Origin of the sequence: unidentified bacterial endosymbiont, assembly GCF_918320885.1 — a bacterium.
Classification (GTDB): Bacteria; Pseudomonadota; Gammaproteobacteria; order Enterobacterales.
Genome location: NZ_OU907312.1, coordinates 1,611,141 through 1,661,850, shown reverse-complemented (window position 1 = coordinate 1,661,850; position 50,710 = coordinate 1,611,141). Strand labels below are relative to the sequence as shown.

Sequence of the window (50,710 nt, the reverse complement as noted above, 5' to 3'; positions counted from 1 at the left end):
AGAGCACGCCTGGTCCACTTTTGATGGTTTTATCCATGCCATTGCTTATGCCCCGAGCGAGCAATTAGAGGGTAATTATCTAGAAGCGGTGAATCGGGAGGGTTTCCGCATCGCTCATGATATCAGCGCTTATAGCTTTGCTGCGTTAGCCAAAGGCTGTCATCAGTTGTTAACACCACAGGCTGCGTTATTGACGCTCTCCTACTTAGGCGCGGAACGGGCAATCCCCCACTATAACGTGATGGGCTTAGCCAAAGCCTCTTTAGAGGCCAATGTGCGCTATCTCGCCAGCGCACTGGGGTCCCGAGGGGTCCGGGTGAATGGTATTTCAGCCGGACCAGTGCGTACTCTGGCGGCTTCTGGCATTAAAGATTTCAAAAAAATGTTGGCTTACTTTGAAGCCGTGGCACCGATTGGTCGTACCGTAACCTTGGAGGATATCGGCAATACAGCGGCTTTCCTCTGCTCTGATCTTGCAGCCGGGATCACCGGTGAAATTGTACATGTCGATGGTGGATTTAGTACTACTGCAATGAATCGACACGATTTAGAGTGATCACCACAGCTCAGGATCAACAACATGTTTCAGGATAATCCCCTGCTGGCTCAGCTTAAACAGCAGATGCAACAAGAGATACCCCGGATACAAGGCATTGTTAAAAGTCATGGCAAGGGGTTTGGTTTTATTGAGGTAGAGGGTGATAAAAGCTACTTCGTCCCGCCCCCTGCCATGAAGCGGGTGCTGCATGGTGATCACGTCACCGCCCGCTTGCGGACTGAAAAGGGACAAACGACTGCCGAGCCGGAGCAGCTTATCGAGACTGCTTTGACCCGTTTTGTTGGCCGTGTTAGTCAACCAATGGCCCAGTGGTCGGTGATACCAGACCACCCGCTATTGAATCGAGCTATAGCGTGTCATGTCAGCAGTCATTTGACGCTACCCGTGGAACCGGGTGATTGGGTCAGTGCGACGTTGCAGCAACATCCTTTAAAAGGAGACAAGGGGTTTCACGCGGAAATTAACGAATGGATTGCTCACAGCGACGATAATTTTGCGCCTTGGTGGGTTTCACTGGCGCGTTATCAACTGCCTCGAGAGGCACCCAGCGGGGTAGAACACTACTGTCTTGATGAGACAGCGCCACGTGATGATTTGACCGATCTCCCTTTTATCACGATCGATAACGAGCAGACGCAAGATATGGATGATGCGCTGGCGGTACGGGTGGGTGCTGCGGGGCAGTGGACACTGTGTATCGCTATTGCTGATCCTTCAGCCTATATAGCGCCGGAGAGTGCACTGGATCGCACGGCGTATCAACGAGGGTTTACGCACTATTTGCCTGGATTGGATATCCCGATGCTACCCCGTGAGTTGGCAGAGGATCGCTGTGCCTTGCGCGCTGGAGAGCGTCGTCCAGCTTTGGTTTGTCAAGTGGTGATTGAGCCAGATGGGTCGTTGGGGGCTGGTGCCGCTTTTTCGATGGCTTGGATCTGTTCGCAGGCTAAATTAAGCTATGAACAGGTCTCTGATTGGTTAGAAAACCAGGGCTCCTGGCAGCCACCAAACCCGACGATTGCTGAGCAGATCCGTCTACTACAGCAAGTGGCTGAAGCGCGCAGCGCCTGGCGTCAACAGCATGCGACGATTTTCAAAGATCGTCCTGAGCATCGCTTTGTGCTGGATGAGCAGGGCAGCGTATTAGACATTGTTCTAGAGCGCCGTCGTACGGCACATCGCTTGGTTGAGGAGGCGATGATTGCTGCCAATCTGTGTGCTGCCGCCCTGCTGCGCGATCAGCTGGGTTATGGGATCTTTAATGTCCATGCCGGATTAGAGCGATCACAGATTGAGCAGGTGGTGGCACTCCTAAAAGCCAATGAGGCCCCCTTTAGTGCTGAGCAGCTATTAACGCTGGCGGGCTTTTGTGAGCTCCGCCGCCATCTTGATGCACAACCGACCCCCTATCTAGCGGGCTGCTTGCGTCGTTACCAAGCACTGAGCCAGTTTAGTTGCCAACCGGCGGCCCATTTTGGAATGGGGTGCGAGATCTATGCCACCTGGACCTCGCCAATCCGTAAATATGGTGATCTAGTCAATCATCGTTTGTTAAAAGCGGTGATCACCCAGCAACCTCCCGCCATACGGCCCGATGCAGCACTGGCCTTACATCTCAATGAGCGTCGTCGACAGCAGCGTTTAGCCGAGCGGCAGATCAGTGATTGGCTCTATGCCCGTTTTTTACAACAGACGATGGAACAGGGCGCTCATCAGGAAGCGGAGATTATTGATGTCACCCGCGGCGGTTTGCGAGTCCGCTTGCTGGAGAGTGGTGCTGTGATCTTTCTTCCAAGCGCCTCGCTGCATCCTGTTCGGGCAGAGCTACAGTGCTGCCGTGAGAAGGCCAGTGTGACGATTAAAGGGGAGATGGCCTACCGTTTAGGGGATAAAATGACCATCCTGTTGCGTGAGGTGTTGCTAGAAACGCGGCAGGTTGTGGCCAGTCCAGCGGCCTAGCCACGCCAGGAGCGTAGTCTGCTGTTAAAATTGATGCTTCAGTAAGCGGGGATAGAACACACCTATGAAACAACCTGTTACAGCGCCGAACTCTAGCCATACGCCTCACGATCAGAGCGTTCCGGTGGTCTCCATACTCGAAGGCCAGCACGCGATCGGTGCTGGCGTGACGGTTCGTGGTTGGCTGCGGACCCGACGTGATTCCAAGGCTGGTTTCTCCTTTTTAGCCCTCTATGATGGCTCCTGTTTTCAATCCTTACAGATCTTAGTGGATCAAACACTGCCTAACTATCAAGCGGAACTGTTGCGTTTAACCACCGGTTGTTCCCTATCGATTAGCGGTGTTGTGACCGCTTCGCCAGGTCAGGGGCAGTCGGTAGAGTTGCGGGCTGCTGTGGTGACGGTGACTGGCTGGGTGGAAGCGCCAGAGCACTATCCGCTCGCTGCCAAACGCCATTCGATGGAGCATTTGCGCGAAATTGCTCATTTGCGGCCACGCACCAATGTCATCGGGGCCGTCGCCCGGGTACGGCACACCTTAGCTCAGGCGATCCACCGTTTTTTCGATCACCACGGGTTTTTTTGGGTCTCTACCCCCATCATTACAACGGCGGACTGTGAAGGGGGTGGGGAGCTATTTCGGGTCTCTACCCTGGATCTACAACAGTTACCGCGCACGGCAGACCATCGGGTTGATTTCAGTCAGGACTTTTTTGGTCAAGAGGCGTTTTTAACGGTGTCTGGCCAGCTCAATGCGGAGAGTTATGCCTGCGCGCTCTCTAAAGTCTATACCTTTGGACCGACGTTTCGTGCTGAGAACTCTAATACCAGCCGCCATTTAGCGGAATTTTGGATGGTAGAGCCGGAGGTCGCTTTTGCTGATTTAACCACCATCGCCGATCTAGCGGAGGCGTTGCTGAAGTTTGTCGTGACTGAAGTATTGAAGCAGCGGGAGGCCGAGATTGACTTTTTTACCCAATGGCTGGATGCAACGGTGCGGTCACGCCTGGAACAGCTGATCGACGCCTCCTTTATACAGTTGGACTATCGGGAAGCCATCGCCATTTTGCAGCAGTGTGGTCAACCTTTCGAGCATCCGGTCGCTTGGGGGAGTGATTTGGCGGCAGAGCATGAGCGTTATCTGGCGGAGCAACACTGCAAGGCACCGGTGATTGTTAAAAACTATCCCAAGGCTATTAAAGCCTTTTATATGCGGCTTAATAGCGATGGCGAGACGGTGGCGGCGATGGATGTGCTGGCCCCCGGAATCGGGGAAATTATTGGGGGCTCACAACGTGAAGAGCGTTTAGGAGCGCTTGATCAGCGCCTAGCGGCACTAGCGCTCGATCCAAGTGATTATGGTTGGTACCGTGATTTACGCCGTTATGGAACGGTGCCCCATGCCGGGTTTGGGTTAGGATTTGAACGGTTGTTACTGTACGTCACCGGTCTCCAAAATGTGCGAGATGTCATCCCCTTCCCGCGAACGCCACGTCATGCAAAATTTTAAGGGATCATAGCTGCTGGCTGAGTGGCTAGCTATTGATTGAATTCTTTAGAAAAAGTTCCCTTCAATGGCTTGATTGAAACATTAAGTTACAATTTAATAGGGCTTGGACGGGGAACACAACCTTAAAAAAGTAGAACAGGCTGGCAAAAAGTGAAATACTCGCTGGCAAGCAAGCAGTCTGTATCATTGCTGATAATGCCGGTTATGACCCAGGCATACACTTAACAGTCGCCAAAACAGTGAGGAATTCATGATAAAACGCACTATGCCAGTCGCACTCTCAGCACTGCTGGTCACGATGACGAGCGTTCATGCACACACGTTGTATGAGGAAGGGAATAAAAAATTAGAGCTCACCGGTAAGGTGTTGTTAGAGCGCCATTTTTCCAAAGATAAAGCAGCAGATGGCGACCAAAGTGCTCTGCGGCTTGGCCTGAAGGGCGAAGCACCGCTTGACGAGAAAGACCCGGCTATCAAACTATTTGCTCAGCTAGAGTTGGGTAAAGGGCTGACCGCCGATCCCATCGCTGTTCGTACGGCAGTGGTTGGCGTCAAGGGTGATGAGATAGGAACGCTCTCTTATGGTCGCACTTTGGGTGTCATGAATGACGTCACAGCATTCACTAGTGAGCTACCGGTTGCTTGCTCAGAGGCCTTGGGTAACGACGCCGATCGCTTCGGAACGGGTCGTGCGACTGGTTTATTGCAATATCGTACCCCGAAGGTTCAGGGGGTGCAGTTGGCTTTACAGTACCTGGCTAAAAACGGTTCCGAAGATAGCAAAGAGCCACTCAAGCATAAAGATAAAAAATTACAGAAAAGCAACGGTGATGGCTATGGCCTGGCGTTGACTCACGAGATTGGCCATGGGGTCACCTGGGGGATGGCTTTTAATAACGAAGCCAAAAGCCGCCAGCAGAAAGATCAGTTCTTCAATGATAAAAGGGCCACTATGCTTGCCCTAGGTGCTAAATATGACAGCGAACGCTTCTATGTAGGGGGCACCTATGCCGAGACACGCAACCAACTGTTCTTTACCGACAAAGATCTAGATCGCAAATTCGGGGTAGATCAACAGCCTGAAAAAGGGATCTATGCGAATAAAACGCAGGGATTTGAAATCGTTGCCCAATATAAGCTACCTAATGGTTTGAAGCCCACGGTTGGTTATTTACAGAGCACTGCGACTCTGAAAGACGACCGGTATGAAACCAAAGAAAAGAATGTGCAATTTATTGATGTTGGCGCTGTCTATGAGTTGAGTAAACAGTTCTCTGTTTCAGCGGATTATAAAATTAACCTGCTGAAACAAAAGAAAGCTGAAAAACTCGGGGCCAGTGCGGAGAACATTCTGGGTGTTGGGTTAACTTACACCTTCTGATAGCGCCCAGTTGGTGTCCCATCAGCCGATAGGTTGTTTGGGCGATTTAAGCTAGTCAGTACAGACGGCAAAGCCCTGCTTTGCCGTTTTTTATTGGTGTCTGATCTTGCCATGAATAGCCTAACCGTTTTAGAGGGCCATAACGCCGTATTCATCATACGGCTGTCCTGATAGCCTACCGCTCTTTTCTGAGCAGCCAATCCGCCCCCCTACTAACCGTAGGAAGCACTGCTTCAGCAGAAGATCTGTCGCAATCACAATTTTAGTGGAGCAGCTCCGTTCAGGATCGTGAACAGATAATCCTGAACTGGGTTGACTAGGAAGCAACGTGATCCAGCAGAACCAGGGTTGTCTGGCGAGCAATTAATGAAAGCAGCGTTTATTCTAAACAATCAACACCGTGTCATTCAAGCGTCTGGCCAATGGCGCGAGATCTCGAGCATTCCCGTGGAAACAGCGGCTCTCTCGTTTTTTAACCAGAGTCTTAGCAACCCGGTCCCTCAGGTTGGGGTCAATTTCTGGCAGTGTTGAATCAATAGCAGCACTCAGCCACCCTGTGCCTTAAAAGGCTTGGTAGTGATGGAAGTCTGTCACCGCCCCATCAATCCGGGCGGTAACAGACCTTGAAAGCCGCGCATCATCTTACCGATGCCGCCACTGCGCATCTTTTTCATCATCTGCTGCATCTCTTCAAACTGCTTCAACAGTTGATTGACCGCTTGCACCTGGACACCGGCACCCTGCGCCACGCGCCGTTTGCGGGAACCCTTCATCACAACTTGGAGTTGGCGCTCTTGACGGGTCATCGAGTTGATAATCGCTTCCATTCTGGTGAACAGTTTATCATCCAGTTGAGACTTCAGGTGATCGGGGAGTTGATGGGCACCCGGGAGTTTATTCAGCACGCCCATCATCCCCCCCATCTTCTTCATCTGCTGTAGCTGATCCCGAAAATCTTCAAAATCAAAGCGCGTGCCCTGTTTAAACTTATTGACCAACTGCTCTTTTTTCTTAGCATCGGTTTTCTCTTCCAGCTCCTCAATCAGCGACAGCACATCCCCCATCCCCAGAATGCGGCTAGCCAGTCGCTCTGGATGAAAGGGCTCTAAGGCATCACTTTTTTCACCCACGCCTAAAAATTTAAGAGGTTTACCGGTCACTTGACGAACTGACAGCGCTGCCCCACCGCGGGTGTCACCATCGGCTTTAGTTAAGATAATACCGGTCAGGGGCAGCTGGCTATCAAAGGCTTTGGCCATCGTGACCGCATCTTGGCCCACTGTGGCATCGACCACAAAGAGTGTTTCTATGGGATTGAGTACTTGGTGGATCTGTTGCATTTCCCGCATCATCTTGTCGTCAATATGCAGCCGGCCAGCCGTGTCAACGATCAGGATCTCATAGAATTTCACGCGGGCTTGCTGGTGGGCGGCACGAGCAATGTCAACCGGATCAGCTAAGTCACTGGAAAAAAAATCAACGCCGATGGCTTGGGCAAGCAGCTGTAGTTGTTGTTTTGCAGCCGGACGATAGACATCAGTTGACGCCACTAAGATCTTACGTTTTTTTGATTTCTGTAGGAATTGACCCAATTTTGCCACAGTTGTCGTTTTACCAGCACCCTGCAATCCCACCATCAGCAGCACGGCTGGGGGTTCGGTTTGCAGCTGCAGCGGCTGATGGTGACTACCCATGAGTGTGGTTAATTCTCGCTGCACAATTTTGATGAAGGCTTGACCCGGGGTTAGGCTTTGATGAATCGCTTCACCCAGTGCAGATTGTTGCACCTGATGGATAAAAGCGTTCACGACCGGGAGTGCCACATCCGCCTCTAGTAATGCCCGGCGTACTTCCCGCAAACTCTCTTGAATATTATCTTCGGTCAGGCGTCCACGGCCACTCAGAGTCCGGAGGGCACTGGAGAGACGTTCGGTTAGGTTATCAAACATGCGTTTTCGATCCACACTCAGTGTTAAGGGGGATAAGTGTATGGGCCCCAGGGTGGCCCGATAGAGGGCTCATTATAACGGGATTGCGATCGAATAGGCAGGAGAGAGTTGGCGCTACCGGCATCACGGGTTATGATGCAGGAGCAGCTAGGCCGATGCCTGCTTTTGCTGCCTATTTAAGGGTGTTAGCGAATCAATTTTTATTGGAGTTCTGGGTTTTTGACCCTATCTAAAGGGGTAACACACTGCATTCATTTAACAGGAATACGTGACTTGCAAGCTATTTCAACGACTATGCTCATCGTCATCTTGATCATCATGCTGGTGCTGTCTGCCTACTTCTCCGCTTCAGAGACCAGCATCATGACCCTCAATCGTTACCGATTACGTCATCTGGCCAAGCAGGGCCACCGCGCCGCCCGTCGCGCTGAGCAGTTGCTACAGTACCCCGATCAATTTATCAGTTTGGTACTGATTGGTAATAATTTAGTGAATATTGGCGCCTCCGCGTTGGCAACCATGCTCGGCCTACGGTTATATGGCAACACCGGGGCGCTGATGGCGACGATTTTTTTAACCTTGTTTATCCTCATTTTTGCAGAAATAGCACCTAAAACTGTGGCGGCACTGCATCCAGAACGGATTGCTTTCCCCAGCACCTGGTTACTGCGCCCCTTACTAAAAATCATGCTGCCGTTAGTCAATTTATTAAATATGCTCACCAGAGCGCTCATCGCTTTATTGGGACTCCGTTCTGATCAACCACCACCCAGTGCGCTCAGTCAAGAGGAGTTACGAACACTCTTCAATGAAGCCAATCCATTGATTCCTCGCCGCTACCAGCAGATGCTACTCTCGATCCTAGATCTAGAGACCATGAGTGTAGAAGATGTGATGATTCCTCGTAGTGAAATCGTGGGTATCGATATTAATGATGATTGGAAATCTATCCTACGCCAAGTGCTCCATTGCCCCTACAGCCGCCTGCTACTGTATCGGGGAAATCTAGACAACGTCGTCGGCCTGCTGCGGGTGCGTGAAGCCTACCGGTTAATGCTAGAAAAAAATGAAATTAATAAAGAGAGGCTATTGCGAGCGGCCGATGAGATCTATTTTATTCCTGAAGGAACGTCGTTGAATGTTCAATTAATGAAATTTCAGCGCAATAAAGAACATACCGGGGTAGTGGTGGATGAGTATGGGGATATCAAAGGATTGCTGACCGTACAAGCTATCTTAGAGGAGATCGTGGGGGATTTTACCACCTCTATTGCCCCCTCCTTAGAGGAAGAGATGGTGCCGCAAGCAGATGGTTCGGTGCTGGTGGCGGGTGCTACGAATATTCGTGATCTCAATAAGGTGTTAGCGCAGTCATTGCCGTTAACCGGCCCTAGGACCCTGAATGGCTTATTATTGGAGTACTTGGAAACCATTCCGCCCGTGGGAACCCGTTTTATTGCTTTGGGTTATGAGTTTGAGATTGTAGCGGTTAAAGATAATCGGATTAACCAGGTGAAACTGTGGCTGATGCAGGCGCCAGCTCAGCGCGGATAAGGTCGAGGGGCTTTAGAGTGCGAGCTGTTGTGCGAGGTACTGCTCAAAGTTCAGCGATTCGCACTGCTCTAAGGCCCTCAGCTCGGCGAAAGATCGTTGCTGTTCTTCGACTAATTCCTGCTCGGTCAAGCACTGCAGTGGTTGACTCATCAGGGTGTCACGATAGCCTTGCGCTAAGGTTAAACCGAGCGCCCGTAGGTCCCCGTTGCCCTGTTTGATCAGGGCGAGCAGTTGAGCAGAGAGGGTCAGGGAGGGATCACGCATGGCAGGGGCCAGCTGTTGACAGACCCTCTGGTAGGGCTTATCTGGGTCTGCTTGATCAAACAGCGGTGCTATCGCTTGTAGCTCAGCCAACAGTGCCTGACCCACTTCAGCCAGCGGTCGCTGTTGGCCACTATTCACGGTAATGAATTGGCCAGGTTGCCGGCCAGCGATACAGATGCGCTGCCAATTATTCTGACACTGGGTGAACTCCTGAGGCGTCATGAGTTTTGGATCAGCCAGGGCGCACCACACTAGGAATAGATCAAGAAAGCGGAGTTGAGTAGCGTCAACACCTATCGGTGAAAAGGGATTTAAATCAAGAGCGCGTACTTCCAGGTAATCGACGCCGCGCCGCCGCAGCGCTTTTAACGGTCGCTCTCCAGGTCGTTGTATTGCTTTGGGTCGAATCGGGCAATAAAACTCATTTTCAAGTTGTAGCACACGACTGTTCAGCTGTTGATAAGTACCCGATCGCTTCACCCCAAGTTGGGCAAACTCAGGGGAGGGTGTCTGCAAGAGCTGCTGTACCCCTTGAAGGTAATCTTCTAGCTGGTTGAGTGAGGGTTGAAAGGGGAGCAGGCGGTTGTTATAGCCAATATCACTGAGTCGCAATGAGGTGGCATAGGGCAATCCCCAAATCTCCGAGGATAGCGCTTCAAAGGGTAAAGTGGTTTGACAGCTGCGTAGAAAACTAACCGTGATCACAGGAGAAGCCCCAAACAAATAGGGGATGATCCAGCCAAAACGATAGTAGTTGCGAATCAGGCGGAAATAACCTGTTGAAGGGCAGGATTGGCTGTAGGGGCTTGATGCTGCTGTCTGATGGGCCAGCCAAAAGGCTGGCGGGAACGAGACATTGTAGTGGATCCCGGCGATACACTGCATGATAGCGCCATAGCGCTGTTGTAGCCCTTGACGGTATAGGGTTTTAAAGCGCCCGAGCTGTGAGCTGCCGTAATGGGCTAGGGCAATGTGCGGCGCTTGCTCTGGCAGATCAGGCATGCTGAGTGGCCAGAGGGACTCACCTTTGAGGTGTCGCAAGGCATGGCCATGTAGATCCTGGAGGAATTGTAACAGGGTTGTGAGGTCGGTTTTAACTGGGGTGGTCAATTCTAACATCGCTTCAGCAAAATCAGTGGTCATCCAGCGATGGGTTAAAGCAGCCCCTAAGGTATTAGGATGTGGTGTTGGTGCTAAACAGCCTTGCTGGTTAATACGCAGGGCTTCGCGTTCAAGGCCACGCTGCAGGTTTTGTAGGAGATCTGAATGAGCTGCTAGCCAAGCGATATCAATGGCTCTAGGTGTGATCAACCGGGTAACGCCATTGCTATAAATAGATAAGCCGCGGCAGCACGGCCACGACGCCTTAACCATCGTTACCTAGCAATCCGTGCCTATAACAGAGTTGATGTGAATATGGTGCATCCGAGAGGATTCGAACCTCTGACCGCCCGGTTCGTAGCCGGGTACTCTATCCAGCTGAGCTACGGATGCAAAACCATCGGATCAATGGTCTCAAGGACTACTTTGGCGATGAGGGAGGGATTCGAACCCTCGATAGAGGTTTTGACTCTATACTCCCTTAGCAGGGGAGCGCCTTCAGCCACTCGGCCACCTCACCCAATCACCGTGGCGGCCATATTACTTGGTTGCCAGGATAAGTCAAACGCTTTTTGAGTTTCAGGCAATGTCACAGATTTAGTCATGACACGATAGATAAAGTCCCACCAGTAAAAACAGGTGATAAGCTGCGAAAGCGCTCACAAATGGACTATTGCAATGCTGATCAACGCTACCAATTTGCAGGGCAGCGTATTGTCAAGCGGCCTAACAGCGATCACCTGCTGGTGTTCATCACAGCGTGCGGCGCTTCCAGTGAAGCCAAATCAATCAGCGCATCTAACCAGTTATAACTCATAAGCCTCATTGAACAGTTCAGGGGTTGATTGTAATTTTTCCGCCTGAATACGTTGGTAAATCTCTTCACGATGCACTGAAACCTCTTTGGGGGCATTTACACCAATACGTACTTGGTTTCCTTTCACGCCGAGGACAGTCACAGTGACTTGGTCGCCAATCATTAAGGTTTCACCAACTCGACGAGTTAGGATCAACATTTTTTGCTCCTTGAAAATAAACTAAACATTCAGTTTAAAAACTTGTGGTTATCCTATTATCTCTGCTCTGAGGACATCACAAAGCAGAGCGCGCATTATCGTTTTAAAAAACTGCTATTCTATACATTGCTCGTAAGAATTCTTCAACTTCAAAATTGGGCGGCGTGACCGAGGCTATTCACCAGCAGAGTCAGTGTTGAGTGGCTACAGTTGAGTCGTCACCCAAGCGGTAGCTGCAGCGAGCGCTGTAGCTACCGCGCTAACGTCGCTTCCGGCACCTTGTGCCAACTCGGGACGCCCGCCCCCTTTACCGCTGACTCGCAGAACTACTTCATCCATGAGCTCAGTTGCCGTGATCCGAGGTGTCAAGTTAGGAGTAACACCAGCGATGAAATGGACCCTCCCTTTCACTACGGTTGCTAACAGAATGATCGCGGTACCCAGCCGTTGTTTCAACTCATCAACGATAACTTTTAAGGTTTTAACTTCACTGTTTTTTATCAAACTAACTATGATATTAACATCTTTTATGATATTAGCACTGTTTATGAGCTGATTAATCGATTGTAATGCTAAATTTTCTTGTAATTGCTCTACTCGCTTGCTCAGCTGCTGCTGATTGTGCAGCAGTGCCTGCACTTTATTGACCAACTGCTGCCCACTACGCGCTTTCACCAAGGCAGAGAGCTGCAGCAGATGCTGCTGTTGCTGTTGCCATTGTTGCAGCGCTGTGGCACCAGTGAGTGCCTCAATGCGTCGCACACCGGCGGCCACGCCCGATTCAGAGAGAAGATGGAATAACCCAATATCTCCAGTTCGCCTAGCATGAGTACCTCCACAGAGCTCTTTGGAAAAATTTCCCATGGTTAAAAGACGTACCTGATCACCATATTTTTCCTCAAAAAAAGCTAAAGCCCCCTGCGCTTTTGCCTCTGCTAACGACATCGTCTCCGTTTGAATCAGGTGGTTTTGGCGAATCTGGTCATTCACCAACTGTTCTACTTGCACCCGTTGCTCTAGGCATAAGGGTTCGCTCCCTGAAAAGTCAAGACGTAAGTACTCGGCAGTCACTAAGGAGCCCTTTTGCATGACCTGATCACCCAGCAGTTGGCGTAAAGCCGCATGCAGCAAATGGGTGGCTGAGTGATTGAGAGCAGTGGCCTGACGTTTGACACTATCGACCTGAGCATCGATTATATCACCAATCGATAACTGGCCACTCAGTAAACAGCCGCTATGTCCTATAGCCACGCCGTAACGCTGGGTATCACGCACCTCAAACCGCTTATCAGGCGCTGTCAACTGCCCGTGATCACCAATTTGCCCTCCTGCAGTAGCATAGAACGGGGTCTGTTTTAAAAAGACAATCGCTGTTTCTCCGGCATGAATCCGTTCGACTCGCTCTCCTTGACACCATAACCCCACCACTTCAGATCTGATCTCTAAGGCTTCATAACCGCAAAACAGAGAGGGGGGCTCCACCTGGATGATCGGTTGATGATCAACCGTAAACTGGCTTGAGCCCTTCGCCCGTTGTCGTTGAGCCGCCATCGCCTGATCAAAACCAACCTGATCAACCACCACATTGTGTTCTCGACAGATCTCAATGGTCAAGTCTAATGGTAAACCATAGGTGTCATAGAGCTCAAAAGCCGCCTCCCCACTGAAGGTATTCCCAGTCAGCAGGGCTAGTTGCTCAGCGAGCAGTGCGGAAGCGTGCTGTAAAGTTTGTGTGAATTGCTGCTCTTCTGATTTTAAACGTTGAGCTATCACCGTTCGCTGTTGGGCGACCTCCACGGCTACATCACCCATGATGGTTATTAAAGGATCAAGCAGTTGATAAAAGAAGGGGGCTGGTGCTCCCAATTTTTGGCCGTAACGGATCGCTCGGCGAATAATCCGTCGTAAAACGTAACCACGGCCTTCATTGCTAGGTGTCACACCATCAGCCATTAAAAAAGCTGAGGCTCGGAGGTGGTCGGCAATAATACGCACTGCCGGCTGTTGTTGATCCTGAATCTGGATCACGGCGGCGATTTCACGCTGCAGTGCCTGAAAAATATCGGTATCATAATTAGAACAAACCCCTTGCAGGACCGCTGCCAGACGTTCCAGTCCCAGTCCTGTATCAACACAGGGCGTGGGCAAGGGTTGTAAAGTCCCCGCTTGTTGACGGTTAAACTGCATGAAAACCAAGTTCCAGATTTCAACAAAACGATCACCGTCAGCGGTTAAACTGCCCGGAGGGCCACCCGCAATGTCGGCACCATGATCATAAAATATTTCAGTACAGGGCCCGCAGGGACCGGTCTCACCCATCTGCCAGAAATTGTCGGAAGCATAGGGAGCTCCTTGATTATCACCGATACGGATGATACGTGCCGTAGGCACGCCGATGTCATCAGCCCAAATAGCGTAGGACTCCTCATCACTGTCATACACGGTAATCCACAACTGCTCTTTAGGCAGTCCAAACCAGCGGTCACTCGTCAACAACTCCCAAGCAAAGCTGATAGCCTCTCGTTTAAAGTAATCACCAAAGCTAAAGTTGCCTAACATTTCGAAAAAAGTATGATGACGCGCTGTATGTCCCACCTGTTCTAGATCATTATGTTTGCCGCCGGCACGTAGACAGCGTTGTACCGTGACCGCACAACCGTAGGGGCTCTTAGCTAAACCAAGAAAAAATTCTTTAAACTGATTCATGCCAGCATTGGTAAATAGCAGGCTGGGATCATGGGGGGGCACAAGCGTGCTGCTGGCAACCAGGGTGTGTCGTTTTTGCTGGAAAAAATCCAGAAAAGTTTGGCGAATGTCAGCGGTACTTCTTTTTTTCATAGCAAAACAATCTCGAATAACAGAGATCACAGCTTACTGTGATCTCCACGCGTTACACAATTGAAAGCTTATCGCTTCAACCACTTACAGGCTATCGACCAACGGCTCTATCCTAGCCATTGCTGGGATAGAGTCTGGTTCACGCTGATAGTCATTGAGTAATAGGTCGCGTAACTGACGCTCTAAGGTGTTGGCAACTTCCACTTGCTCCATTAAGAATTTCATGGAATTAGCTTTACCTTGTCCAATTTTATTGTGGTTATAGCTGTACCAAGCGCCGCTCTTCTCAACTAATTTGTATTTGACCCCTAGATCGATGAGTTCACCCTCTTTGGAGATCCCGCCGCCGTAGAGAATTTGAAACTCCGCTTGACGGAAAGGGGGCGCTACCTTGTTTTTAACCACTTTGACGCGGGTTTCGTTACCAGTAACCTCTTCACCCTCTTTAACCGCTCCAATACGGCGGATATCTAAACGGACCGAAGCATAGAATTTCAGGGCGTTTCCACCAGTAGTGGTTTCTGGACTGCCAAACATCACACCAATTTTCATGCGGATTTGGTTGATAAAAATCACCAGGCAGTTCGCATTTTTGATATTAGCGGTTAACTTACGCAAGGCTTGCGACATTAAACGGGCTTGTAAACCAACGTGGGAATCTCCCATTTCGCCTTCAATTTCTGCTTTTGGGGTTAATGCGGCTACCGAGTCAATAATGATGACATCCACCGCATTGGAGCGTACCAGCGCGTCACAGATCTCGAGAGCTTGCTCTCCGGTGTCAGGTTGAGAGATTAACAGGTCATTAACATTAACGCCTAGTTTCGTCGCATAGATGGGATCTAACGCATGTTCCGCGTCGATAAAAGCGCAGGTTTTGCCTGTTTTTTGCGCTTGTGCTATGACAGAGAGCGTTAACGTCGTTTTTCCTGAGGACTCTGGACCAAAAATTTCAATAATACGTCCGGTCGGTAATCCACCAATACCCAGCGCAATATCCAAACCCAGTGATCCGGTCGAGACAGCCTCTATATCCAGTATTTTGCTATCGCCCAACCGCATGACAGCCCCCTTGCCAAACTGCTTTTCAATTTGACTTAATGCCGCTGCAAGCGCTTTCTGTTTGTTGTCATCCATTCTTTGAAACTCCGCTGATCTCAAGGCAACAAGTTTTTAAAATAAGGAGTGGTTATAGAGCAGGCACTCCCAGTGTTCGCAGTTTATTGCATAGCAGTAACAGCGCATAACCGGTGGCTTGCTGGCGCACCGCAGCCCGATCGCCGAAAAACTGATGGCATAGCGAGAGAACGGGGGCATTATCCATTGCCCAAGCGAAGCAGACAAGTCCTACCGGCTTCTGCTCGCTTCCCCCTTCGGGTCCTGCGATGCCCGTGACCGCTATGGCCACCTCTGCGCCGGCAACCCGTTGAGCCCCTTGTGCCATCTCTTGGGCGACGGCGTTACTCACTGCACCGGCAGTCGTGAGCGTGGCTACCTGGACTCCTAACAACTGCTGCTTGGCCGCGTTACTATAGGTGACAAAGCCATGGGAAAAGTAAGCAGAACTGCCGGGAGTCGCTGTGATGGCTGCTGCGATGTGGCCACCAGTGCAAGATTCTGCACAAGTGATGTGCCAGCGACGCGCTAACAGCAGCCGCCCCAGTTGGCGGCTGAGTTCATGGAGTGTATCAGCAGGCATCCCTTTAGACTCCTCCCCTCTGGGAGCAAAAAGTTCACTGAGTCATTGTAACAGTTTGCACGCTGATTGAATCGTTAACACTGTGTGACGGATCGCAAAAAACATTTTGTATCGGCAGGGAGTCTCATCAGAACTATTTTAGAGGGGATCCAACCCCGTTTACCGGTTGAGCTAAGATAATCATCGTAGATTAGGGGATCAGGCGGGGTTAGGTAAACCAGCGCCGCTCTCTCTCTGGCTCGTTTGTTCGTTCAAGATGATAGCCATGAACAGGACCACCGAAAAGCTGTAGAAAGTGGTTTGACAACTCATTAAAAATAGGGCATCAAACAAACAGAAAATAGCATGCCCGCCTACAATAATTAACCCGGAAGCTGCGGCAAAGGCTGTAGTAGATGATGAGGATTGGTAGTTTTTATAAAAAAATAGCGCAGGAGCGATCAACAGGAGTAAAGTTGAAAGCAGCCCTGAAAAACCCATTTCAGCCGCCGCATTTAAATATTCATTATGGGCATGTCTAAAACCTAGTAGAAATTTAGAAACAGTAGTTTGGTAGCCGCCTGATTCTAGTAATTTGGTATAGTTCCCTCGGCCAATGCCGGTCATAGGATTATCGAAGAAGGCGCTAGTGGCCACCTTCCACATTTGAAATCGTGCCCCCAGTGAAGTGTCTTTATTGACAGAATACGTGGTAATATCTTGAAATCCTTCATTAATTCTTTTGAAAATCCTGGTCTGCATTAAAATAGAGATGATTATTAATCCGATAAAAAAAATAGTACTAATGGATTTTATCATGCTCCATTTTTTTTTATAAAATAATACCAATATTATGAGAAATGGTAGTGCTGCAAAGGCCGCTCGAGAGCCAGAGTAGACGGCTGCTACCATCCCAGCAATAAAACCAATGGCTTTTAAAATAACCAATAGAGCGTGTAGTGGTTTAGAGATTTTTTCTGGTAAAGGTAAGATCAGGGAGATAAACCCTAAGGTGATGGCAAACGATCCAAACTCAATAGGATTAATAAAACAGTTACTGCCTCTCTCTAGATTGACATCAAAAGCATAGGTCATATCATGGGTGCTCAGCCACCCCCAGCAGGCCATTCCTAAAGCTCCTAGGATACAACCATAGCAGCTGACGGATAGTTTACGATAGTCTAGCGGTATGAATAAAAATAGTAATAGTAGGCCATTTGCGATAAACCTTAAAGCAGCATCTAGTTGCTTGATAGTCACTGAAGGGAAGCAGAGTACTTGTAAGCCAATCACTGACGGCAGCAATGAAAACACGATCAATAGTTGAAGAGCTGTTTTATTCAAGTCCCACGGTAAGCGTTTTTTAAAACGACTCACCTGCTGACTAATACTCAAAATCAGTAAGCAGATCAACAGGATATTCGCGCTATGCTGGATATTAAAAGCAAGGCTAAAAAATAGAAAAACAGAGAGAAACACACCGTTTTCGAGTGTGAACCATGGCAGTCGTTTAGAGGAGCAATCGCTTTTATTCATAGGAGTGATGGCTAACCCGCTTTTTAAAAAAGTGGAGGATCTCTTCGAGGTGAGCTTGAATATCAACCGAGTAGTGAATGCACGCTGATGGGTGCTGAATCGTTAAAGGCGTCTGGAGGGCGGTAGCAATGGCTGAGATGATCTCCTCAAGCCGATCGGCCTTAAAAGTGATCCGGGCTTTTTCGGAGAGTACCGGATTACAGCCACAAACCTCGGAGAGTAATACCGGCGTTCCACAGAGGATTGATTCCACCGCCACTAAGCCAAAAGGCTCGTAAACCGAGGCTAAGATCGTATAGTCACAGGCCGCATACAGGGCTGACATATCAGAACAATACCCTAAAGCAATCAGGTTACTTTGGGTGATTCGTGGCCGCTTGCCGGCCACGAGCAACACTGCTTCCTGTTCAAAGTGTGAAAAAGCTTTTAGGAGATTATCGAGCCCTTTTCTTTTATGACCTGAGGAGGGGAACAGGAAAATTCGTTTATTACCTACCTCAATATTCAGCTGTTTAAAAAAGCGCTGCTTGGCCGCGGGATCTTTTTTTAGAAAGAAATTTTTTTGGTCCACTGGGGGATATAAAGTAATTATTTTATCGGCTGCAATGCCATACAGTGTCATTAATTCTTGACGCATCTCAGCGGAGTGAGCCACCACAATAGTCGCGCGCTGATAGGCTTGCTTTTCATAAAAAATCTCTAAGCGATCCATCAGAGTCAGCGTTTTTTGAGTGGCTTGAAGATAGCCTTTGTGCGTGCCTCCACAGATCATAATATCAGGACAGAATACTTTGCTACAGGTAAATAGAATAACCTCTGGATTGTTTTTTTTGTACCACCAACAGTAAATAGAGAACAGCAGAGTCTGTAGTTTGGCAGGTAACCAGCGCAGACCGAGTGAACGGATAGTCATCGCTTTCTGCAGTGTCGTCGTAGGAGGGTAACATTTAGTTAACAGGGTCGCTAGCTGGCCATTCGTTGCCAATTGATAAGCGATATCCATGGCATAACGCTCCATGCCTCCCCGGTGATCAGAACGATGCGTAATGACCGCAATTTTTTTTGTCATAGTTGGGATAAAGGTTCATTCATAGTAGAGATCAGAGACCTAGAGTGACTCCGGTCAGTATACAATGAGTCATGGCTACTAACCAATAGAGGTGATATTTCAGAAGCGTGGCGCTGATTCACCGGTGTGCTGCTGGCCTCATCACCGTCGATAGCACGCCAATACTACCAACGGGGAGTACAGCGCTGTTAGAAGATCCTTTATGCCACGCCATTAGCCATCAGTGGATGTCATCATCCCCTTGAGACTAGGCGCGAGAGCCTCAAACACCTGCTCTGGGCTGATTGCTGCCAAGCGACGCGACTGTTTAGCCCAATAGATCTGCTGTCGTTCGCCATATCCCCCCACTAAGGTTGGATCGGTCGGGCCATAGAGCGTTATATTGGGGACACCCAAGGCAGCCGCCAGGTGAGAGAGGCCAGTATCCAGTGAGACGACGGCTTGTGCCTGTAATAAGTAGTGGCCCAGTTGGTTTAAGGAGCATTTTGGCAGGACCTCTACCCCGGCGTGCTGGTACGCTATCTGTTGCGCTCGCTGCTGCTCTAAGTCGTTCCCCCAAGGCAGTTTTATCTGCAAACCAGTCGGCGCAACTAAGGCGATTAATTGGCGCCAATGGCTAGTAGGCCATAACTTCTGGGCGCGACTGGTGGCATGCAGAAAAACTAAGTAAGGGGTCATAGGCGAGGGTGGCAGTTGATTAAAGTGGTCACGAATGCCATAGTCACCACGCTCAGCCGGTTTCTGGTACCCGAGGCTATAGGCAAACAGTTGGCGAATTCGCTCCACCGCGTGTTGCTGCCGAGAGACCGCGTAACAGTGATCATAAAAGCAGCGAGCCAAAGGCTCTCGTAGGCTGGCGCGATCCAACCCATGTTTAGGTCCACGGGCTAAGCGGGTGATGAAAAAACTACTTTTGATTAAGCCTTGAGCATCAATGATGGCATCATACGGTTGGGACTGTAGTGTGCGGGCAAACTGCGACCACTCACGGTAGGTTTTGAGGTGATGGAGCTGTTGACGCCAACGTCGCAGTGCGATGGGAATAACAGACGCGGTTGCCGGATGCCACCCCGGGATCTCCCTAAAGGGCTCCTCGACCACCCAATCAAAGCGGATAGTGGGATCATGACGTTGCGCGTCTGTGAGCGCTGGGAGGGTATGAATAATATCCCCCAGCGAGGAACTTTTAACAATCAAAATACGCATGATGGCTCCTTCATCGCCAGCAGGGCTTCCAAGGTATCGAAGACTTGAGAGGGCTTGAGGTGGATCAATCGGGGATGATAGCCTTGGTCCCAAGGTTCAGTCACTACCGAGGATTCAGGCGGGGCTGCTCGGAGCGTTCGACCCTGGAGGGTTAATGGGGGCGCAAAGCCGGGATCGGTCGGGCCATACAGTGCCACCACTGCTTTCCCTAAGGCCGATCCGATATGCATTAATCCAGAATCATTACTGACTATCGCTCGGCAACAAGCTAATAGATCAATCACTTCGGTGAGTGTCGTGGTTCCTGCAAAATTGAGACAGCGTGGTTGCAGTGTTGTGGGCAGCTGATCACGAATGGCTGCACAGACTGGCTGATCGTGCAGCGCGCCAAACAGCGCTATCCAGTAGCCCTGGGCGATTAACTGCTCTGCCAAGCAGGCGTAGTGACGGGGGGGCCAGCATTTTAGGGTCCCGATCGCCGTGCCGGGCGCTAGGGCAATCAACCGCTGCCCGCATGGTAACCCAAATTGGGTCATCGTCTGTTCTACCGCAGCAGGGGTCACGGTCAATTGTGGCCAGGGCAGCGGATCGGGTAGCACGACCCGCCCCACAGGGGGAAGAGGATAAGCTAAAGCGGCATAGCGCTGTATCAGCATGGGATAGTGCAGTGGCTCGAGTCGCCGTAGATCATTGAGTAGGCCATAGCGCCACTCACCACGCCAACCAGTACGCTGGGGGATCTGTGCAAACCAGGGGATGAAGGCTGATTTTAGTGAATTGGGGATGACAATCGCTTGCTGATAAGATTCAGCACGCAGCTGGTGGCCGATCGATCGGCGCAATCCTAGCTTGAGCTGGCCATGTGGAATAGGCATGGCCAGGTTCCGATGAACTTCTGGCATTTTTGATAGCAGGGGACGACACCACTCTAGGGCCATCACCTCGATTAAGGCCTGCGGATATTGCTGTTTTAAACAGCGGTAGACGGTGTGTGACATCACCACATCGCCGACCCAGGCAGGAGCAATCACTAAAATTTTCATAGGGTTTGAATTGAGCAGTTAGCCTCGCCAGTGCTACTTTATTCTAGCTATAGCCTCTTCTTTGATGAGTGAGTGATGTAAAAGGGTGATCATAGCCGACAGCAGACACTTGAGTGGGCGGGGCTTCCGTGTCGCTGATGTGAATGAGATCACACTTAAAGCCGCTGACTACCCTCCAATAGTTTGAGCGCTTCACCTGGGGTGATTGGTCGCCCCGCTTCAGAGGATCAACCGCTAAGAGATCAGGGTATCCCTGCTCGTGGAGTGCTTTGATCAGGTTACTGCCAATAAAACCAGCGTCGCCGGTGACGATAATCACAATAAGGCGTTCCTAAAGGGTGCTGTTCAAGTCTGTCAGGGTGTATGATACCATGGTAAGCAATCGGTAGGCGATAGACGATTGTGTCACTGTTTTGATGAGGCTATTGGTGCAATGCAGCAGCTATTACAATTTATAAACAATCATTTATTATTGAGTTTGGTGTGGTTATTGCTATTCATCATCCTGGTCATTACTCTGATAAAAAATAGTCTATCGAACGTTGCGGTGGTGAGTAGCCAAGAGGCTACTCACCTGATAAACCGAGCGGAGGCCGTGGTCTGGGATGTGCGTTCTAAGGAGTCCTTTGATAAGGGACATATTGCAGCGTCGCAACACGTGAGTGCCCAGGCTATTGAGGCCAACCAACTGGGCCCATTAGCGCAGTATAAAGCGCACCACCTCGTGCTGGTTTCTGACGATGGCCTGCAGGCCATGATCTTAGCTAAAAAACTCCATAAACAAGGGTTTTGTCACCTATCGGTGTTGCGTGATGGGCTACTCGGTTGGAACCTCGACCGGTTACCCTTAACCACGGGCTCGGCCAGCCAGCGGTTAGTGAACATTGAGATTTATACGAGAGCCACCTGTCCTTATTGCATTCGTGCTAAAGCGTTGCTCAAACAGCATGGTGCTGAATTTAAAGAGATCGCTATAGAGCATGATGAGCTTAAACAGCAGGAGATGGTCACCCGAAGTGGTCGCACCAGTGTGCCACAAATTTTCATTAATGGAGCGCTGATTGGTGGTTGTGATGATCTCCTGGCGCTGGATGCTCAACAGCGATTGGCAGCCCTGCTTCATTAATATTGCTCGTCAAAGACTCTTTTAGACACTCACTTACCTTGATAAAAGGCAGTATGACTATGTCAGACCAATCCTCCTCGGAGAACCAGTTTCAAATTCAACGGATTTATACTAAAGATATCTCTTTTGAAACCCCTAATACCCCTTTGATTTTTCAACAACCCTGGACACCAGAGATTAAACTAGATCTCTATACCACCTCCAATGAAATAGAGATCGACCTGCATGAGGTCATCTTACAAGTGACGGTGACGGCCCTGCTAGCAGGATCGGTTGCTTTTCTATGTCAAGTGCAACAAGCCGGTCTTTTTGGGACCACAGGGGTGCCGGAGGAGGCTCTGGCCTCCTGTTTGGGCGCTTACTGTCCGACCATTTTATTTCCTTATGCACGCGAGTGCGTGAGCAGTTTAGTGGGACGAGGCTCCTTTCCTCAGCTCGATCTGGCGCCCGTTAATTTTGACAGGCTATTGGTTGATTATTTACAGCGATCAGCCTTGGCCTCGGGCAGTGGACAGGAGCCGTTACAGTAGTGTTATCGCAGCAACCCGCCATAACGATACTGGGTGCAGGCTCCTATGGTACTGCTCTGGCGATGATTATAGCGCGTCATGGTCACCGAGTCGTGCTATGGGGGCATCAACCAAGCCATATCACTCAGCTGCAACAAGATCGTTGTAATGCCAAATATCTACCGGGAATAGCTTTTCCGGAGTCGTTGCTATTAGAGGCTGATCTCGCCAAGGCGCTGGCCAGCAGCCGTGATATTTTAGTCGCGGTGCCCAGCCCGGTTTTTGGCCAATTGATCCAGCAGTTAAAGCAGTATTGGCAACCCTCGAGCCGTTTAGTCTGGGCCACTAAGGGATTAGAGAGGGAGAGTGGCCGTTTGTTACAAGAGGTAGCGCGTGATAGTTTAGGATCTACAGTACCACTGGCAGTACTGGCCGGCCCCTCATTTGCTCGTGAGCTCGCGGCGGGTTTACCGACCGCTATCACCCTCGCGTCTACTGATCAGCAATTTGCTGACGATCTACAAGCATTACTCCATTTTAATCAGGGTCTACGCATCTATCAGACTACAGATTTTATTAGTGTACAGTTGGGCGGAGCCGTGAAAAACGTCATCGCGATTACTGCGGGGATCTCCGATGGACTGGCTTTTGGGATGAACGCCCGTGCGGCCTTGATTACGTGCGGTTTAGCAGAAATGACTCGGCTGGGCGTCGCCTTAGGGGCAGAGGCACACTCTTTTATGGGCATGGCTGGTTTAGGGGATTTAGTGCTGACTTGTACGGACGATCAGTCTCGTAATCGTCGATTTGGGAAGTTATTGGGTCAGGGAGCGTCAGTGCAAGCAGCGCAAGCGGTGATTGGTCAGGTTGTAGAGGGCTATTATAATACCAAAGAGGTTCGGGCGCTGGCACGACGCTGTCGGATAGAGATGCCGATTACTGAGCAGCTGTACCAGGTGTTATATCACGGGAAGGCTATTCAGGAAGCAGCTCAGGACCTGCTAGGAAAAAAAGAGCACGATCAATATGACTTGAACCCTTAAAGCCTAATAGCAGGGGTTCAAGCGCTAGAGATAGTCTGTGGCAGTCGGCAAAAGCCTTAACGTTTAGAGTACTGCGGTCTGCGACGTGCTTTGCGTAGCCCCACTTTCTTCCGCTCCACTTTACGGGCATCACGGGTCACAAAACCCGCCTGCCGTAATTCGGGACGTAGCGAAGCATCATACTGCATCAAAGCCCGGGTAATCCCGTGGCGAATAGCACCCGATTGCCCTGAGATGCCGCCTCCAGTGACGGTAATATAGAGATCAAAGCTCTTTAGCCTATCCAGCAGTGCTAACGGTTGACAGACGACCATACGTGAAGTTTCTCGACTGAAGTACTGCTCTAGTGATCGTTGATTAATCAGAATGTTGCCATTGCCAGGTTTAATAAATACACGGGCGGAGGCACTTTTGCGCCGTCCCGTGCCGTAATAGTGATTGCCTACCATTATTTAAGATCTCGGTGAGTTATAGAGCCAACGGCTGTGGTTGCTGTGCAGCGTGTCTGTGTTCAGAGCCCGCATAGACTTTCAATTTACGAAACATCGCATGACCCAAGGGGCCTTTGGGGAGCATCCCTTTGACGGCAATCTCAATAATCCGTTCTGAATGGCGCGCCAACATTTCTGCAAAAGTGGCCTGCTTAATCCCTCCGACATAACCGGAGTGACGGTAATAAATTTTGTCGCTCAATTTTTTGCCGGTGACTGCCACTTTACTGGCATTGACCACAATGATGTAGTCTCCGGTGTCGACATGGGGCGTATACTCCGGCTTATGTTTGCCCCGCAAACGACTGGCAATTTGCGTGGCCAGACGGCCCAAAATTTTGCCATCGGCATCAACAAGATGCCAATCATGCTGTACAGTTTCTGGTTTAGCTACGAAAGTTTTCATGAAGCGTGTCTATCCAAATTATCAAATGACATCCAATTAAAGGGTGATCTTAACCAATCGTCTCATCATGCTGGGTGTGTGGCGATCACTGCGGGGCAATCAGATAGCACCCCAGTTTGTGAAAACAGGTGGGGACCCATGGATGAAGCTGACCAATTATAAAGAAGTCACTACAGAAGGTCGATAGCTTTTTTGCACTTGTTGAATGCCCTTACAGTGAGCAAGGCTACGGGGCGCTGCTGGTTTACCCAGTATACCCTCTCAGGCCTGGAAGAAATGAGTAGCCGGTCAATGGATAAAGGATCTATAGTGTGCGATTTAAAATAGTCTAATTGCGACTTATAATGGACTCATGACTCTCTAAAAACAGCGATTAGAGGCTAGGGTGGCGAGCGGGGGGCGGAATGCTGGTAAGCTATAGTTTAATGTTATTATTGGGCATCCTAGTGGGTGCCCTAGGGATGCGTTTTGGTAGCCTCAATGGTCGTCGGCACAAGCAAGAGCGGTTGCTGCTGCAACAACGTCAACAGCAGTTGGATCACTGTTATAGTGAGTTGGCTAGCCATGTTGCACGGAATATCACGGTGCTGGAGACGCTCATCAGTGAGTACCGCCTGTTACAGCAGGCACTCCCCAGCACGAGCGCTCGGTTGCCTGATCACTTATTGTACCGGCACAACCTCGGTGGCCGATCGACTAGGGATCAGGAACAGAGCCTGATTAAAGCAGAGCCACCTTGTGATTACTCGAGCAGCCCCTCGGATCTGTTGTCTCCTAAGCAGCCGCTGACTAGCGGATAAAACCTCACTCTATCATGAACGGTATTGGTAAAAATCTATGAAAAAAGCGATTAAAAATGCTGTCTTATTAGCGACCACTCTGGCATGGGGGGTAGGCTTGTTGGGCCCGGTTTCAACCGGTGCTGCACTGCCTACGACCGTCAACGGTCAATCGCTGCCCAGCTTGGCACCCATATTGGAAAAAGTGCTGCCTACTGTCGTGAGCATTGAGGTAGAAGGGACCCAGGTAGAGCATCAGCGGTTACCCGAGGAGTTGCGGTTCTTTTTTGGTCCTCATTTTCCTATGGAGCAGTTCAACCGTCGCCCCTTTCGTGGTCAAGGTTCCGGAGTGATCGTGAATGCTGCAAAAGGGTATGTAGTGACTAATCACCATGTGGTTAAAAGTGCCAGTAAAATTGCGGTACTGTTAAAGGATGGGCGGCGTTTAGAAGCTAAGCTGGTCGGTAAAGAAGAGCAGTCCGATATCGCCTTGCTACAGCTGAGTTCCCCTAAGGGGCTAAAGGCCATCACCTTTGCTGATTCTGACCAATTGCAAGTGGGAGATTTTACCATTGCGGTGGGTAATCCCTTTGGCCTTGGCCAAACGGCCACCTCTGGCATTATTTCAGCCTTGGGTCGTAGTGGCTTCAACCTGGATCACTTTGAGAATTTTATTCAAACGGATGCAGCCATCAATACTGGAAATTCTGGTGGAGCATTGGTCAATTTAAAAGGGGAGTTAATTGGGATTAACACTGCGATTTTAGCACCGAATGGTGGCAATATCGGTATCGGATTTGCTATCCCAGGGAATATGGTCAAAAATTTCATTGATCAAATCGTTAAATTTGGCCAAGTACGGCGTGTCATGCTAGGGATTACCGGGCGTGATTTACAGGAAGATGTCGCCAAGGCCTTAAAGCTCGGGATCCAGCAAGGAGTTCTTGTCATTGAAGTGGTCATCGGATCAGCAGCAGAGAAGGCTGGTGTTAAAGCGGGAGATGTGATTGTTGCTGTAGAGGGGAAACCTCTCCAAAATTTTTCTGAATTAAGAGCCAAAATTGGCTTAATGAGTCCTGATCAAACGGTCCAGTTAGATCTGTTGCGTGAGGGTAAGCCACAGCGTGTGACCGTGCGGTTGCAGTTGATTGAATCCACAAAGATCAACCAAGAGAATTTACACCCTGCCTTGAAGGGTGTAGAGATGCGCAGTGGTGACATAAAGGGTGTTAAAGGGGTAGAAGTCACTTGCATTCATAAAAGAGCCAGGGCTAGCCATTTTGGTTTACAAGAGGGTGATCTCATCTTGACGGTCAATCGGGAGCGCGTGACCACGGTCAGTGAATTAAGCGCGCTATTAAGCCGTAACCCAGAGCTATTAGCGCTGAATGTGCAGCGTGGCGCCTCTTCAATTTATCTTATTCTGCGTTAGCCTCTGGTGACCACTGTCCTCAGGTCAACAGGAAAGCACGCCGTTGCTGGTTAGAATCGGGCAGGCTTTAATACGTGGTGGCCTGGCTGCTGCCCTCATACTCTTCGGCGTCGTCTGGGGCAGTCAGCGGATTTTAGGCATGGGTGTCCTGCCCGCTCTTTTTGGATGGCAACCCGATAGTTATCAGGCAGCTGTGCGACGGGCTGCGCCTGCCGTCGTCCATGTCTATCGAGACCTAGAGAGTGCTGTGGAAGGTAGTGTGCAGCTAGGATCCGGGGTAATTCTCACGCCGGATGGCTATATCATCACTAATCACCATGTGATCGAGCAGGCCACGCATATCACAGTAGCTTTGCAGGATGGCCGTGTTTTCAAGCAGGTACGATTAATCGGCTTTGATAGGTTAACTGATATTGCTGTTCTGAAAATTGAAGCGAATCCGTTACCCACTATCCGGTATAACCTCGATCGATCCGCTCAGATTGGTGATGTGGTATTAGCCATCGGTAATCCCTTTAATCTCGGACAAACAGTTACTCAGGGGATTATCAGTGCTACTGAGCGGATCCATTTAAGCCCTTATGGCGTTGGCAAACAGAACTTTTTACAGACTGATGCTGCTATCAATCAAGGGAATTCTGGCGGGGCCTTAGTCAATACCCTGGGAGAGTTGATTGGAATCAATACCCTTATTTTACTCAATGAGCAAAGTAATGAGGGGCGATCAGAAAGCATTAGTTTTGCTATCCCAATCCAGTTAGCACTCGAGGTGATGCATAAAATCATCCGGGATGGCCGGGTGATTCGAGGTTACCTGGGGTTTGATGTGGTGGAGCTTTCAGCACATCAGCGTAGTTTATTGGGTTTAGCTCAATCCAGTGGGCTGTTTGTCAAAGCAGTGGATCAGCGAGGATTGGCCAAGAGCGTGATGAAGCCTGCTGATATTATCCTGGAGGTTAATGGGGTACCGGTAGCCTCTCCCTTAGCCACTATGGCGCAAGTGGCAGAGATCAGACCTGGAACGCAAATTAAACTGACCGTGTTACGGGAAGGGCTGCAACAGACACTGCTGGTCACCGTGGCCGAATCTCCTATGCATTAGTGGTGTTTCACTGATGCGTTCAATCCGGGCACCCAGCTGCCGTAATTTATTCTCGATGCCTTCGTAACCGCGATCGATGTGATCAATGTGGTAGATCTCCGTGGTCCCCTCAGCAATGCAACCTGCCAGGACTAGGCTAGCGGAGGCACGGAGATCGGTGGCCATCACTTGAGTGCCGACTAATCGTTTAACACCTTGGCTGATCAGCTGATTGCCAGAAATTTTTGCCTCTCCCCCCATGCGTATTAATTCTGATACATGCCTAAAGCGGTTTTCAAAGATAGTCTCCGTAATGATCCCCGTGCCGCTGGCGACTAAGTTGAGCAGGGTAAAGGTGGCTTGCATATCTGTGGGGAAGCCAGGGTAGGGCGCAGTATGAAGATTCACCGAGCGCGGGCGCTGGCCATGCATATTTAAACTGATCCAATCGGGACCGGTAGTGATCTCTGCGCCTGATTCACGTAATTTAACCAGTACGCTCTCTAATAGAGGGGCTTGGGTTTGGCGGCAGAGAATGTGACCGCCAGAGACAGCCGCAGCGACCAAGAAAGTGCCCGTCTCTATACGGTCTGGCAGAATACGGTAGTGTCCACCCCGGAGCCGCTCTACCCCCTCAATGGTGATTGTTCCGGTACCGGCCCCCTGAATATTCGCCCCCAAAACATTGAGGAAGTTAGCAGTATCGACAATTTCTGGTTCATAGGCCGCGTTGTCAATGGTGGTAGTCCCCTGGGCTAAGGTGGCTGCACTCATGATGGTTAGGGTGGCGCCGACACTAATCATCGGCATCACGATGGGTGCACCCTGTAACCGTTGGGGGCTTTTGGCTTCGAATGATCCCTGCTCTACTAGAATTTTGGCACCTAATTGCTGGAGTCCGCTAAGATGCAGATCGACTGGCCGGGCGCCGATGGCACACCCACCCGGCAGTGATAGCTCTCCTTGGCCAAAGCGGGCCACTAAAGGTCCGAGTAACCAAATCGAGGCCCGCATGGTTTTTACCAGCGCGTCAGGCGGGCGGAGTTTATTCACGTGACGGGTATCGATCTCAAGGGTCCCTTGTTGAAAATGGACCTCTGCGCCCAGGCTTTGCAGGAGTTCAATGGCACTGTAGATATCACGGAGGTGTGGAACGTTGTGCAGCACCACGGGCTGTTCGGTTAACAGCGTGGCAAATAGAATCGGCAATGCCGCATTTTTAGCGCCAGAGATAGCTATTTCACCAGAGAGTGGCGGGCCACCGTCAATGCAAAATTTATCCATCGTTACGATCCTCTGTCAACGAATTTAGGCTAACAGGCGACGGCGCTGCCACTCTTGAGGAGTAAACGCATGAATGGTTAGGGCGTGGATCTGCTTTTCAGCGAAATGCGCCAATAAAGGTTGGTAGACTGTCTGCTGTTTTTTAACGCGTGTCATACCAGTAAACAGAGTACTGACAACCACAATGTGGATATGGCTGCCCTCTTGGGTCACTTGCAATAGGTCCAACGGCTGTTCTTGCGCCAGTGTTTCGGTTAATAGTGTTTGAAGGTCATCCGTCATCATGTTGTTCTATCAATGGATTGCTCTGTTCAAGGTAGGGCATCACAATAGGCCGCAAGTTATAAATGTCTATTAATGATTGTAATGGTCGAGTAACCCCCCGGATCTGACAAGCTATCTGTCGTTGAGTGGCGAGTTCAGCAATCTGGAGCAGCCCTACAAGCCCCGCGGAATCAATGCGGATCAAGGCACTCAGATCGATGATCAGGCACTCACTGCTCAAGAGCTGTTGCCGCTGCTCCCACAAACCGGTCACGGTAGTATAGTCTAATACTCCGTGTAGGGTTAATCGATGGTGGTGATCGAGTGCCCACTGAAGTGTTTCGAGCCTATTAATGGTTAGCCTTCCTGGGGGGTTACGGATTGTCGAGCATCCTCGTGCAGTTGTTCGATGAAGGCTTCAAAGCCTAATCGACGTAGCAGGGCAGTCCACTCCTGTTGTTTGGTAGCGATCAGGCTGATCCCTTCCACGAGAATATCATAGAGTTGCCACTGTTGGTTTTTACTATTTTGGCGCCATTTAAAATCGATTCGTAACGGTGTTAAGGCTTTTCGCAACAGATGCAATCGAACGGTAACCACGGTGCGGTTTGTAAAAGGTTTTTCAGGCTCAAGGTGATAGTCATATTGTCGATAGAGTGCTAATACCTCAGCATAGCTCTGCTCAAGGTACGCTTCCAGCGCTTGAAAATAGCGTTGCTGTTGCTCGGCATCCAGCGTATTAAACAGCGGGCCTAAAATCAAAGCACCGGTGTAGCGGATATGGACAAAGGGCATCAGCTCTTGGCGTACGATGACTCGCAAGTAGTTGACATCGTGTGTAATCTGCTGTTGTTCTCGGTTGATTCTTTCAAAAGTGCGCTGGGCTAACTGCTGCATCAATTGATAAGGATTACTGGACTCTAATTCATCAACAAAGGCTGGCAGGGCTAACAGTAATAGTAGCGGAGCAGCGCAGCAGAGTAACCACAGACGGGAGCAGTGACCTTTTAACATCGTCATGCCTTACGGTGTTTTTTTGCGAGAATAGATCAATTGGCCGATCAACTCTTCTAATACAAGAGAAGATTGTGTCTCTTCAATAGTATCACCAGACTTCAGAGAAGAGACCTCCGAATCAACGAAACCGGGGACCAGCGCTAGATATTTCTCCCCTAATAAGCCTGCAGTACTGCTCACTAGGCGGCTAGTAGCCGGCAAGGCATCATAGCGTTTGGCCACCGCTAATTGCACCCGTGGGCGATAGTCACTATCCAGCGTAATGTGAGTGATTCTCCCGACGGTAACGCCCCCAATTTTTACTGGGGAGTGAATTTTTAGGCCATTGATATTGTCGAAAGTGGCGTAGAGAGCGTAGGAGGGTTCACGCTTAAATTCGCTGTTAGAAGCGACTTTTAAACTGATAAACAGCAGTGCAAGCAAGGCAGCGAGTATAAAAATACCTACGCCGAACTCCATACTTTTAGACGGTGGCATCGTCACGAGTTTCCTAATATTACTACTGGCCAAACAGCAGAGCGGTTAATAAAAAATCCAGAGCCAAAATGGCTAGAGAAGAGTATACCACGGTTCGGGTAGTCGCTTGGCTAACGCCCGCCGCGGTAGGTGTCGCATCATAACCATTGAACAGTGCAATCCACAAGATGGCTATCGCGAATACCGCACTTTTGACTAGCCCGTTCAAAACATCATGGCGCCAGCTGACAGCCGACTGCATGAGTGGCCAAAAATGGCCAGCGTCTACGCCTTTCCAGTCGATGCCTACCAGCGCACTGCCCCAAATACCGACAGCAATGAACAGTAAGGTTAATAAAGGCAGGCTGATGAAGCCAGCCCAAAAGCGTGGTGCAATCAGCCGGCGTAAGGGATCGATCGCCATCATCTCTAGGGATGCCAGCTGCTCGGTAGCCTTCATCAGTCCTATCTCCGCCGTCAGCGCTGATCCGGCCCGCCCAGCAAACAGCAGTGCCGTGATGACTGGACCTAGCTCACGTAGCAGCGAGAGCGCTACCATCTGCCCCAGGCTCTGTTCGGCGCCGTAGGTGACCAACACCAGGTAACTTTGCAGACTGAGTACCATGCCAATAAACAGGCCGGAAAGCGTCACAATCAGTACCGATTGTAGCCCCAACTGATAGAGTTGATAGCGGAGCAATCGCCACTGTTTGGCCAGTTGTGGACGGCTAATCAGCGCTTGGAACAACATCAATCCGGCACGCCCAAAGGTGCTGCAAAACAGCACCGCTTGGGAGCCCAGTAGGGTGATGAGTTTCAATAACATGGCGTAAACAGGGCTTGATGATAGTCTGTGGTTGGGTAGTGAAAAGGCACAGGTCCATCGGCAAGACCTTTTAAAAATTGATGGGTCTTCGGGTTGGTAGAATGGCGGAGCTGAGTCGGGGTTCCTTGGGAGATCACCTGTTGATCGGCAATAATATAACCATAATCAGCGAGCCGGAGTAGGGTAGAGATCTGATGGGAAACGATGAGACAGGTGATGCCAAGTGATCGATTTAACTGTCGGATTAAGGTCACTAAAATACCAGTCGTGATAGGATCTTGACCCACAAAGGGTTCATCGAACAGCAGTAGCTCTGGATCGAGGGCAATAGCCCGTGCCAAGGCGGCCCGTCGAGCCATGCCGCCAGAGAGTGTCGAGGGCATGAAGTGGGCAGCACCTCGTAACCCAACGGCTTCCAATTTCATCATGACCAGGGTGTGAATGAGTGCCCGGGGTAGTGACGTATGTTCCTGTAGTGGAAAGGCCACATTATCAAACAGGGTCAGATCGGTAAACAGGGCCCCTGATTGAAACAGCATACTCATCTTTTTACGTAGGGCATAGAGCTGTTGGCGTGGCAGCATTGGAATATTCTGCTGTTTAAAGAGTACGGCTCCTGTTTGTGGCCGCTGCTGCCCACCAATCAACTTCAGCAGCGTTGATTTACCGCAGCCAGAAGGTCCCATCAAAGCTACAATCTTTCCCGTAGGGATCGAGAGTGTGATATTGTCAAAAACCCGCCGCCTTGGGTAGTCAAAGGTGATGTCACACAGCTGTACCAAGGGGGCCCTACTTTTTGGCATTCTAGAGGCTCTTTGTTTATAGCATTAACGCTGGCAATCCATAATGGCGAATAATAGGCTTTTCTACAGGCACTCTCAATGCTTATTCTTATGATGGCGGGTACTGACTGATCCTCATCAGGGATTGTCTATTGATTTCGGAAGCAGTAGTGTAGTGGTTGGCGCCAGGAGATGAGATGAACCGGAATGACACCATTTGAGTTTCAACACTGGGGGCAGGAGGTATTAGCCATAGAGCTGGCTGGCCTCCAACAACTGCAGCAGACCATTGCGCAAGCGGCGTTTTCTCAGGCCTGTGAGCAGCTCTACCACTGTCGTGGTAAAGTTGCGGTGCTTGGGGTGGGCAAATCGGGACATATCGCTCGTAAAATTGCTTCAACCCTGGCCAGCACGGGAACCCCCGCTTTTTTTGTCCATCCCAGTGAAGCGAGCCATGGCGATTTGGGGATGCTGAGTGCCAAAGATTGCCTATTGTTATTGTCACACTCTGGAGAGACGCCAGAGTTGCTGGCGCTGCTAGGGGGCTTCAGACGGTTACCCTCGCCTTTGATCGCCATCACGGGCGAGCCCGGTAGCACCTTGGCACAGACCGCTGATGTCCACCTGGATATTGGGCGCTTGAAAGAGGCCTGTCCGCTGGGTTTGGCGCCGACCTCCAGCACCACTGCAACCTTGGTTCTGGGTGATGCACTAGCCGTGGCGCTGTTACGGGCACGTGGTTTTACCCAGGAGGATTTTGCGAAGTCGCATCCTGGCGGACGGCTAGGACGGCGATTACTGTTACAGGTGAAAGAGATCATGCGGTGTGGCGATTTGGTTCCACAGATTGCCCCACAAGCGTCACTGCGTGATGCGGTGTTAGCCATGACCCAGCATGGCCTGGGCATGACGGTGATTTGCGATGAGCAGCAGCGGGTGCAGGGGCTGTTTACTGATGGAGATTTACGACGGGCTTTGGATTTGGCCCTCGATCTAAACCATACGAGAATTGGCGACCTCATGACCCCCGGCGGCCTACGCATTTCAGCACACTGTTTAGCCATGGAGGCATTGGAACTGATGCAGGCGCATCGGATTACCACTTTGCTGGTGATGGCTGAGGAGCGGCTAGAGGGGGTGCTGCATCTCCATGATCTATTAAAAGCAGGGCTCGTCTAATGGGTGATTGGGTGGAAACCGTTTATGGACCAATCAACGCTACACTATTAACGCAAGCACAGCGGGTTCGTCTTTTGATCTGTGACGTTGATGGGGTACTCTCCAATGGGTTAATCTATCGAGATAGCCGTGGTGAGGAGTTAAAAAGTTTTCATGTACAGGATGGTTATGGGATTCGACTGCTGCAAGCCTTGGGGCTAGAGGTTGCTCTCATCACTGGTGGAACCTCACGCATGGTGAACGATCGGGCAGCGATGTTAGGGATTGAGCATCTGTATCAAGGTCAACGAGAAAAAGTAACCCCTTTTCAACAGCTGCTGCAACGACTGCAGTTAACAGCGGACCAGGTAGCCTATATTGGCGATGATTTGATAGATTGGCCGGTGCTGCAACAGGTCGGTTTAGCAGTGGCTGTTACGGATGCGCACCCCTGGTTGCTGCCGCGGGTACACTATGTAACCCGCAAAGCGGGTGGTCAGGGTGCCGTCCGTGAGCTCTGTGATCTGCTGTTATTAGCCCACCAGCAGTTTCCCGGTATGGAACTGTCGCCGGCTTCCTCAGGAGGAGCCATCCAGTGAAGTCAGGCGTCAGCGGATTGCTGGCACTCATCGCTTTAGGGCTGGGGATTTGGCTGGCGCTGCTGCCCAAGCGAGCCGGCCACTCTGCGCTGGTTGAGCGCTTCTCTCCACAACATCAGTGTCACTCCCTGGTCACGGTGGTTTACGATGCGCAGGGAGATCTTCATTATCGTTTAGCAGCGGCGGCCGCTCAACATGACGCACGAGGGCAGATCAGCTATTTTGAACAGCCACAGCTACAGCTATTTAATGCGTCCCAGCAGATCAGTTGGGTGGTGCACGCCAACCAGGCACGATTAGTGCAGCAGCGGCAGCTCTATTTAAGTGGTAATATTGAGATCAGGAGCTTGATGGCAGATACGGCGTTGCAAAAAATGGTGACAGAGCAGGTGCAGATTGATCTCATTGATCAGGCGATCCAGAGTGATCAGCGTGTGACCCTCTCTGGGCAGCAGTTTATCTCCCGGGGCAACGGCTTACGGGGTAACTTCAACCAGCGGGTCTTTACGCTGCTGAATTCAGTGAAAACTCACTATGCTGTTCAACCACACGCTTAGCCTATTATTCCTGCTGCTTTTGGTGCTCTTCACGGGACCACTGAGCGCGTTAACCAGGGATAGCCAACAGCCGATAGAAATTGTCTCCCAGCGTCAATCACTCGATCTAAACAGCCACCGCATGACTTTTAGTGGGCAAGTGGTTGTTACGCAAGGATCGATTAAAATCCACGCCGATCGGGTGGTGATCACCCGAATTAACAATCAATCAGGGCAAGAAGAGGTGGAGGCCACGGGGACTCCAGCTACCTTTTATCAGCTGTTAGAGGATCAACAACCGGTTCATGGCTCTGGGCAGACCATGCAGTATCATGCTCAGAAAGGTCTCTTGATTTTACAGCAGCAGGCACGCCTTAAACTGCGTGATAATCAGATTCAGAGTGATCGCATTACTTACCATCTTTTACAACAGCGCGTTCAGGCAGAGAGTGCTGCTCAGCAACGGGTCAAAATGCTGTTATGGCCAGAACAGCTGCAGCAACCAGTGAAGCAGAAACCATGAAGCCGCCATGGCCCAGTTGAAAGCAGTGCGACTAGCAAAAGCCTATCGAGGGCGCACCGTCGTTGAAGACGTGAGTCTGACAGTGCAGTCGGGTGAGATTGTTGGTTTATTGGGTCCGAATGGTGCCGGAAAAACCACCACCTTTTATATGGTGGCTGGGATTATCCGCTGTGATGCCGGTCATATCTTTATTGATGATCGCGAGATCAGTGCTTTGCCGTTGTATGCCCGAGCTCGTCTAGGGGTGGGGTATCTGCCACAGGAGGCCTCTATTTTTCGCCGCCTGACCGTTTTTAATAACTTGATGGCGGTGTTAGAGCTGCGCTCTGATCTCACGCGTCAAGGCCAACTAGCTGCGGCAGAAGCCTTGCTAGAGACTTTTAACCTGGGGGCTTTGCGTGAGCAGTTGGGCCAAGTGCTCTCGGGCGGAGAGCGTAGGCGGGTAGAGATTGCCCGCGCGATGGCGGCTAATCCACAATTTATTTTATTGGATGAACCTTTTGCTGGGGTGGATCCTATCTCAGTGATTGAGCTTAAAAAAACGATTCAGCGTTTGCGGCGACAGGGGGTAGGACTATTGATTACTGATCACAACGTGCGTGAGACCTTAACGGTCTGTGAGCATGCTTATATTGTTTCACAGGGGGTCGTATTAGCCCAGGGAACCCCAACGGAGATCCTCCACAACCCCTCGGTGCAACAGGTCTACTTGGGGGAAGGATTTCGCTTATAGTGACTGGAAGGGTTTGTTCTAACGTTATCACAGGCAGACAGGCAGCACGCTCACCTTGCAAGCGGTTGCCGTGTACACTGTGATAGAGAGATCTGATGGATGTGATTAAGGAGTTAACTGATGCAAATCAATCTTTCTGGGCAGCACTTTGAGATTACCCCCCACTTACGTGATTATGTGAATGAAAAAGTCCCAAAACTCTCCCGTTTTTTTGATCCCATCCCGTTGATTCATGTGGTCTTAAAGGTTGAAAAGATGCAGCATATTGCAGAGGCCACCTTACAAGCGAATGGGGAGGATCTGCATGCTACCGCGAGGGAAGCGACGATGACAGCGGCGATTGATAGTTTGATCGATAAATTGATTCGTCTATTAAAAAAACACAAAGATAAACGGCTGCACCACTAGTTTTTGCCACCAAGGGAGAGGCTCGACCCTCTGTGAAGGGAACAGAGGCTCGCCGGCAGGAGCGCCCATGCGCTTAGTGCTGGTCAGTGGTCACTCTGGTTCGGGGAAATCGGTAGCCCTGCATCTTCTAGAAGATAGGGGCTACTACTGCGTTGATAATTTACCGATTAAATTATTGCCCCCGTTGATTGAGCTGTTAGTGGCGCAGGGAACCCCCTGCGCCGTGAGCCTAGATATTCGTAATTTACCTGCCACATTAGCAGCCCTAGAGCGAGTGCTACAGGGGTTGCCTGGTGAGATCACCCCTTGGTTTCTGTTTTTAGAAGCTGATCCGCTGATCTTGATGCAGCGTTATAGTGATACACGCCGCGGTCATCCTCTGGCACACCGTCATGACTCTTTAGAGAGCGCCGTGGCTGAGGAGCGACTACTGCTGGTGCCGTTGCGGGCTAAAGCAGATTTAGTTATTGATACTAGCCAGCTGTCGGTTCATCAGTTGGCAGAGATCATCCGCGACCGCTTAGTTGATGAAGTTGAGATCTCATTAAGGTTGGTCTTTGAGTCCTTTGGTTTCAAGTATGGGATCCCCAGGGGCGTTGATTACCTGTTTGATGTCCGTTTTTTACCCAATCCCTATTGGGATTGGTCGCTACGGCCGTTGGATGGGCGTGATGAGTCGGTAGTCACTTTTTTTAAATCGCATTCTGAAGTAGCGCACTTTATTAGCCAAACGGCGAGTTATCTTGCTGAGTGGCTGCCGATCATCGAGCGCCATGATCGTCACCATCTCACGGTGGCGATTGGTTGCACCGGAGGACGCCATCGCTCAGTTTATGTGGTCAATCAGTTAGCAGCGCATTTTCAGCGGGCGGGCAAGCGAGTGCAAGCGCGTCATACGGTTTTAGCGCAGCAGACAGCCAACGATTAAGCGGCTGCCTCAACAGTGCCCCCCTGGTGCTGCTACCCCGCTGATTAATCAGAACAAAAAAAACAAAAAAAATAAAAAAATGAACTATCCTAAGATTGGTTGGTGACAAAAGTATGGTGACAGCCTACGACAATACCAACTGGGAAGAGAGAGGGATAGGAGTTCGTCTCCCGGAGAGTCGCCCCGATCTTGAGGGAACACTGAGCAACTTTGGTAGGAGGATGTTATGCTTGCAGTTGATGTAGGGTGTCCACCGAGTGATTTGAACATGTTACGCCATTCTATAGGAGAACAAACAAATTCATCATCTGAGATGATTATAAGTAATAGAGTGATTAAAGCGCTTGCCGAATGTTTATCGGCGCTGAAAATAGATAATGTTTCAGTCGATGTTGTTAATTTTTTCTCATCAACTTCAAAGAAGTATCAGAAATATCCAGATAATCATCCAATTACTCTTAGTTTTCCCAAAGAAGTTAAAATGTTCATTAAATCCATCATTAATGATCCGATAAAATTTTGGACTCCAGTATCAATAGTTCTCCCATCGGTTATATCTATTACTGCAGTTGCCACTGGGGTATATGTTGTATACTATCATGGGGGTGCGGTGGCTGAGTACCTACACTATGGATGGGATAGATATATTAGTCCAGTAACTGATCGCCTACACTACGAATGGAATAGATATCTTAGTCCAGTAACTAATGACCAAAGAGAAACTCGCAAGGGGCGGAAAAAAAAGACTAGCTCAACCACTGCTGAAACCTCTAAAACTGTCTGTACTGACGGTAGTCCTACGACGTGTTCAACTGCGTCTGGCACCCCTGCCAATTACCGAAGAAAACCTATCAAGGAGCGGAAAAAAAAGACTAGCCCAACCACTGCTGAAACCCCTGAAACTGTCTGTACTGACGACAGTCCTACAACGTGTTCAACTGCTTCTGGCACCCCTGCCAATTACCGAAGAAAACCTATCAAGGAGCGGAAAAAAAAGACTGGCCCAACCACCGCTAGTAATGCAGCAAGTGATGATGGTTCTACGCCTATCGATAGTAAAAAAAGATCTTGCACTATGACTGTAAAACCGAATGATCAGAAAAAAAAGGCTAGACAATCCAGGGTGGTAGATTCTTTAGGCAGTCAAATGGTATCTATGACAACAGATAGTTATACTAGTTTTTTAAATAATTCTTTAACAATGGCCTCTGATTATAAAAATTTGGCCGCCAATGACATACCAACAATAAACTCCTAAATACATAGATATTGTAAACCAATGATGAAAAATGAGAAAAATATAAGAAATGGTATACCATCTACTGAAGAGGCTGTAGTTTATTGTAATGAAAAATTAGACCCTAATCTGCATGAAGGAAAGCTTCGGGAGGTACTAGAAAAACCAACTGACGTAACAGGGGGTGGGGCAAAATACCTTTTCCAAAGAACAGATAAAAAAGATATAGAATCCGTGGTAAGGCAAGGGGAGAACTGCGCAGCAAATATGGGTGATCCTTCACCACAATTAATACTGAAGGAATACTGGGAAAGCGCTGTGGATTATTTACCAGACTTCCCGAATGAAGTGTATGCTAATGCTGAGGAAATCCAACGACGTATCAGGAGATCCTTACCACCAATCCCTAATTATATTCATCAATCACTAAATAATTTTGGTGAAAAACTAAATAATATAAATCAATCAATAGGTTATAGTGGTCAAGAATCATTAAGCTGGATAATAACCGCTATGCTGTCTCTTGGCGGAACTATTATTCTGGGGGTATGGTGTTGTCGCAGGAGCAGGGCAGCCTTAAGGAATGGAAGAAAGCAAGACGCTGCTCGCATCCCCGATGCCTTACAAGACAATCGAGAGGCTGCTCCCATCCGCGAAAATTCTATAAACGCAACAGCGGAAGGACAAAACTTAGTGCTGAACAAAATTGTCGGTTTTTCGAAAACTGCTATCTCTGTATTGAAATACACTGTCCCTGTAGCAGAGTACACGATCTCCAGTTTTTTAAAAATTATGAAATCTATTGCCCCTACAGCAGGGCGCATGTTCTTCAGTATTTTAAAACCTATGGCCCCTGTGACGATACATAGTGTTCTCCCCAAAGTGTGGGATATGATCGTCGGCGGGGCTGCTCGCATCCCCGGAGTTCTTACGTTAAGAACAAGCAATAGCTTCAATGATACCGATGGAGGTACTATGTCAGGAATAAAAAATGGACCAAATCTTTCCACCAACCACAGTGGGTCTCCACAGGAACCAATCACTACCAACACAGCAACTAGAAGCGATGTAGAACATATAGGAAGCACTGATGGGTATATTACAACCGGTGAGTCTGAAGATTTAATTAATTTACGCGCAGGGGGTTTCGGGAGCTTTGGCGAACCCCTTGATCAGGGGCAGCAAAGGTCAGAGACGCCATCATCAGTGTCCGCTGCTCAGCAGCAGCTAGGGGCAGCGACAGTGCCTAATATGGTTGGGTTGGGGTCTGCGGCATCGGGAACAATCTCACCTGATAGTAACAATCCAGCGTCGTCTGCTTTTCCGCCTCCGCCAGATCTATCTTCTGCCAGTTCTGCGGTGACGTTCCCTCGGTCTGAGGTAGAGCGGCACCAGCAGCCAGTAAGCTCGTCTACCCCTGAAAATGAAGCAGAAACGTTGCCAACAACGTCCGTTACTCAGCAATCGCCAGAGGCAACGACTGATGAGCGTAAGTTGGCTCAAGACATCAATTCAGAAGGCATCTCAAAGGGGTTGGTAAAAGGCCCGTCTCCCGATATAACTGATCGTGGCAGAGAATTCCTTGAGAGCATGGATGAGCTGTTTGGCTATATCGAGCCTGAATGATCACCGGCTGATACTAGAGCTTCCTATAAAGCAATGGAGTGTATATGTCTTACTTAATCAACCGTGTTACTGTCCTGCTAACATCATCTTTTTCAATGCTGTTAGCTATATTACCCGCAATAGCCAGTCACCCTATTCATACTGTGCAGCCTAACAGTCAAGCCGGTGGGGTCTCCCGACAGTGGCGCGGCTCTCGAGGTACAGTGGTAGTTGATTGGCCCCTAAACCGCAGCAATAGCCGCTCACAGCAAAGGGGGGCTATTAGCGGGCTGTTACGCTTGGGAGATGATGCCACAGAGATCCCCTTCGCCCAATTAGGATTGAATCACTATCCAAGCGGGCAACTCCTCTCTATTGGTGTTGGGCAACGCTGGTGGAACGGTGCTGATACCCGCTGGGGGCTGAATCTATTTTACGACTATCAATTAAAAGAACATCACCAGCGCTGCAGTGTCGGCAGTGAAATCCAGCATGATTTTCTGAAATTAGCAGTCAATGGTTATCTACCACTCAGCGGTAACCGGGCGCTAAAAAACAGTCTGACTGACTTTACACGACCAGCCAGGGGGGTGGATGCCCATGTTGCAGCTTATGTGCCACAGTTTCCTTGGCTAGGCCTGAGGGGAGAGTGGAGCTATGATGCCGGAACCCCTGGTATCCTGGTAGAACAGGAATTTAAAAAATCACGAGCTCCGACCAGGGTGATACTAGGTTTAAATGTTATTCCGTTTCCTCTATTCAAGATTAGTTATGACTATCGGATAGGCAAACAACAGATTAATGCCCACAGGGTTGCGCTACAACTCACCTACCAGTTTAATCGCTCACTGAAAGAGCAGTTACAGTCTGATCAAGTGAGACACTTTCGGAGTTGTGAGGGTGGTCAGCTGGAGTTAGTATCCCGACGCTACCTGATGGTGTTGAATAAAACCACTTCAATCACAGGTGAAACTCCTAAAAAGATTTCTGAAGCGGAAGAAAAAGAGAATTTTTTAGCCTACCTTTCACATTTGGAGAACATGCCTGGTCGTTCAGAAGAACATTTGAAGCTTATTAGAAAAACAAAAAAACGTATACAATTTCTGTTTGACGATGGTAGATGGGACTTTAAACTAGTTGAAAGTACTATTAAAAAACTTGAAGATGTTTTTAGAGCCCGTTGAGGTTTCACATGGGCAGCCATAGATAACTACAAGCCATGGCTAGCATACTTTGATAATTGGGTAGTGGGTCCAACTGACTGATAGCAGGAATTATCAACTCAATCCTCATCAATTTTATCTAAGATTTATGCTTGGTTTCGGAAGTCTATATGAGACCTGCATTTTGCCCCATCAGTCAGTTGGACCCACCACCAATTTCACTACCAGTCATTATAGACCACTACCTGCAATACGGCTTCCGATTTCTCTTTAAAATAGGTCTAATTTTTCTGGACCAGCACAGTGGCTGCTGCCCACCACCTTGAGCGATCTAACCATCAATACCGCTGGCAGATGGTTGTTTTTAGTGACCAGCAATTTTCATCGAAGCTATTAAAATAGAGCCTGTATGGATAGCCGAGCGGGTTTCAAGATCACTGCCAATCGCCACAATCTCTTTGAACAGGGTCTTGAGGTTGCCGGCGATGGTGATTTCATGCACTGGGTATTGGATCTCGCCGTGCTCGACCCAAAAACCGGCGGCCCCGCGTGAATAGTCTCCGGTGACCAGATTGACCCCCTGTCCCATCAACTCGGTGATCAGCAGACCGCGCTGCAGGAGCTGCAGTAATCCTTGAAAATCCAGCGATTGATGACTGACTTGCCAGTGGTGGATCCCGCCAGCATGGCCAGTGGTTTGCAGGCCTAATTTGCGGGCCGCATAGCTGTTTAACAGATAGGTCTGTAGACTACCAGCGGTGATGATGGGCTGTGCACAGGTCCGCACGCCTTCGGCATCAAAGGGCGCTGAGGCGAGTCCTTTAGCGTGATGCGGCTGTTCATCAATCGAGAGCCACTCGGGCAGGATCGAGTGACCTAAGCGATCTAATAGAAACGAAGATCGACGGTAGAGGTTACTGCCACTGAGTGCGGCTACCAGATGTTTCCAGAGCGAAGGGGCTACCGCGGCTGCAAAGAGTACTGGCGCTTGCTGTGTCGGCAGTTGACGGGGGTTTAAGCGGGCGAGGGCTCGGCGGGCGGCCTCGCTACCAACCCGCTCAGTGGTCCACAGATCGCTAGGATCGCGCGCCACGGTATAAGCATAATCACGCTGCCGCTGCCCCTGCTGCTCAGCAATCACACAGCAACTGAGGGTGTGCCGACTGCTTAAATAGCTCTGTAGCATCCCCAGACTATTGCCGTAGATGGTCAGGCTATCGTGGCTCTCTAGCGTCGCACCCTCACTATTGACAATCCGTGGATCGGCGGCTAAGGCCACCTGCTCGCACTGCATGGCCCACTGCGTTGCGGCCTCTGGGGTGAAGTTCCAGGGATGATAGAGATCCAGATCAGGCGCTTCGAAGGCGAGTCGCTCAGGATCAGCTAAACCTGCGTAGGGATCCGCTGAGGTGAAACGGGCGATCTCCAGGGCCGCTTGCACCGTGTGGGCAATGGCTTCTGGGCTCAGATCGGTCGTTGAGGCACTACCACTACAGTGATTCCGGTAAACGGTAATCCCCAAGGCCCCTTGCTGGTTGAACTCAAGCTGCTCCAGCACCGCCAAGCGTGTTTGGACACTCAAACCAATGGTTTTCGTTAGGTGTACCGCTGCTGCATCACTGTGGGGTGCGGCCAGGGTTAAAGCTTGTGCGACCGCTTGTTCTAGCGGCTGTCGCTGTGCGTCAATAGGCGTGAGGGTCGTCATAAGAGGCTATCTTGGTGGATTCACAAGGTCATAGTTGGCTAGCATAGCAAAACTGCAGCGATTTTTGGCAGCTTTAATGCGCTCCTGTTAAAATAGCGGTTTCATCGTCAGGAGATCCAGATTGCCTAAAGATCACAGCGCTTCCTCAGCAGCTTCCAGTACCGTCCCCAGTAAAAGTCAATTAAAGCGGGAGGCACAAGTGTTGCGTGCTTTTGGTGCACAGCTGGTGGCACTCAAAGAGAACCAGCTGCTGAAGCTGCCGCTAGAGGAGCGGTTGTACCGCGCCATTCTAGAGGCGCGTCACCTAAAGCCTCAGGCCGCACGGCGGCAACTCAACTATATCGGCAAATTGTTACGCGCCATCGAGACTGCACCGCTACAGCAGGCAGTAGCGCAGTTACTCGGAGGGCATCCCCGGTGATATCCGCTAGATTCCAACCGAAACGGGCTTTCATGAGGACCATTGACCCAGAGTAGCTGCCCACTCCTATTTAAAATTCCGCTGGCGTTTGATGAGATCATAAGCGGCTTGGATTGTTTGCGCTTGCTGTTTGGCTTGCTCCATCCTGGAAGCTGAAAGCCCTTGAGCTGCTAATTTATCAGGGTGGTGTTGGAACATCAGCTTTCGATAGGCCCGTTTGATACTCTGGGGCGCCTCGCTCGCTTCGACACCCAGCACCTGGTAAGCCTCTCTTAAGCTCATCGTTTGAGAGCCAGCCGGCGCTTGGTAGGTATCATCGTACTCAGATCCGCTAGCGTGCTGTTGTGCCTCTTGCCATCTAAAGCGATAGTGGCTGAAACCAGCGCTGCCGAACGGAGAGGAAGCGGCCAATAAGCTCAGCAGCTGTTGCAGCTGCCGGGATGATAACGGGAGCTCTTCGGCAATGCTCCCGAGTATCCGCTGCACCTCAGGCAGCTCAACACCAGCCGCCACCGCGGCTTGTCGCTGAATGTGTAAGAACAGCTGTAACCAATCAGGACGGGCTGCAGCCGTCACCCGGAAAGCTTGTAGCCGTTGGCGCAGGGGAAAGCGTGGCTGTTTGCCCTGGCGGAAGGCCTGTCGTGCTAAGGCTCGTGCCTCGGAGTTGAGCTGCAGTTGATTCATCAGTTGTTCAGCGAACTGAATATCCTGCTCAGTGATTCGACCTTTAGCTTTGTTCAGCTGACCTAAGGTAGCGAATAGCGCCTGTAAAAATTGTGAGGTACCCCGGGATGAGTGGTTAGAAAAGCGCTGTTGCTCGCCTAACCCTTGCGCAAACTGCTGTCCCAGAAAGAGGCCTAGTAAGGCACCCCAAAACCCACCCAGTAAATAACCTAACAATAGACCAAGAATGGCTCCCCACTGTTGCATGGCTCTCCTTTTAAATTGCCTTTAACCATTGAGTTGGCGTATTTTACATGCCAATGTAGGGTATGATACCGATCCTTGCTGGGGATTGCTCGCTAGGGAGTCCATTGCCCCCTTTGAATAACAGTAACCACTGCACCACACTCATCATGAAAAAAGCGTTACTCCTGCTGTTGTGCCTGGTGGCAACCTCTCCTCGTTTCACGCAAGCCATGGATCTCTGCACCCAGTGTCTGCTGGGTGTGCCGCCTGCAGTGCCGTTGCAACACCTGGCTGATCGGCACCCACTTCCCCTGATGATAACTGCTCAGCAGGGGATATTGCAGGGAGAATCACAAGCTTGCTTCTTCGGGGATGTCACCGTATGGCAGGGCCAGTGGCGCTTGCTATCTGAGCGATTACAGCTCGATAATGCGCCGCCGCGAGTGATTCAAGCCACTGGCGACGTCCGCTATACTGATCCAAACATTCACCTACGGGGCCGTCAGGCCACCTATACGGTAGACAATCAGTGGCTACTGATGCAAGCGGTCGATTATCAGTGCGTGGGGCGCCAGGGGCGAGGCCATGCGGCGCGACTGCAGCAATCCGACCGTTATCGTCTGATCCAGCAGGGAAGCTTTACCACCTGCCTGCCCGGGGATAATAGTTGGCAAATTAAAGGCTCTAAACTGGTGATCGATAGCCAGCAGCAGATCGCCAAAATTTGGCATGCCCGCTTTTTAATCGCCGGCTGCCCAGTCCTCTATAGCCCCTACTGGCAGCTGCCCATCGGTGACCAACGCCGTTCAGGTTTTTTAAGCCCTAGCGTGTCGCTCCCCACCAGCTGGCGGCGGCAGCGCTTTAAAGAGCAATGGGAGCTATCACTCCCCTACTACTGGATGATTGCTCCCAATCTGGATGCCACCGTCACGCCACACTACATCGGCCGGCGGGGCCTACAGTGGCAGCTGGAGGGGCGTTACTTGCTGGCCCCAGGCTTAGGGACAGTGGCCTATGACTATTTACATCGTGATGACCAACAGCCGGCAACGGGCTCCCGTTATCTGTTTCACTGGCAACATCAAGGACTCTTGAAGCAGCATTGGCGCTTTCATATTAATCATACCAAAGTGAGCGATAAATACTATTTTTCCGATTTAAAATCTCACTATGGCCGTGTAACGGATAACTATGCCACCCAAGCGTATCGCATCGATTATAGCAGCCCACAGTGGGACACTTACCTCTTGAGCCGCGATTTTCAACTCTTTCAAGCGGAAAATAGTAGAAGTTACCGATTACAACCGCAGTGGGCTTTCACCTTTTTTGCCCCTCAGGCGCTCACGGGAGCAGTGGATTTTCAGCTGCATGCCCAGTTGTCCCAGCTAAACAGTAGTCACTGGAGCCAACCCTCGGCCACCCGATGGCATCTGGCGCCGGTGTTGAAACGCGCCTGGGCACACCGGTGGGGGAATAGCCTGCTAGAGACACAACTGCTGGCCACCTATTATCAACAACGGCGCTCCGATCTGCCAGGGGCTGCAGAGCGTGAACGCCTCCAACGGGTCGTGCCGCAGTTGACGATCGATCACCGCTGGCTGTGGAGTCGCCCCTGTAGTGGCGCCCAGACTGCCTACCACACGGTAGAGCCACGACTGCTCTATCTGTACAGACCCTATCGTGACCAAAGCCGCATTACTAACTATGATAGTACTTGGATGCAAAAAGGGTACCCGAGTCTGTTCTCCGATCGGCAGTGGAGCGGCTTAGATCGCATCAGCGCTGTTAACCACCTGGTGATGGGGATTAGCAGCCGCTGGTTTGATCCACAGTTTGGGGAGCGAGGGGAGTGCTCTCTAGGTCAGGTGTGGCCGTTTAGTAAGACACGCACTGGGATCAAAACTGAGGATGATCTCCCGGGTCGTGGTGCAAAGCATTGGGTAGCGTCCGCCAGTGGACTACTTAGCGATCAGTGGTCACTACACAGCGGCGTCCAGTTCCGATCACCCAAGCAACTATTGCTCACCGAAGCCCTGCTAGAGTATCGTCTCGATGCTTATCGGATGATCCAGCTGACTGGGCAGTTTGCCACGTTGGCGGCGTTACGGGAGTACACTTTGAATCACCCCAATCAGACACAGGGCATTGCACAACTGGGTTTGACCAGCAGCTGGTTATTCAATCACCGCTGGGTGGTGGTGGCAAGCTACCACTATGATCTGCAAGATCGACAGACGGTTAAGCAACAGCTGGGTGTCCAATACAATACCTGCTGTTGGTCTATCGGTGTTAACTATCAGCGGGCGCTGACGGCCACTAGCAGTCAAAGACGCTATGAAGATAAACTACACTTACAGCTTCAACTGCAGGGATTAGGAGTGGGCACTCGTGATTTGGGTTGCAACCGACTACTCACCAGCACTATTTTACCTTACCAACGGCCGCTATTCCTGCCAAAATAGCGATGAATCATGAATGGTTGAGTCTCCCTCAGGGGAGCCTCGACAGTTACCATCAAGGAACCCTGTTATGAAGTGTTGGAAAGCGAGCGCTATGGCCCTGCTGCTGTTTGTCACGGCGATCAGCAGTGTCGCTGCACCCCAAGTGCTCGATAGTGCAGCAGTGATTGTCAATAAAAAGGTCATTTTAGAGAGTGAGATCACTCAGTTATTACGAACGGTTCAGCTGCATGCCCGCCAACGCCAGCAGTCACTACCGGAGGTAGCAACGCTACGCCGACAGGTGCGTGAGCAGTTGATTATGGAGAGTCTACAGCTGCAATTGGCGGCACAAATGGGACTACGGGTGCTGGATAAAGAGATTGAGCAAGCCATTGCAGAAATTACCCAGCGGACACAATTATCGCCTGATCAACTACGCCAGCAATTGGCGCAAGAGGGCCTTGATTGGCCGATCTACCGTGAACAGCTGCGTAAAGAGCTATTAGTCAATAAAGTTCGTCAACAACAGATACGGCATCGAATCAATATTCTGCCACAAGAGGTTGAGATGTTGGCCAAACAGTTGGCCCAAAAAACTCAAGCAGGGGTGGAAGTGTCGCTCAGTCACATTTTATTAGCGTTGCCGGAAGATCCCAGCGCCGAACAATTAGCAAAAACCAAACAATTAGCCCAGCAGTTGATCACTCAGTTGCAGCAAGGCGCTGATTTTGCGCAACTAGCGATCGCGCATTCCAGTGATCCACAGGCGTTAAACGGTGGCAAATTGGGATGGGCCCGGTTAGAAGCGTTGCCCACGCTATTTGCTGACAAGCTGCAAGGGATGCAAAAAGGGGCCGTGGTGGGCCCTATTCGGACCGGCGTCGGTTTTTATATTTTACGGGTAGAGGATCGTCGTGATCCTAAACAACCGACCACCTTGGAGATCCACGCGCGGCATATTTTACTCAAACCGTCAGTGATTCAGCCTGATCAGCAGCTCAAAGCAGAACTCCAGCAGTTAGCCCAACAGATTAAAAAGAGAGAGCACTCTTTTGGCGAATTGGCTCGTCGCTATTCGCAAGATCCAGGCTCTGCAGCCAAAGGCGGCGATTTAGGGTGGGCCGATCCGGCCATCTACGCCCCGGAATTTGCAGCGGCGTTGCGTCAATTGGCACCTCATCAGTTAAGCCAGCCTGTACGTACCTCCTTGGGTTGGCATTTAATTGAACGGTTGGGTACCCGTCAAGGCGTGATCACGGAAGCCACTCGAAAAGAGCAGGCGATGCAGATGCTTTGGCAGCGTAAGCTGTCTGAAGAGAGTCAGAATTGGTTACAGGAGCAGCGTGCGGCCGCCTATATCAAGATACTGAATCCCTAATGATACTGCCACAACGCCTAGTCATCACTGCCGGCGAGCCAGCAGGGATTGGCCCCGATTTAGTCGTAGAATTAGCCCAACGCGCTTGGCCGGTCGAGTTAGTCATTGCGACTGATCCGCAACTGTTGTTAGCGCGTGCTGCCCAACTGGATCTCCCCTTAACGGTATTGGCGTATGATCCAGAGACGACCCCCATACCGCAGCGGGCTGGAACCTTGCAGGTGTTGCCACTCGCTTTTCCGGCTGCTGTCACGTCAGGACAATTAAATCCCGCTAATAGTCTTGCGGTATTACGGAGTATTGCCCGTGCTACGGAGGGCTGTCTGCGCGGTGAGTTTGCTGCTTTAGTGACTGGACCGGTGCATAAAGGGGTGATCAACGACGCTGGCTACGCTTTTAGCGGCCATACTGGCTATTTGGCGCAGTGTGCTCACTGTCAGGAGGTCTTGATGTTGTTTGTCTCGCCGACCTTGCGGGTCGCCTTAGCGACAACCCATCTGCCATTGTCCGAAGTCCCCGCGGCAATCACCCCAGAGTGCCTGATCAGCAGCATGACGCTGTTGGTTGAGGGACTGCAGCGTTGGTTTGGCATTGATCGGCCCCGTATTGCGATCTGTGGACTCAATCCCCATGCAGGTGAAGGGGGGCATCTGGGAGTGGAAGAGGTGACCATTATTAATCCCACCCTCACGAAACTCCGGGCACAGGGGATGACATTGATTGGCCCGCTGGCCGCAGACACGCTGTTTCAGCCCCAGCAGCTGCAGCGGCTGCAGGTGGATGCTGTGTTAGCGCTCTACCACGATCAGGGGCTGATCCCATTAAAATCACAAGGCTTTGGTCAAGCGGTCAATATGACCCTAGGGTTGCCATTTCTTCGAACCTCGGTGGATCATGGTACTGCCTTAACCTTAGCCGGCAGCGGCCAAGCAGACGTCAGCAGTTTAGTGGCCGCGGTGAATCTGGCATTAACTTTGACACAACCAGTAGCGGGACCGCATGACTGAGAGAGCGCTGTTAGGGCACCAGCCCCGTAAACGCTTTGGCCAGCATTTTTTACACGATCAAGGGGTGATTGCGGGGATTGTACAGGCGCTAGCCCCCGTGCCAGGAGAGGCTTTAGTCGAGATTGGTCCTGGATTGGGGGCATTGACTGCGCCGGTACTGCAGCACGGTGGCCATCTCACGGTGATCGAGCTCGATCGGGCGCTGGCACAGCGGCTGCAGCAGCACGCTGTATGGGCTAATCGGCTGACGGTGATTCAACAAGATGTCTTGACGGTGGATTTTAAGGCGTTGGCGCAGCAACGGGGAGAGCCGCTGCGCCTGTTTGGTAATCTGCCCTACAATATTTCAACCCCACTGCTCTTTACACTATTTGAACAAGCGGCGCATATTCAGGATATGCACTGGATGCTGCAAGCGGAGGTAGTGGACCGCTTAGTGGCTAAGCCGGGGAGCAAGGCTTACGGGCGTTTGAGTGTCTTAACGCAATACTATTGTCAGGTGGGCTACCTGTTTCCGGTGCCTGCCAGCGCGTTTCAGCCGCCGCCGAAGGTGCTGTCAGCCGTTGTTCGGTTAACGCCGCATCGTCAGCCCCCCTATCCGGTTGCCGCCCCTCAAGCTCTGCAACAGATCTGTAGGGTAGCCTTTAATCAACGGCGCAAAACCCTACGCAATAGCTTGCGGGAGCTATTGACTGCCCCACAGCTATTAGCCTTAGGCATTGATCCCACGCTGCGCGCAGAAAATTTAACCCTGGAACAGTACTGTCGCTTAGCCAATCACTTAGCTTTGCAACCCAGCAACATCAGCTCCTGACGCACACGCGGCCCAACCGAGTGACTAGCCTGATAGGCCGCCTGGCACTAACCCCTGTGCTGGGTGATTTAGGGGGCCGGAAAGCATTCACTGGCGTTTTTACCCTGATGATTAGCAGCTATCTCCAGCACTGCCATTGTTAACAAACGGTACTAGCTATTGATTGCAGGCAGTGGCAAGGTTGGTAGCGTATCGGCGGCGCTATATCCTCTGTAAGGATCGGCTGTTAGGTTATCACCACTTGAAAAATCCCCACACTGCTGCTGCAATAGGCGCTGCGGGTGTGCTGTAGCTTGAGGCAGGGAGTTAGTTGCAGGGGCGGATGGCTGCTCATATTGCCGCCCCATCCATTTTTTAACTGCCAAGTCCACTAGCAGGAGTAGCCCTTGAAAGAGATCTGCATGGTACGCCTGTAGACTATGACTACGCTGAGGAGAGGTTGGTTGGTCACTGCCTATGTTTAGGGTGAAGGGGTTGCTGGTTGGAGCCGCTGTTTTCCAAAGTCTGGTGACTGCTTGATATAAAGTGCTGGGGTAGGGCTGATGCGAGTTGGCGCTGGAAGTCGGCACTTCAGGCCGTGGCTGATTGTACCAGCCTCTCGGATTTTGCATTGTGATTTCTTTTAAACTATTTTGATAATTTTTAATTCCATTTAAAATGACTTTTTTATTGTTATAAATGTTATTTTGCAGGTATTTTCTTAGTAAATCGATATTGTCGTCACTTAAATCTGTTATCGTTGCGCCGTGGCTAATCAGAGTGGCAGCAATCCCCCAGTTTTGTCCTTCAACTGCCAGGTTAAAAGCTGTGTTTCTAGAGGTATTTTGTAGATTAACCTTTATATAAGGGTGATTGAGTAATTTTTTTACAATTTCCATATTGCCTTCTTCAGCAACCCAATGAAGAGGAGTTTTACCATAATTATCTTGTGAATTAGGTTCTACAGATTTATTTTCTAGCAATAGTTCTATAATGTTTACATACTC

The 50,710-nt window shown here is 50.4% G+C and carries 49 protein-coding genes, 2 tRNA genes and 2 pseudogenes (1 of these 53 running past the window's edge); 28 read left to right on the top strand and 25 right to left on the bottom strand.

What is annotated here, in order from left to right; translation table 11 throughout:
* The 5 genes from NL324_RS08240 to NL324_RS08220 all read left to right on the top strand — a co-directional run.
* Positions 1-556 (top strand): SDR family oxidoreductase (locus tag NL324_RS08240; RefSeq protein WP_253307075.1); only part of this gene is annotated, 556 nt, incomplete at its 5' end.
* Between the two features lie 24 nt (positions 557-580).
* Positions 581-2,518, top strand: coding sequence for an exoribonuclease II (locus NL324_RS08235; RefSeq protein ID WP_253305816.1), 1,938 nt, complete (start codon positions 581-583; stop codon positions 2,516-2,518).
* A gap of 64 nt (positions 2,519-2,582) precedes the next feature.
* Positions 2,583-4,028, top strand: a complete 1,446-nt coding sequence (gene asnS / locus NL324_RS08230; protein WP_253305815.1) for an asparagine--tRNA ligase — start codon at positions 2,583-2,585, stop codon at positions 4,026-4,028.
* Positions 4,029-4,278: 250 nt separating this feature from the next.
* Complete coding sequence (locus tag NL324_RS08225; RefSeq protein ID WP_253305814.1) at positions 4,279-5,409, top strand: porin; 1,131 nt, start codon at positions 4,279-4,281, stop codon at positions 5,407-5,409.
* A 312-nt stretch (positions 5,410-5,721) separates the two neighbouring features.
* A complete protein-coding gene (locus NL324_RS08220; protein ID WP_253305813.1) occupies positions 5,722-5,940 on the top strand; it encodes a hypothetical protein in 219 nt (72 codons plus the stop codon).
* 59 nt (positions 5,941-5,999) lie between these two features.
* On the opposite strand, the gene ffh is transcribed toward NL324_RS08220, so the two are convergent.
* Entirely contained in the window at positions 6,000-7,358 is a 1,359-nt protein-coding gene (ffh, locus tag NL324_RS08215) for a signal recognition particle protein (RefSeq protein ID WP_253305812.1), read from the bottom strand.
* A gap of 273 nt (positions 7,359-7,631) precedes the next feature.
* On the opposite strand from ffh, the gene NL324_RS08210 reads away from it, so the two are divergent.
* Positions 7,632-8,912 (top strand): HlyC/CorC family transporter, encoded by a 1,281-nt coding sequence (locus NL324_RS08210; protein WP_253307076.1) that lies wholly within the window; start codon positions 7,632-7,634, stop codon positions 8,910-8,912.
* Between the two features lie 12 nt (positions 8,913-8,924).
* Here the strand turns inward: NL324_RS08210 and gshA are convergent, their stop codons facing one another.
* From gshA to NL324_RS08150, 12 genes are all read right to left on the bottom strand, one after another.
* Positions 8,925-10,550 (bottom strand): glutamate--cysteine ligase, encoded by a 1,626-nt coding sequence (gshA, locus tag NL324_RS08205; protein WP_253305811.1) that lies wholly within the window; start codon positions 10,548-10,550, stop codon positions 8,925-8,927.
* A gap of 43 nt (positions 10,551-10,593) precedes the next feature.
* Positions 10,594-10,670 (bottom strand) — tRNA-Arg (locus tag NL324_RS08200).
* Positions 10,671-10,704: 34 nt separating this feature from the next.
* Positions 10,705-10,797: transfer RNA gene (locus NL324_RS08195), tRNA-Ser, on the bottom strand.
* A 286-nt stretch (positions 10,798-11,083) separates the two neighbouring features.
* A complete protein-coding gene (csrA, locus tag NL324_RS08190; protein WP_253305810.1) occupies positions 11,084-11,293 on the bottom strand; it encodes a carbon storage regulator CsrA in 210 nt (69 codons plus the stop codon).
* A gap of 204 nt (positions 11,294-11,497) precedes the next feature.
* Complete coding sequence (alaS, locus tag NL324_RS08185; protein WP_253305809.1) at positions 11,498-14,131, bottom strand: alanine--tRNA ligase; 2,634 nt, start codon at positions 14,129-14,131, stop codon at positions 11,498-11,500.
* 84 nt (positions 14,132-14,215) lie between these two features.
* Complete coding sequence (gene recA, locus NL324_RS08180; protein WP_253307074.1) at positions 14,216-15,268, bottom strand: recombinase RecA; 1,053 nt, start codon at positions 15,266-15,268, stop codon at positions 14,216-14,218.
* Positions 15,269-15,320: 52 nt separating this feature from the next.
* Positions 15,321-15,830, bottom strand: coding sequence for a CinA family protein (locus NL324_RS08175; protein WP_253307073.1), 510 nt, complete (start codon positions 15,828-15,830; stop codon positions 15,321-15,323).
* A 198-nt stretch (positions 15,831-16,028) separates the two neighbouring features.
* Positions 16,029-16,904: an O-antigen ligase family protein gene (locus NL324_RS08170; RefSeq protein WP_253307072.1), complete on the bottom strand. Its 876-nt coding sequence runs from the start codon at positions 16,902-16,904 to the stop codon at positions 16,029-16,031.
* A 433-nt stretch (positions 16,905-17,337) separates the two neighbouring features.
* Positions 17,338-18,414, bottom strand: a complete 1,077-nt coding sequence (locus NL324_RS08165) for a glycosyltransferase family 4 protein (RefSeq protein ID WP_253307071.1) — start codon at positions 18,412-18,414, stop codon at positions 17,338-17,340.
* A 213-nt stretch (positions 18,415-18,627) separates the two neighbouring features.
* Positions 18,628-19,620: a lipopolysaccharide heptosyltransferase RfaC gene (gene rfaC, locus NL324_RS08160; RefSeq protein ID WP_253307070.1), complete on the bottom strand. Its 993-nt coding sequence runs from the start codon at positions 19,618-19,620 to the stop codon at positions 18,628-18,630.
* Positions 19,608-20,663 carry a lipopolysaccharide heptosyltransferase II gene (gene waaF / locus NL324_RS08155; RefSeq protein WP_253307069.1) on the bottom strand — a complete coding sequence of 352 codons (1,056 nt, stop codon included), beginning with the start codon at positions 20,661-20,663 and terminating at the stop codon, positions 19,608-19,610. Before waaF ends, rfaC begins: the two co-directional genes overlap by 13 nt.
* Before the next feature lie 43 nt (positions 20,664-20,706).
* A complete protein-coding gene (locus NL324_RS08150; protein ID WP_253307068.1) occupies positions 20,707-20,982 on the bottom strand; it encodes an NAD-dependent epimerase/dehydratase family protein in 276 nt (91 codons plus the stop codon).
* 114 nt (positions 20,983-21,096) lie between these two features.
* On the opposite strand from NL324_RS08150, the pseudogene NL324_RS08395 reads away from it, so the two are divergent.
* The 4 genes and pseudogenes from NL324_RS08395 to gpsA form a co-directional block, all read left to right on the top strand.
* Positions 21,097-21,483: pseudogene (locus NL324_RS08395) on the top strand (rhodanese-like domain-containing protein); the annotation flags it as partial.
* Positions 21,484-21,540: 57 nt separating this feature from the next.
* On the top strand, positions 21,541-21,789 hold the full coding sequence (gene grxC / locus NL324_RS08390) for a glutaredoxin 3 (protein WP_366516367.1): 249 nt from the start codon (positions 21,541-21,543) through the stop codon (positions 21,787-21,789).
* A 59-nt stretch (positions 21,790-21,848) separates the two neighbouring features.
* Positions 21,849-22,319 (top strand): protein-export chaperone SecB, encoded by a 471-nt coding sequence (gene secB, locus NL324_RS08140; protein WP_253307066.1) that lies wholly within the window; start codon positions 21,849-21,851, stop codon positions 22,317-22,319.
* A complete protein-coding gene (gpsA, locus tag NL324_RS08135) occupies positions 22,319-23,341 on the top strand; it encodes an NAD(P)H-dependent glycerol-3-phosphate dehydrogenase (RefSeq protein WP_301282765.1) in 1,023 nt (340 codons plus the stop codon). Before secB ends, gpsA begins: the two co-directional genes overlap by 1 nt.
* Before the next feature lie 56 nt (positions 23,342-23,397).
* On the opposite strand, the gene rpsI is transcribed toward gpsA, so the two are convergent.
* Together rpsI and rplM are read right to left on the bottom strand one after the other, a co-directional pair.
* Positions 23,398-23,790, bottom strand: coding sequence for a 30S ribosomal protein S9 (gene rpsI / locus NL324_RS08130; RefSeq protein ID WP_253307065.1), 393 nt, complete (start codon positions 23,788-23,790; stop codon positions 23,398-23,400).
* A gap of 19 nt (positions 23,791-23,809) precedes the next feature.
* Entirely contained in the window at positions 23,810-24,238 is a 429-nt protein-coding gene (gene rplM, locus NL324_RS08125) for a 50S ribosomal protein L13 (RefSeq protein ID WP_253307064.1), read from the bottom strand.
* A 404-nt stretch (positions 24,239-24,642) separates the two neighbouring features.
* Here rplM and NL324_RS08120 point away from each other — a divergent pair, with 404 nt between their 5' ends.
* The 3 genes from NL324_RS08120 to NL324_RS08110 are packed head-to-tail and all read left to right on the top strand — an operon-like array spanning position 24,643 to position 27,551.
* Entirely contained in the window at positions 24,643-25,038 is a 396-nt protein-coding gene (locus NL324_RS08120; RefSeq protein WP_253307063.1) for a ZapG family protein, read from the top strand.
* Between the two features lie 49 nt (positions 25,039-25,087).
* Positions 25,088-26,449: a Do family serine endopeptidase gene (locus NL324_RS08115; protein ID WP_436298268.1), complete on the top strand. Its 1,362-nt coding sequence runs from the start codon at positions 25,088-25,090 to the stop codon at positions 26,447-26,449.
* 43 nt (positions 26,450-26,492) lie between these two features.
* Entirely contained in the window at positions 26,493-27,551 is a 1,059-nt protein-coding gene (locus NL324_RS08110) for a trypsin-like peptidase domain-containing protein (protein ID WP_253307061.1), read from the top strand.
* 9 nt (positions 27,552-27,560) lie between these two features.
* Here the strand turns inward: NL324_RS08110 and murA are convergent.
* From murA to NL324_RS08075, 7 genes and pseudogenes are all read right to left on the bottom strand, one after another.
* A pseudogene (gene murA / locus NL324_RS08105) lies at positions 27,561-28,814 on the bottom strand (UDP-N-acetylglucosamine 1-carboxyvinyltransferase); the annotation flags it as partial.
* A gap of 24 nt (positions 28,815-28,838) precedes the next feature.
* Positions 28,839-29,099, bottom strand: a complete 261-nt coding sequence (locus tag NL324_RS08100; protein WP_253307060.1) for a BolA family protein — start codon at positions 29,097-29,099, stop codon at positions 28,839-28,841.
* Positions 29,086-29,433 (bottom strand): STAS domain-containing protein, encoded by a 348-nt coding sequence (locus NL324_RS08095; protein ID WP_301282781.1) that lies wholly within the window; start codon positions 29,431-29,433, stop codon positions 29,086-29,088. The genes NL324_RS08100 and NL324_RS08095 overlap by 14 nt, the downstream gene beginning before the upstream one ends.
* 2 nt (positions 29,434-29,435) lie before the next feature.
* Positions 29,436-30,092, bottom strand: coding sequence for a phospholipid-binding protein MlaC (gene mlaC, locus NL324_RS08090; RefSeq protein ID WP_253307058.1), 657 nt, complete (start codon positions 30,090-30,092; stop codon positions 29,436-29,438).
* Between the two features lie 9 nt (positions 30,093-30,101).
* Positions 30,102-30,572 carry an outer membrane lipid asymmetry maintenance protein MlaD gene (gene mlaD / locus NL324_RS08085; protein ID WP_253307057.1) on the bottom strand — a complete coding sequence of 157 codons (471 nt, stop codon included), beginning with the start codon at positions 30,570-30,572 and terminating at the stop codon, positions 30,102-30,104.
* A 22-nt stretch (positions 30,573-30,594) separates the two neighbouring features.
* A complete protein-coding gene (gene mlaE, locus NL324_RS08080) occupies positions 30,595-31,377 on the bottom strand; it encodes a lipid asymmetry maintenance ABC transporter permease subunit MlaE (protein WP_253307056.1) in 783 nt (260 codons plus the stop codon).
* Positions 31,368-32,180, bottom strand: a complete 813-nt coding sequence (locus tag NL324_RS08075) for an ATP-binding cassette domain-containing protein (protein ID WP_253307055.1) — start codon at positions 32,178-32,180, stop codon at positions 31,368-31,370. The genes mlaE and NL324_RS08075 overlap by 10 nt, the downstream gene beginning before the upstream one ends.
* 186 nt (positions 32,181-32,366) lie before the next feature.
* Between NL324_RS08075 and NL324_RS08070 the strand changes: the two genes are divergently transcribed.
* The 10 genes from NL324_RS08070 to NL324_RS08025 all read left to right on the top strand — a co-directional run bounded on the left by NL324_RS08070 (position 32,367) and on the right by NL324_RS08025 (position 41,070).
* Complete coding sequence (locus tag NL324_RS08070; protein WP_253307054.1) at positions 32,367-33,338, top strand: KpsF/GutQ family sugar-phosphate isomerase; 972 nt, start codon at positions 32,367-32,369, stop codon at positions 33,336-33,338.
* The gene (kdsC, locus tag NL324_RS08065; RefSeq protein ID WP_253307053.1) at positions 33,338-33,916 is read left to right on the top strand and encodes a 3-deoxy-manno-octulosonate-8-phosphatase KdsC; all 579 of its coding nucleotides are present in this window, start codon (positions 33,338-33,340) and stop codon (positions 33,914-33,916) included. Before NL324_RS08070 ends, kdsC begins: the two co-directional genes overlap by 1 nt.
* Complete coding sequence (gene lptC / locus NL324_RS08060) at positions 33,913-34,473, top strand: LPS export ABC transporter periplasmic protein LptC (RefSeq protein ID WP_253307052.1); 561 nt, start codon at positions 33,913-33,915, stop codon at positions 34,471-34,473. The genes kdsC and lptC overlap by 4 nt, the downstream gene beginning before the upstream one ends.
* Positions 34,451-34,975, top strand: coding sequence for a lipopolysaccharide transport periplasmic protein LptA (gene lptA, locus NL324_RS08055; protein WP_253307051.1), 525 nt, complete (start codon positions 34,451-34,453; stop codon positions 34,973-34,975). Before lptC ends, lptA begins: the two co-directional genes overlap by 23 nt.
* 7 nt (positions 34,976-34,982) lie before the next feature.
* Positions 34,983-35,708, top strand: coding sequence for an LPS export ABC transporter ATP-binding protein (lptB, locus tag NL324_RS08050; protein ID WP_253307050.1), 726 nt, complete (start codon positions 34,983-34,985; stop codon positions 35,706-35,708).
* 120 nt (positions 35,709-35,828) lie between these two features.
* A complete protein-coding gene (gene hpf, locus NL324_RS08045) occupies positions 35,829-36,116 on the top strand; it encodes a ribosome hibernation-promoting factor, HPF/YfiA family (RefSeq protein ID WP_253307049.1) in 288 nt (95 codons plus the stop codon).
* A 67-nt stretch (positions 36,117-36,183) separates the two neighbouring features.
* Positions 36,184-37,044, top strand: a complete 861-nt coding sequence (gene rapZ, locus NL324_RS08040; RefSeq protein WP_253307048.1) for an RNase adapter RapZ — start codon at positions 36,184-36,186, stop codon at positions 37,042-37,044.
* Between the two features lie 226 nt (positions 37,045-37,270).
* Positions 37,271-38,302 (top strand): hypothetical protein, encoded by a 1,032-nt coding sequence (locus NL324_RS08035; RefSeq protein WP_253307047.1) that lies wholly within the window; start codon positions 37,271-37,273, stop codon positions 38,300-38,302.
* A 21-nt stretch (positions 38,303-38,323) separates the two neighbouring features.
* Positions 38,324-39,907 (top strand): hypothetical protein, encoded by a 1,584-nt coding sequence (locus NL324_RS08030; protein ID WP_253307046.1) that lies wholly within the window; start codon positions 38,324-38,326, stop codon positions 39,905-39,907.
* Between the two features lie 44 nt (positions 39,908-39,951).
* Positions 39,952-41,070, top strand: a complete 1,119-nt coding sequence (locus NL324_RS08025; RefSeq protein WP_253307045.1) for an inverse autotransporter beta domain-containing protein — start codon at positions 39,952-39,954, stop codon at positions 41,068-41,070.
* Positions 41,071-41,413: 343 nt separating this feature from the next.
* On the opposite strand, the gene pmbA is transcribed toward NL324_RS08025, so the two are convergent.
* Positions 41,414-42,754 carry a metalloprotease PmbA gene (pmbA, locus tag NL324_RS08020; RefSeq protein WP_253307044.1) on the bottom strand — a complete coding sequence of 447 codons (1,341 nt, stop codon included), beginning with the start codon at positions 42,752-42,754 and terminating at the stop codon, positions 41,414-41,416.
* Positions 42,755-42,875: 121 nt separating this feature from the next.
* On the opposite strand from pmbA, the gene yjgA reads away from it, so the two are divergent.
* Positions 42,876-43,175, top strand: coding sequence for a ribosome biogenesis factor YjgA (yjgA, locus tag NL324_RS08015; RefSeq protein ID WP_253307043.1), 300 nt, complete (start codon positions 42,876-42,878; stop codon positions 43,173-43,175).
* Positions 43,176-43,241: 66 nt separating this feature from the next.
* On the opposite strand, the gene djlA is transcribed toward yjgA, so the two are convergent.
* Positions 43,242-44,105 (bottom strand): co-chaperone DjlA, encoded by an 864-nt coding sequence (gene djlA / locus NL324_RS08010; protein WP_253307042.1) that lies wholly within the window; start codon positions 44,103-44,105, stop codon positions 43,242-43,244.
* A gap of 62 nt (positions 44,106-44,167) precedes the next feature.
* Between djlA and lptD the strand changes: the two genes are divergently transcribed.
* The 4 genes from lptD (at position 44,168) to rsmA (ending at position 49,724) form a co-directional block, all read left to right on the top strand.
* Positions 44,168-46,546: an LPS assembly protein LptD gene (lptD, locus tag NL324_RS08005; RefSeq protein WP_253307041.1), complete on the top strand. Its 2,379-nt coding sequence runs from the start codon at positions 44,168-44,170 to the stop codon at positions 46,544-46,546.
* 67 nt (positions 46,547-46,613) lie between these two features.
* Positions 46,614-47,903 carry a peptidylprolyl isomerase SurA gene (surA, locus tag NL324_RS08000; protein ID WP_253307040.1) on the top strand — a complete coding sequence of 430 codons (1,290 nt, stop codon included), beginning with the start codon at positions 46,614-46,616 and terminating at the stop codon, positions 47,901-47,903.
* On the top strand, positions 47,903-48,910 hold the full coding sequence (gene pdxA, locus NL324_RS07995) for a 4-hydroxythreonine-4-phosphate dehydrogenase PdxA (RefSeq protein WP_253307039.1): 1,008 nt from the start codon (positions 47,903-47,905) through the stop codon (positions 48,908-48,910). Before surA ends, pdxA begins: the two co-directional genes overlap by 1 nt.
* Positions 48,903-49,724, top strand: coding sequence for a 16S rRNA (adenine(1518)-N(6)/adenine(1519)-N(6))-dimethyltransferase RsmA (gene rsmA, locus NL324_RS07990; RefSeq protein ID WP_253307038.1), 822 nt, complete (start codon positions 48,903-48,905; stop codon positions 49,722-49,724). The genes pdxA and rsmA overlap by 8 nt, the downstream gene beginning before the upstream one ends.
* Positions 49,725-49,876: 152 nt before the next feature.
* Here the strand turns inward: rsmA and NL324_RS07985 are convergent, their stop codons facing one another.
* Positions 49,877-50,710 carry the 3' portion of an ankyrin repeat domain-containing protein gene (locus NL324_RS07985; RefSeq protein WP_253307037.1) on the bottom strand. It continues 651 nt past the right edge of the window, so the window shows 834 of its 1,485 coding nt (coding positions 652-1,485); its start codon lies beyond the right edge, outside the window; its stop codon occupies positions 49,877-49,879.

Coding starts and splice junctions, on each gene's coding strand:
- NL324_RS08235 (WP_253305816.1), top strand. CDS start 581: ATGTTTCAGGATAATCCCCTGCTGGCTCAGCTTAAACAGCAGATGCAA.
- asnS (WP_253305815.1), top strand. CDS start 2,583: ATGAAACAACCTGTTACAGCGCCGAACTCTAGCCATACGCCTCACGAT.
- NL324_RS08225 (WP_253305814.1), top strand. CDS start 4,279: ATGATAAAACGCACTATGCCAGTCGCACTCTCAGCACTGCTGGTCACG.
- ffh (WP_253305812.1), bottom strand. CDS start 7,358: ATGTTTGATAACCTAACCGAACGTCTCTCCAGTGCCCTCCGGACTCTG.
- gshA (WP_253305811.1), bottom strand. CDS start 10,550: ATGGTTAAGGCGTCGTGGCCGTGCTGCCGCGGCTTATCTATTTATAGC.
- csrA (WP_253305810.1), bottom strand. CDS start 11,293: ATGTTGATCCTAACTCGTCGAGTTGGTGAAACCTTAATGATTGGCGAC.
- alaS (WP_253305809.1), bottom strand. CDS start 14,131: ATGAAAAAAAGAAGTACCGCTGACATTCGCCAAACTTTTCTGGATTTT.
- recA (WP_253307074.1), bottom strand. CDS start 15,268: ATGGATGACAACAAACAGAAAGCGCTTGCAGCGGCATTAAGTCAAATT.
- NL324_RS08175 (WP_253307073.1), bottom strand. CDS start 15,830: ATGCCTGCTGATACACTCCATGAACTCAGCCGCCAACTGGGGCGGCTG.
- NL324_RS08170 (WP_253307072.1), bottom strand. CDS start 16,904: ATGACCTATGCTTTTGATGTCAATCTAGAGAGAGGCAGTAACTGTTTT.
- NL324_RS08165 (WP_253307071.1), bottom strand. CDS start 18,414: ATGACAAAAAAAATTGCGGTCATTACGCATCGTTCTGATCACCGGGGA.
- rfaC (WP_253307070.1), bottom strand. CDS start 19,620: ATGCGTATTTTGATTGTTAAAAGTTCCTCGCTGGGGGATATTATTCAT.
- waaF (WP_253307069.1), bottom strand. CDS start 20,663: ATGAAAATTTTAGTGATTGCTCCTGCCTGGGTCGGCGATGTGGTGATG.
- secB (WP_253307066.1), top strand. CDS start 21,849: ATGTCAGACCAATCCTCCTCGGAGAACCAGTTTCAAATTCAACGGATT.
- rpsI (WP_253307065.1), bottom strand. CDS start 23,790: ATGGTAGGCAATCACTATTACGGCACGGGACGGCGCAAAAGTGCCTCC.
- rplM (WP_253307064.1), bottom strand. CDS start 24,238: ATGAAAACTTTCGTAGCTAAACCAGAAACTGTACAGCATGATTGGCAT.
- NL324_RS08120 (WP_253307063.1), top strand. CDS start 24,643: ATGCTGGTAAGCTATAGTTTAATGTTATTATTGGGCATCCTAGTGGGT.
- NL324_RS08100 (WP_253307060.1), bottom strand. CDS start 29,099: ATGATGACGGATGACCTTCAAACACTATTAACCGAAACACTGGCGCAA.
- mlaC (WP_253307058.1), bottom strand. CDS start 30,092: ATGTTAAAAGGTCACTGCTCCCGTCTGTGGTTACTCTGCTGCGCTGCT.
- mlaD (WP_253307057.1), bottom strand. CDS start 30,572: ATGCCACCGTCTAAAAGTATGGAGTTCGGCGTAGGTATTTTTATACTC.
- mlaE (WP_253307056.1), bottom strand. CDS start 31,377: ATGTTATTGAAACTCATCACCCTACTGGGCTCCCAAGCGGTGCTGTTT.
- NL324_RS08075 (WP_253307055.1), bottom strand. CDS start 32,180: ATGCCAAAAAGTAGGGCCCCCTTGGTACAGCTGTGTGACATCACCTTT.
- NL324_RS08070 (WP_253307054.1), top strand. CDS start 32,367: ATGACACCATTTGAGTTTCAACACTGGGGGCAGGAGGTATTAGCCATA.
- kdsC (WP_253307053.1), top strand. CDS start 33,338: ATGGGTGATTGGGTGGAAACCGTTTATGGACCAATCAACGCTACACTA.
- lptA (WP_253307051.1), top strand. CDS start 34,451: ATGCTGTTCAACCACACGCTTAGCCTATTATTCCTGCTGCTTTTGGTG.
- lptB (WP_253307050.1), top strand. CDS start 34,983: ATGGCCCAGTTGAAAGCAGTGCGACTAGCAAAAGCCTATCGAGGGCGC.
- hpf (WP_253307049.1), top strand. CDS start 35,829: ATGCAAATCAATCTTTCTGGGCAGCACTTTGAGATTACCCCCCACTTA.
- rapZ (WP_253307048.1), top strand. CDS start 36,184: ATGCGCTTAGTGCTGGTCAGTGGTCACTCTGGTTCGGGGAAATCGGTA.
- NL324_RS08035 (WP_253307047.1), top strand. CDS start 37,271: ATGCTTGCAGTTGATGTAGGGTGTCCACCGAGTGATTTGAACATGTTA.
- NL324_RS08030 (WP_253307046.1), top strand. CDS start 38,324: ATGATGAAAAATGAGAAAAATATAAGAAATGGTATACCATCTACTGAA.
- NL324_RS08025 (WP_253307045.1), top strand. CDS start 39,952: ATGTCTTACTTAATCAACCGTGTTACTGTCCTGCTAACATCATCTTTT.
- pmbA (WP_253307044.1), bottom strand. CDS start 42,754: ATGACGACCCTCACGCCTATTGACGCACAGCGACAGCCGCTAGAACAA.
- djlA (WP_253307042.1), bottom strand. CDS start 44,105: ATGCAACAGTGGGGAGCCATTCTTGGTCTATTGTTAGGTTATTTACTG.
- lptD (WP_253307041.1), top strand. CDS start 44,168: ATGATACCGATCCTTGCTGGGGATTGCTCGCTAGGGAGTCCATTGCCC.
- surA (WP_253307040.1), top strand. CDS start 46,614: ATGAAGTGTTGGAAAGCGAGCGCTATGGCCCTGCTGCTGTTTGTCACG.
- pdxA (WP_253307039.1), top strand. CDS start 47,903: ATGATACTGCCACAACGCCTAGTCATCACTGCCGGCGAGCCAGCAGGG.
- rsmA (WP_253307038.1), top strand. CDS start 48,903: ATGACTGAGAGAGCGCTGTTAGGGCACCAGCCCCGTAAACGCTTTGGC.